Source organism: Burkholderia sola, from assembly GCF_905400185.1.
In the GTDB taxonomy this organism is placed as follows: domain Bacteria; phylum Pseudomonadota; class Gammaproteobacteria; order Burkholderiales; family Burkholderiaceae; genus Burkholderia; species Burkholderia sola.
This window is the reverse complement of record NZ_FR989675.1, coordinates 2,001,268-2,058,453: the sequence shown is the minus strand read 5'-3', so window position 1 is coordinate 2,058,453 and position 57,186 is coordinate 2,001,268. Positions and strand designations below refer to the sequence as shown.

The 57,186-nt window shown below is 67.2% G+C and carries 51 protein-coding genes and 1 other RNA gene (2 of these 52 cut by a window edge); 40 read left to right on the top strand and 12 right to left on the bottom strand.

Features of this window, described 5'->3' with window-relative positions:
* The 4 genes in view from KR541_RS09405 to lipA are tightly spaced (at most 53 nt apart) and all read left to right on the top strand, a layout consistent with a single transcriptional unit that may run on beyond the window.
* A protein-coding gene (locus tag KR541_RS09405) for a thiamine pyrophosphate-dependent dehydrogenase E1 component subunit alpha (RefSeq protein ID WP_050013214.1) crosses the window boundary here: on the top strand, window positions 1-174 show its final stretch. 810 nt of this gene lie to the left of the window's left edge; the window shows 174 of its 984 coding nt (coding positions 811-984); its start codon lies beyond the left edge, outside the window; it ends in the stop codon at window positions 172-174.
* 53 nt (window positions 175-227) lie between these two features.
* Window positions 228-1,232 (top strand): alpha-ketoacid dehydrogenase subunit beta, encoded by a 1,005-nt coding sequence (locus KR541_RS09400; protein ID WP_216089518.1) that lies wholly within the window; start codon window positions 228-230, stop codon window positions 1,230-1,232.
* Between the two features lie 4 nt (window positions 1,233-1,236).
* Window positions 1,237-2,352, top strand: coding sequence for an acetoin dehydrogenase dihydrolipoyllysine-residue acetyltransferase subunit (locus KR541_RS09395; RefSeq protein WP_213345413.1), 1,116 nt, complete (start codon window positions 1,237-1,239; stop codon window positions 2,350-2,352).
* Between the two features lie 2 nt (window positions 2,353-2,354).
* Window positions 2,355-3,320, top strand: a complete 966-nt coding sequence (lipA, locus tag KR541_RS09390) for a lipoyl synthase (protein ID WP_050013211.1) — start codon at window positions 2,355-2,357, stop codon at window positions 3,318-3,320.
* Window positions 3,321-3,332: 12 nt separating this feature from the next.
* Here lipA and KR541_RS09385 read toward each other — a convergent pair whose 3' ends face one another.
* The 8 genes from KR541_RS09385 to trxA form a co-directional block, all read right to left on the bottom strand.
* Window positions 3,333-4,691, bottom strand: coding sequence for an MATE family efflux transporter (locus tag KR541_RS09385; RefSeq protein WP_050013210.1), 1,359 nt, complete (start codon window positions 4,689-4,691; stop codon window positions 3,333-3,335).
* Between the two features lie 2 nt (window positions 4,692-4,693).
* Window positions 4,694-6,526, bottom strand: a complete 1,833-nt coding sequence (locus KR541_RS09380) for an ArnT family glycosyltransferase (protein ID WP_150123310.1) — start codon at window positions 6,524-6,526, stop codon at window positions 4,694-4,696.
* A 143-nt stretch (window positions 6,527-6,669) separates the two neighbouring features.
* A complete protein-coding gene (locus KR541_RS09375) occupies window positions 6,670-6,936 on the bottom strand; it encodes a type B 50S ribosomal protein L31 (RefSeq protein ID WP_050013208.1) in 267 nt (88 codons plus the stop codon).
* A gap of 158 nt (window positions 6,937-7,094) precedes the next feature.
* Window positions 7,095-7,928 (bottom strand): M90 family metallopeptidase, encoded by an 834-nt coding sequence (locus KR541_RS09370; RefSeq protein WP_089488497.1) that lies wholly within the window; start codon window positions 7,926-7,928, stop codon window positions 7,095-7,097.
* Window positions 7,929-7,966: 38 nt separating this feature from the next.
* Window positions 7,967-9,520, bottom strand: a complete 1,554-nt coding sequence (locus KR541_RS09365; RefSeq protein WP_216089517.1) for an MFS transporter — start codon at window positions 9,518-9,520, stop codon at window positions 7,967-7,969.
* Window positions 9,517-10,017 carry a MerR family transcriptional regulator gene (locus KR541_RS09360; RefSeq protein ID WP_216089516.1) on the bottom strand — a complete coding sequence of 167 codons (501 nt, stop codon included), beginning with the start codon at window positions 10,015-10,017 and terminating at the stop codon, window positions 9,517-9,519. Before KR541_RS09360 ends, KR541_RS09365 begins: the two co-directional genes overlap by 4 nt.
* A 130-nt stretch (window positions 10,018-10,147) precedes the next feature.
* The gene (gene rho / locus KR541_RS09355; protein ID WP_006478662.1) at window positions 10,148-11,410 is read right to left on the bottom strand and encodes a transcription termination factor Rho; all 1,263 of its coding nucleotides are present in this window, start codon (window positions 11,408-11,410) and stop codon (window positions 10,148-10,150) included.
* A 195-nt stretch (window positions 11,411-11,605) separates the two neighbouring features.
* Complete coding sequence (gene trxA, locus KR541_RS09350) at window positions 11,606-11,932, bottom strand: thioredoxin TrxA (RefSeq protein WP_006402348.1); 327 nt, start codon at window positions 11,930-11,932, stop codon at window positions 11,606-11,608.
* Between the two features lie 389 nt (window positions 11,933-12,321).
* Between trxA and ffs the strand changes: the two genes are divergently transcribed.
* From ffs to KR541_RS09300, 10 genes are all read left to right on the top strand, one after another.
* Window positions 12,322-12,420: signal recognition particle sRNA small type (gene ffs / locus KR541_RS09345), an RNA gene on the top strand.
* Window positions 12,421-12,547: 127 nt separating this feature from the next.
* Window positions 12,548-14,923 (top strand): DNA polymerase III subunit gamma/tau, encoded by a 2,376-nt coding sequence (locus KR541_RS09340; protein WP_216090236.1) that lies wholly within the window; start codon window positions 12,548-12,550, stop codon window positions 14,921-14,923.
* Window positions 14,924-15,018: 95 nt separating this feature from the next.
* Window positions 15,019-15,345: a YbaB/EbfC family nucleoid-associated protein gene (locus tag KR541_RS09335; RefSeq protein ID WP_006482124.1), complete on the top strand. Its 327-nt coding sequence runs from the start codon at window positions 15,019-15,021 to the stop codon at window positions 15,343-15,345.
* A gap of 31 nt (window positions 15,346-15,376) precedes the next feature.
* The gene (gene recR / locus KR541_RS09330) at window positions 15,377-15,973 is read left to right on the top strand and encodes a recombination mediator RecR (RefSeq protein ID WP_006478665.1); all 597 of its coding nucleotides are present in this window, start codon (window positions 15,377-15,379) and stop codon (window positions 15,971-15,973) included.
* An 80-nt stretch (window positions 15,974-16,053) separates the two neighbouring features.
* A complete protein-coding gene (locus KR541_RS09325) occupies window positions 16,054-17,259 on the top strand; it encodes a CaiB/BaiF CoA transferase family protein (protein ID WP_050013203.1) in 1,206 nt (401 codons plus the stop codon).
* 217 nt (window positions 17,260-17,476) lie between these two features.
* A complete protein-coding gene (surE, locus tag KR541_RS09320) occupies window positions 17,477-18,238 on the top strand; it encodes a 5'/3'-nucleotidase SurE (protein ID WP_050013202.1) in 762 nt (253 codons plus the stop codon).
* Window positions 18,235-19,167, top strand: coding sequence for a protein-L-isoaspartate(D-aspartate) O-methyltransferase (locus KR541_RS09315; RefSeq protein ID WP_050013201.1), 933 nt, complete (start codon window positions 18,235-18,237; stop codon window positions 19,165-19,167). Before surE ends, KR541_RS09315 begins: the two co-directional genes overlap by 4 nt.
* Before the next feature lie 5 nt (window positions 19,168-19,172).
* Window positions 19,173-20,060 (top strand): peptidoglycan DD-metalloendopeptidase family protein, encoded by an 888-nt coding sequence (locus tag KR541_RS09310; protein WP_050013200.1) that lies wholly within the window; start codon window positions 19,173-19,175, stop codon window positions 20,058-20,060.
* A gap of 11 nt (window positions 20,061-20,071) precedes the next feature.
* Window positions 20,072-21,160: an RNA polymerase sigma factor RpoS gene (gene rpoS / locus KR541_RS09305; protein WP_050013199.1), complete on the top strand. Its 1,089-nt coding sequence runs from the start codon at window positions 20,072-20,074 to the stop codon at window positions 21,158-21,160.
* 3 nt (window positions 21,161-21,163) lie between these two features.
* A complete protein-coding gene (locus tag KR541_RS09300) occupies window positions 21,164-21,940 on the top strand; it encodes a 3'-5' exonuclease (RefSeq protein WP_050013198.1) in 777 nt (258 codons plus the stop codon).
* Between the two features lie 30 nt (window positions 21,941-21,970).
* Here KR541_RS09300 and KR541_RS09295 read toward each other — a convergent pair whose 3' ends face one another.
* Window positions 21,971-22,825, bottom strand: a complete 855-nt coding sequence (locus KR541_RS09295; protein ID WP_204383275.1) for an endonuclease/exonuclease/phosphatase family protein — start codon at window positions 22,823-22,825, stop codon at window positions 21,971-21,973.
* Between the two features lie 220 nt (window positions 22,826-23,045).
* On the opposite strand from KR541_RS09295, the gene rlmD reads away from it, so the two are divergent.
* Entirely contained in the window at window positions 23,046-24,446 is a 1,401-nt protein-coding gene (gene rlmD / locus KR541_RS09290) for a 23S rRNA (uracil(1939)-C(5))-methyltransferase RlmD (protein ID WP_373452491.1), read from the top strand.
* A gap of 62 nt (window positions 24,447-24,508) precedes the next feature.
* Here the strand turns inward: rlmD and KR541_RS09285 are convergent, their stop codons facing one another.
* Window positions 24,509-25,207 carry a Bax inhibitor-1/YccA family protein gene (locus KR541_RS09285; protein WP_006484459.1) on the bottom strand — a complete coding sequence of 233 codons (699 nt, stop codon included), beginning with the start codon at window positions 25,205-25,207 and terminating at the stop codon, window positions 24,509-24,511.
* A gap of 249 nt (window positions 25,208-25,456) precedes the next feature.
* On the opposite strand from KR541_RS09285, the gene ndk reads away from it, so the two are divergent.
* From ndk to KR541_RS09200, 17 genes are all read left to right on the top strand, one after another.
* Complete coding sequence (ndk, locus tag KR541_RS09280) at window positions 25,457-25,882, top strand: nucleoside-diphosphate kinase (RefSeq protein ID WP_006478674.1); 426 nt, start codon at window positions 25,457-25,459, stop codon at window positions 25,880-25,882.
* A 55-nt stretch (window positions 25,883-25,937) separates the two neighbouring features.
* On the top strand, window positions 25,938-27,077 hold the full coding sequence (gene rlmN, locus KR541_RS09275) for a dual-specificity RNA methyltransferase RlmN (protein WP_089488492.1): 1,140 nt from the start codon (window positions 25,938-25,940) through the stop codon (window positions 27,075-27,077).
* A 205-nt stretch (window positions 27,078-27,282) separates the two neighbouring features.
* The gene (locus KR541_RS09270) at window positions 27,283-28,296 is read left to right on the top strand and encodes a helix-turn-helix domain-containing protein (RefSeq protein ID WP_089488491.1); all 1,014 of its coding nucleotides are present in this window, start codon (window positions 27,283-27,285) and stop codon (window positions 28,294-28,296) included.
* Between the two features lie 112 nt (window positions 28,297-28,408).
* A complete protein-coding gene (gene ispG, locus KR541_RS09265; protein WP_027806072.1) occupies window positions 28,409-29,713 on the top strand; it encodes a flavodoxin-dependent (E)-4-hydroxy-3-methylbut-2-enyl-diphosphate synthase in 1,305 nt (434 codons plus the stop codon).
* Window positions 29,714-29,733: 20 nt separating this feature from the next.
* Window positions 29,734-31,074, top strand: coding sequence for a histidine--tRNA ligase (hisS, locus tag KR541_RS09260; RefSeq protein ID WP_089488490.1), 1,341 nt, complete (start codon window positions 29,734-29,736; stop codon window positions 31,072-31,074).
* Between the two features lie 58 nt (window positions 31,075-31,132).
* Window positions 31,133-31,762, top strand: coding sequence for a tetratricopeptide repeat protein (locus KR541_RS09255; protein WP_006478678.1), 630 nt, complete (start codon window positions 31,133-31,135; stop codon window positions 31,760-31,762).
* Between the two features lie 41 nt (window positions 31,763-31,803).
* On the top strand, window positions 31,804-32,949 hold the full coding sequence (bamB, locus tag KR541_RS09250) for an outer membrane protein assembly factor BamB (RefSeq protein WP_050013192.1): 1,146 nt from the start codon (window positions 31,804-31,806) through the stop codon (window positions 32,947-32,949).
* A 247-nt stretch (window positions 32,950-33,196) separates the two neighbouring features.
* Window positions 33,197-34,534 carry a ribosome biogenesis GTPase Der gene (gene der / locus KR541_RS09245; protein ID WP_050013191.1) on the top strand — a complete coding sequence of 446 codons (1,338 nt, stop codon included), beginning with the start codon at window positions 33,197-33,199 and terminating at the stop codon, window positions 34,532-34,534.
* Between the two features lie 141 nt (window positions 34,535-34,675).
* The gene (gene hfq, locus KR541_RS09240) at window positions 34,676-34,915 is read left to right on the top strand and encodes an RNA chaperone Hfq (RefSeq protein ID WP_006399927.1); all 240 of its coding nucleotides are present in this window, start codon (window positions 34,676-34,678) and stop codon (window positions 34,913-34,915) included.
* Window positions 34,916-34,987: 72 nt separating this feature from the next.
* Window positions 34,988-36,160: a GTPase HflX gene (hflX, locus tag KR541_RS09235; RefSeq protein WP_175975584.1), complete on the top strand. Its 1,173-nt coding sequence runs from the start codon at window positions 34,988-34,990 to the stop codon at window positions 36,158-36,160.
* 47 nt (window positions 36,161-36,207) lie between these two features.
* Window positions 36,208-37,548 carry an FtsH protease activity modulator HflK gene (hflK, locus tag KR541_RS09230; protein ID WP_050013189.1) on the top strand — a complete coding sequence of 447 codons (1,341 nt, stop codon included), beginning with the start codon at window positions 36,208-36,210 and terminating at the stop codon, window positions 37,546-37,548.
* 15 nt (window positions 37,549-37,563) lie between these two features.
* Window positions 37,564-38,463 carry a protease modulator HflC gene (gene hflC, locus KR541_RS09225; protein ID WP_050013188.1) on the top strand — a complete coding sequence of 300 codons (900 nt, stop codon included), beginning with the start codon at window positions 37,564-37,566 and terminating at the stop codon, window positions 38,461-38,463.
* A 36-nt stretch (window positions 38,464-38,499) separates the two neighbouring features.
* On the top strand, window positions 38,500-38,691 hold the full coding sequence (locus tag KR541_RS09220; protein WP_175877452.1) for a DUF2065 domain-containing protein: 192 nt from the start codon (window positions 38,500-38,502) through the stop codon (window positions 38,689-38,691).
* A 113-nt stretch (window positions 38,692-38,804) separates the two neighbouring features.
* On the top strand, window positions 38,805-39,953 hold the full coding sequence (locus KR541_RS09215) for an ATP phosphoribosyltransferase regulatory subunit (protein WP_069620837.1): 1,149 nt from the start codon (window positions 38,805-38,807) through the stop codon (window positions 39,951-39,953).
* Window positions 39,954-40,066: 113 nt separating this feature from the next.
* A complete protein-coding gene (locus KR541_RS09210) occupies window positions 40,067-41,413 on the top strand; it encodes an adenylosuccinate synthase (protein ID WP_050013186.1) in 1,347 nt (448 codons plus the stop codon).
* 7 nt (window positions 41,414-41,420) lie between these two features.
* Entirely contained in the window at window positions 41,421-42,017 is a 597-nt protein-coding gene (locus tag KR541_RS09205; RefSeq protein ID WP_006478688.1) for a phosphoribosyltransferase, read from the top strand.
* Between the two features lie 275 nt (window positions 42,018-42,292).
* Window positions 42,293-44,209, top strand: a complete 1,917-nt coding sequence (locus KR541_RS09200; RefSeq protein ID WP_050013185.1) for a potassium transporter Kup — start codon at window positions 42,293-42,295, stop codon at window positions 44,207-44,209.
* Between the two features lie 115 nt (window positions 44,210-44,324).
* On the opposite strand, the gene KR541_RS09195 is transcribed toward KR541_RS09200, so the two are convergent.
* The gene (locus KR541_RS09195; protein ID WP_050013184.1) at window positions 44,325-46,649 is read right to left on the bottom strand and encodes a Tex family protein; all 2,325 of its coding nucleotides are present in this window, start codon (window positions 46,647-46,649) and stop codon (window positions 44,325-44,327) included.
* A gap of 164 nt (window positions 46,650-46,813) precedes the next feature.
* Here KR541_RS09195 and KR541_RS09190 point away from each other — a divergent pair, with 164 nt between their 5' ends.
* From KR541_RS09190 to yoaA, 3 genes are all read left to right on the top strand, one after another.
* Window positions 46,814-47,557, top strand: coding sequence for a hypothetical protein (locus tag KR541_RS09190; protein ID WP_089488488.1), 744 nt, complete (start codon window positions 46,814-46,816; stop codon window positions 47,555-47,557).
* Window positions 47,558-47,633: 76 nt separating this feature from the next.
* Entirely contained in the window at window positions 47,634-47,849 is a 216-nt protein-coding gene (locus tag KR541_RS09185; protein ID WP_006478692.1) for an HP1242/YdcH family protein, read from the top strand.
* A gap of 55 nt (window positions 47,850-47,904) precedes the next feature.
* Complete coding sequence (yoaA, locus tag KR541_RS09180) at window positions 47,905-50,160, top strand: DNA repair helicase YoaA (protein WP_050013182.1); 2,256 nt, start codon at window positions 47,905-47,907, stop codon at window positions 50,158-50,160.
* Between the two features lie 121 nt (window positions 50,161-50,281).
* Here the strand turns inward: yoaA and KR541_RS09175 are convergent, their stop codons facing one another.
* On the bottom strand, window positions 50,282-51,106 hold the full coding sequence (locus KR541_RS09175) for an outer membrane protein assembly factor BamD (protein ID WP_046545840.1): 825 nt from the start codon (window positions 51,104-51,106) through the stop codon (window positions 50,282-50,284).
* Between the two features lie 41 nt (window positions 51,107-51,147).
* Between KR541_RS09175 and KR541_RS09170 the strand changes: the two genes are divergently transcribed.
* The 5 genes from KR541_RS09170 to KR541_RS09150 all read left to right on the top strand — a co-directional run.
* Window positions 51,148-52,356: an RluA family pseudouridine synthase gene (locus tag KR541_RS09170; protein ID WP_216089514.1), complete on the top strand. Its 1,209-nt coding sequence runs from the start codon at window positions 51,148-51,150 to the stop codon at window positions 52,354-52,356.
* Between the two features lie 6 nt (window positions 52,357-52,362).
* Window positions 52,363-53,202: a peptidoglycan editing factor PgeF gene (pgeF, locus tag KR541_RS09165; RefSeq protein WP_216089513.1), complete on the top strand. Its 840-nt coding sequence runs from the start codon at window positions 52,363-52,365 to the stop codon at window positions 53,200-53,202.
* A gap of 361 nt (window positions 53,203-53,563) precedes the next feature.
* Entirely contained in the window at window positions 53,564-55,429 is a 1,866-nt protein-coding gene (phaC, locus tag KR541_RS09160; protein ID WP_050013180.1) for a class I poly(R)-hydroxyalkanoic acid synthase, read from the top strand.
* Between the two features lie 99 nt (window positions 55,430-55,528).
* Window positions 55,529-56,710 carry an acetyl-CoA C-acetyltransferase gene (locus tag KR541_RS09155; protein ID WP_050014927.1) on the top strand — a complete coding sequence of 394 codons (1,182 nt, stop codon included), beginning with the start codon at window positions 55,529-55,531 and terminating at the stop codon, window positions 56,708-56,710.
* A 134-nt stretch (window positions 56,711-56,844) separates the two neighbouring features.
* On the top strand, window positions 56,845-57,186 hold the 5' portion of the coding sequence (locus KR541_RS09150) for a 3-ketoacyl-ACP reductase (protein WP_006491801.1). 399 nt of this gene lie beyond the right edge of the window; only the first 342 of its 741 coding nucleotides appear in the window; its start codon is at window positions 56,845-56,847; its stop codon lies beyond the right edge, outside the window.

Below are 57,186 nucleotides of genomic sequence, written 5' to 3'. Positions count from 1 at the left end.
CTGAAGCATTTCGAAACGCGTGTCGTGCGCGCCGAGGCGCTGACGACCGACGACCTGCGCGCGATCGACGCGCAAGTGAAGGCGTTGATCGACGACGCGGTCGCGCAGGCGAAGGCCGCGCCGCTGCCGGATGCCGCCGACCTGCTGGCCGACGTCTACGTGTCGTATCCGTGAGCGCGGGCTGACCCGGCAGCCGGCACGGCAACCCAATATTCCAGGAGACAGACATGGCAAGGAAGATCACTTATTCGCAGGCGATCAACGAGGCGCTCGCGCAGGAAATGGCGCGCGACGACAGCGTGATCGTGATGGGCGAGGACAACGCGGGCGGCGCGGGTGCGCCGGGCGAGGACGACGCATGGGGCGGCGTGCTCGGCGTGACGAAGGGGCTGTTCCACAAGTTTCCGGGCCGCGTGCTCGATACGCCGCTGTCGGAGGGCGGCTACATCGGTGCGGCGGTCGGCGCGGCCGCGTGCGGGATGCGGCCCGTCGCGGAACTGATGTTCATCGATTTCATGGGCGTGTGTTTCGACCAGATCTTCAACCAAGCCGCGAAATTCCGCTACATGTTCGGCGGCAAGGCCGTGACGCCGGTCGTGATTCGCGCGATGTACGGCGCGGGCCTGCGCGCGGCTGCGCAGCACTCGCAGATGCTCACGTCGCTGTTCACGCACATCCCGGGGCTGAAGGTCGTGTGCCCGTCGACGCCGTACGACGCGAAGGGGCTCCTGATCCAGGCGATCCGCGACAACGATCCTGTGATTTTTCTCGAACACAAGCTGCTCTATACGCGCGAGGGCGACGTACCGGAGGAGTCCTATGCGATTCCGTTCGGCGAGGCGAGCGTGCTGCGCGACGGCGACGACGCGACGATCGTCACGTACGGCCGGATGGTGCATCTCGCGATGGACGCGGCCGCGACGCTCGCGAAGGACGGCATCCAGTGCGACGTGATCGACCTGCGCACGACGTCGCCGCTCGACGAGGAAACGATCCTCGAAAGCGCGGAGCGCACCGGGCGCCTGGTGGTCGTCGACGAAGCGAACCCGCGCTGCTCGATCGCGACCGACATCGCCGCGCTCGTCGCGCAGCGTGCGTTCCATTCGCTGAAGGCGCCGATCGAGCTCGTGACCGCGCCGCATACGCCCGCGCCGTTCGCCGGCGTATTGGAAGACCTGTATATCCCGTCCGCCGATGCGATCGCGCGGGCGGTACTCAAGACGAGGAGCTGACACGATGTCGATTCACATGATCACGATGCCCAAGTGGGGGCTGTCGATGGAGCAGGGGCAGGTCAACGGCTGGCTGAAGGCGATCGGCGAACGCGTGGCGAAGGGCGACGAGGTGCTCGACGTCGAGACCGACAAGATCTCGTCGGGCGTCGAATGCGCGTTCGACGGCACGCTGCGCCGGCAGGTCGCGCAGGAGGGCGAGACGCTGCCGGTCGGCGCGCTGCTCGGCGTCGTCGCGGCCGCCGATGCGAGCGACGCCGACATCGATGCGGCGATCGCCGAGTTCCAGCGCGATTTCGTGCCGAGCGCGGCGTCCGACGAGGCGGCCGGCCCGCAGCCGGAGAAGGCGCAGATCGGCGGCCGTATGATCCGCTTCCTGAAGCTGGGCGACGGGTCGGGCACGCCGGCCGTGCTGATCCACGGCTTCGGCGGCGACCTGAACAACTGGCTGTTCAATCACGCGGAGCTCGCCGCGCACCGGCCGGTGTGGGCGCTCGATCTGCCCGGCCACGGCGAATCGGGCAAGGCGGTCGAGAGCGGCACCCTCGACGAACTGGCCGACGCGGTGCTCGCGCTGCTCGATGCGCAGCACATCGAGCGCGCGCACCTGATCGGCCATTCGATGGGCGGCGCAGTGGCGATGACGTTGGCCGACAGCGCGCCGGCGCGCGTGGCGTCGCTCACGCTGATCGCGAGCGCCGGGCTCGGCCCCGACATCAACCGAGCGTACATCGACGGCTTCGTCGCCGGCAACAGCCGCAACACGCTGAAGCCGCACCTCGGCGCGCTGTTCGCGGACGACGCGCTGGTCACGCGGCAACTGGTCGACGATCTCGTCAAGTACAAGCGGCTCGAAGGCGTGCAGGCCGCGCTGGAGAAGATCGCGCATGCCGCGTTCGACGGCGCCGCGCAGCGGCGCGTGTTCCGCGACCGGCTCGCGTCGCTGGCGCCGCGCACGCTCGTGATCTGGGGCGAGCGCGACCAGGTGATTCCGGCGCAGCATGCGCAGGACTTGCCGGGCGGCGTGCGCGCCGAGGTGATCGCCGGCAGCGGGCACATGGTGCAGATGGAGTCGGCCGCCGACGTGAACCGCCTGATCGTCGCATTCCTCGGAGACTGACGATGGCCGCCGCGCTCGAACGACCCAGCCTCACGGCGCTCGGCCAGCCCGGCGCGAGAAGTCGCGACAAGCTTGCGCGCATTCCGGTGCGCATCGAGCCCGCGGCCGCCGCGGCGTTGCCGAAGCCGCCGTGGCTGCGCGCGCGGCCGATGATGAGCGCGGCGGTGGCCGACATGGCCGCCGTGCTGCGCGAGCATCGGCTGCATTCCGTCTGCGAGGAGGCGATGTGTCCGAACATCGGCGAATGCTTCGCGCAGCGCACCGCGACCTTCATGATCATGGGCGGGCTGTGTACGCGGCGCTGTCCGTTCTGCGACGTCGCGCACGGCCGTCCCGAGCCGCTCGATCCCGCCGAGCCCGCGCGGCTGGCCGACGCGGCGGCGGCGCTCGGATTGCGCTACGTCGTGATCACGTCGGTCGACCGCGACGATCTGCGCGACGGCGGCGCTGCGCATTTCGCCGCTTGCATCGCGGCGGTGCGCGCGAGCGTGCCGGGCATCGGCGTCGAGGTGCTGACGCCGGACTTCCGCGGCCGCGCGGCGCGTGCGCTCGACGCGCTGTCGTCGGCGTGGCCCGACGTGTTCAACCACAACATCGAGACGGTGCCGTCGCTGTACCGGGCGGCGCGGCCGGGCGCCGACTATCGCGGCTCGCTCGAACTGCTCGCGCAGGCGAAGGCCGCGCGGCCGACGCTCGTGACGAAATCGGGATTGATGCTCGGGCTCGGCGAACGCGACGACGAGGTGCGCGACACGTTGCGCGACCTGCGCGCGCACGAGGTCGACGTGCTGACGCTCGGCCAGTATCTCGCGCCGTCGGCGCACCATTTGCCGGTGCGGCGCTACGTGAGCCCGGACGCGTTCGCCGCGTGGCGCGACGAGGCGCTCGCGCTCGGTTTCAGGGAAGTCGTCGCCGGCCCGCTCGTGCGGTCGTCATATCACGCAGCCGACGTGCTGGAGGACGCGTAGCGCACCCGCGCGTCAGGCGGCGGCCACGGCGGCGTGCGCGCGACTGATGCGGCGCAGGTACAGCACGAGCCCCGCGCCCGCCAGCATCAGGCTGACCGTGTTCGCGAACCAGAAGCCGCGCGCGCCCGTCAGCCACGCGGGCGCGATGCCGCCGACGTCGAAGCCGAGCACGTAGCCGCCGCTGAGGCCGACGCCCCACAGCGCGACCGCGTAGATCACGGTCGGCACGACCGCCACCTTGTACGCGCGCAGCACGAACGCCGACGTGACCTGCAGCGCATCGAACACGTGGTAGCACGCGACGATCGCGACGAGCGGCATCGCGGCCGCGGCGACGGCCGGGTTCGGCGTATAGCCGCCGATGATCAGCGGGCGCAGCGCGAACACGAGCACGCCGTACGCGGCGGCAACCCCGCACGCGAACATCACGCTGTGCCGGCCGAGCAGCCGGGCTTCGTCCGCGCGTCCGGCGCCGAGCGCGCGTGCGACCAGCGTCGACGCCGCTACGCCGATCGACAGCGGCGTCATGTACAGCACCGCGCCGATGTTGCCGGCGATCTGGTGGCCGGCGAGCGTCGTCGTGCCGAACTGCGCGATGAACAGCGCCATGCACGTGTACGACGTCACCTCGATCAGATACGACAGGCCCATCGGCACGCCGAGCTTCAGGATGGCCTTCTGCCGTTCCCACACGGGCCAGCAGAAGCGCGAGAAGATCGCGAGCGGCGCGAACACGTCGAGCTTCGCGAGCAGCGTGTAGCCGATCAACGCGAGCGCCCAGTTGATCAGCGTGCTGGCCAGCCCGCAGCCGGGGCCGCCGAGCGCCGGTACGCCGAAGCCGCCGAAGATGAACCACACGTTCAGCGGAAACTTGAGCAGCAGCGCGCCGATCTGGAGGATCATCGCGAGCCGCGGCTTGCCGGCCGCGTTGGTCAGCGCGTTGTAGATCCGGAATACGAGGCTGGCGGGCAGCCCGTACGACAGGATGCGCAGGTAGTCGACGGTGCGCTCGTGCAGCGCGGCGGGTGCGTGCGCGACGCGCAGCAGCGGTTCCGGAAAATGCAGCAGCAGGAAGCCCGGAATCGAGAGCAGCAGCGCAAGCCACAGCGCCTGGCGCACTTCCTCGCCGATCTCCGCATGGCGCCGCGCGCCGTACAGTTGCCCGGTGATCGGCTGCAGCGCGGACAGGATGCCGGTCAGGCCGATATAGATCGATACGTAGATCGACGAGCCGAGCCCGAGCGCGGCGAGATCGACGGCCGAGTAGCGGCCGACCATCGCGGTGTCGATCACGCCGAACGCGATGATCGCGAGCTGGCCGACCAGCACCGGCCACGCGAGACCGACGATCCGGCGGATGTCGCCGAACATCGTCAATCGGCCGGCTGGCGGCGCGGCGGACGTCGCTTGACGGGCGTCTTCGGCCGTTCGATGCGCTCGTACAGGCGGAAGCGCTCGTCGCGGTCGGCGACGCGGCGGCCTTCCCAGACGAGACGCCACACGTATTGCGACATCGAACTCGGCTCGCCGAAGTCCGCGCGGTCCTGACGCAGGATCACGTCGCAGTCGCCGGAGAAATCGAAGTGCATGTTGCCGAAGTATGCGAAGGTCGCGATCTGCGCGTCGCCGAGCCGCACCGGCGAGATGCACTCGTAGTCGGACGGCAGGTGCACGGCGATCTGTTGCGCGACGTCGCGATAGGTCCGGCCGTAGTTGACGATCGGCAGCCACAGCGTCATCAGCAGCACCCACATCAGCGTGGTGCCCGCGCCCGACAGCACGACGCTGCGCCACAGCACCTTCGGCTGTCGCGACACGCGCCAGCGCACGATGAAGCACCAGCACACGGTGACGATCACCGCGCAGATGAACGACAGAATCTTGAAATGCGGCTCGTAGCCGGGCACGAGGCGCGCGAGGTTGCGCGCGAGCGGATGCGGGAAGCCGGTGAGCGACGCGAGCCACACCAGCCACACGAAGGTGCCGAGGATCGTGAAGCTCAGCACCGCGAACCAGTCGATCGCGTTGATCGCGCCGCGCTTGAGGGTCGGCAGCGCGAACGTCGCGAGCACCGCGAGCGGCGGCAGCAGCAGCATGTACATACGGTTCGACTGCTGGCTTTGCAGGATCACGAGCGCGACGAGCGGCACGGCGACCGACAGCGGAATCGCGATGTGCGCACGGCGGCGCATGCCGGCCCAGCTCCACCACGCCCAGATCGCGAGCGGCCACGCGGGCCACGTAAACAGCGGCAGGTTCTTCGCCGCATAGCCGAGCACGGCCGTCGGCGGGCCCGAAAAGCGCATCAGGCTGCCGTGGATCCACTGGTTGAAGAACCACGCGGCGTCGTCGGGCGCCGCGACGTACGCGGCGAGCGGCCACAGCGCGGAGATCGCGGCCGCGAGCGGCAGGCCGACCAGCGGCAGGCGCAGGTTGCGCATCTCGGGCGTGACGAGCCACAGCGCGGCCGTGCCGGCGAGCAGCGCGACGACCAGCACCGGATTGCCGGACAGCGCGACGAGGCCCATCGCGAGGCCCCACCACAGTGCGCCCTGCAGCGGCTTGTCGATGCCGCGCACGATCCCGTACACGAGCATCGCGATCCACGCGAACTGCGCGAGCTGCGGCGTCGTTTCGTGCCCGCGTTCCGCGAGACCGAAGCAGGCGACGAGCACCAGCAGCGCGCCGTCCGCGAGCGTGCGGCCGTAGTCGCGCGGCTCGGGTTCGCCGCCGAATGCGTATTTGAACGGTTGAACCTCGGCGCGCCGGCCGAGCAGGTAGGCCGCGTACCAGACGAACGCGCACGCGACGCAGAACAGCACGCCGGTATCGACGCGCGACGCGTTGCTCGCGTCGACCCACGGGCCGAGGCCGCGGATCGACAGCGCGCCGAGCCAGTAGCCGAGCGGCCCGTCGGTCGTGATGAACTTGCCGACCAGGTTCGGCAGCAGCCAGTCGTGCCAGCCGCCCTTGGCCATCGTCCACATCACGCCGAAGCCCGCCGCGTCCTCGTTTTTCCACGGGTCGCGGCCGAACAGGCCGAACGCCGCGTAGACGAAGCAGAGCGTGAGCAGCAGCCAGCGCGGCAGCGCACGCGTGGCGGAGGCGGTGAGACGGACGACAGGCTTCATGCAGATGAGCGATTTGTTATGGGCGGGCAGCCGGCGCGATCGCGCGCGGCCGAGCCGGTTTCGAGCATCCGGCATTGTAGTCGCGCCCGCTGTTGTGCGTCAGGTCGTTTCCCGGGCGCCGGCCGGTGTCTTCCGGGCGAGCAGAGACAAAAAAGGGCAGCCTGGGCTGCCCTTTCGTGCGGTACCGGTGCGTTGCCGCCGCCGGATCGGTGCAAGGCTTACTTTGCTGCAGCCTTGCCGTTGGCGCGTGCGCCGAACTTGTTCTTGAACTTCTCGACACGGCCTGCCGTGTCCATGATCTTTTGCTGACCCGTGTAGAACGAGTGCGATTCCGACGACACTTCGATCTTGGCGAGCGGGTAGGTCTTGCCGTCGAGTTCGATGTTTTCGCGCGTCTGGATCGTCGAGCGCGTGATGAACTTGAAGCCGTTCGACATGTCTTGGAAGACGACTTCGCGGTAATTCGGGTGGATGCCTTCTTTCATGGTCTTTCCTTGGTGAGAGCGGTAGCCAACCCGCCGCTTGCCGTGCCGGGTACGCCCATTTGCGTATCACCAGACGACGCCAAGCCCGGCGCGAGCCACTTGCCTAAGGTCGAAAAACGGCGATTATGCCAGAAAATCAGACGGTTGACGAATAATTTTCACGGTGCGTCGAGCGCGCCGGTGCCGGCCGGATCCTGCCGATAGTAGCGCGCGAGCAGCCGGTACAGCTCCGGAAATTCGGACTCGAACGGCTTCGGCCGGACGAACAGCGCCTCGCTGCACACCGCGAAGAATTCCGACGGGTGGTCGGCCGCATAGGGATCGATCAGCGAATCCCGCTCGAAGCGCGCCCACGCGCGGTCCGGCACCGCGTCGACGCGCGCGCAGAACTGGTCGTAGGCGGGTTCGAACACGTCGGCCCACGCCTGTGCGTCCAGGTGCGGCGCATGCCAGCGGCGAAAAAGGGGGGGATAGCCGTCGGCCGCGCCGTTGACCATGTCGATCTTGTGCGCGAACTCGTGGATCACGACGTTGTACGCGTCGCGGCCGTCCGTCATCTGCGCGTCTTCCCACGACAGGATCACCGGGCCGCCTTCCCATGCCTCGCCGCTCGCGTCCTGCTCGACTTCGTGGACGACGCCGTCCTCGTCCTGCACGGTCTTGCGGATCAAGAATTCGCCCGGATACACGACGACGCCGACCCAGCCGTCGTACAGCGACAGGTCGAGATTCAGCACGGGCAGGCAGGCCTGCGCGGCGATCGCGACGATCATCGCGTCGGTCAGCTCGAGCCCGTGCGCGGTCGAAAACGATTTTTTCGCGACGAACAGGCTCGTCAGTTCGCGCAGCCGGCCGAGCGCGTCGGGCGGCAGGGCGGCGAGGAACGGCAGGCGCTCGACGGTTTCTTGCCACAGCGCGTCCGGAATCGGATGGCTGCGCAGCGCGCGGTCGCGGCGGCGGTCGTCGAACCAGCGGGTCAGTTTCGAGAGCATGGAGGCTTCGGACGAAAATCCAAAGCCTGTCTTTTAACTCAATCGATCTGTTTTTGCCATGCCGCGAAGAGGCCGCCGACGAGCGCGACGCCCGCGAGGAAGTAAAAACCGTCGAGCGATGCGAGGAACGACGCCTGTTGCGCGACCATCCGCGCGATCGACGCGATCGCGAGGCCATGCGCGTCGTTCAGCGCGTGGCCCGCAGCCGCATAGCCGCGCGTCAGTGCGTCGGCGGTCTGCTGGAACAGCGGATCGAACACGTTCGCGCGCTCGACGAGCCGCGTCTGATGCATGGCCAGCCGGTGCTGCTCGACGATGATCACCGAGGACGTCGCGAACGAGATCGTCAGTTGCCGCACGATGTTCTTCACCCGATAGCCATGCGAGTATTCGTCGATCGCGAAGATCCGGAACGTGAGGTTCGCGACCGGCAGCACGATGAACAGCAGCAACAATCCGCGCAGCAGCAGCGGGACGACCAGCGCCGCTTCGCCGACCTGCGGCGTCATCCGCGTCATCGATAGCGCGGCCGTGACGGCGATCGCGAACCCCGGTACGACGAACCACTTCTTGTGCGTGACGAATTTCGCGTAGCGCAGGTAGGCGAACAGCGCGGTGGCCGAAAGCAGCGACGTCGTGCCGACCAGGCGCCCGGCATTCTCGACCGGATAGCCGAGGCCGCCCTCGAGCAACCGCGCCGTCAGGTAGCTGAAGCCCGTCGTCTCGTAGTAATAGAACATGTAGAGCAGCAGCCCGACCTGGAACGTCCGCTCGCGAAACGCATGCAGCCGCACGAGCGGCGTCGGATGATGCCATTGGTGATACGCGAACCATGCGAGCGCGCCGAGCCCCGCGATCGTCAGCACGATCAGCATCGGCGAGCCGCTGTAGAGCTGGTAATGCACCTGCTGCAGCACGATCTGCAGCGCGCCTTGCGCGAGTGCGAACACGACGTACGGCCAGAAATGGCCGGAGCCGCGTTCGTCGTCCGGCGTGCGGCCCGAATCGGGCAGCGTGAGCAACGCGAGGATCGCGAACGCGATGCCGGCCGGCGCCGTGCACGCGAACAGTGCGCGCCACGTCGAATGCGCGACCAGCAGCCCGCCGACGATCGGCGCGAGCGCGCTGCCGAGCAGGATCATGACCAGGAACGCGCGCGTCGCGGGCGGCCGTGCCTGCGGCTTGAAGCTGATCTGGATCAGGATCCGGCACGCGCCCATCATCGGGCCGATGAAATAGCCCTGGAAGCCGCGCGCGAACGCCAGCGCCAGCGACGTGTCGGCCAGTGCCGCCGCGATCGCGCCGAACGAGAACATCAGCATGCAGCCCGCGACGTAGCGGCGATGGCCGAGCCGGTCGACCCACCATTGCTGCTGCAGGATGCCGAGCACGGCCGTGACCGCGTAGGCGCTCGACGACCACACGAGTTCGTCGGGCGACGCGTTGATGCCGCCCGCGATGTAGCTCGCGAAGAACGAGAAGACGGCGTTGTCGAAGTAGTCGATGCCGGTGACGAGCGCGAGCGCCCATGGAAACAGGTCCGCGCGCAGGTTCGCGCGGCTCCACAGCGGCCGGCCCGGCACCGTGTTCATTCGCGATCCTTGCGTGCGCGCCGCGTGCCGGCCTCGGCCCGCCGCTGCGCGATCAGCGCATCGGCGTTCTCGCCGGCGAGGCGCCGCTCGACGTAGTCGATATCGTGCTGCAGTTCCTTGCGCAGCGAAACGGCTTCCTTCAGCTCGCGCTGGACGGCCGCGATCCGCCGGTCGAGCGTGTCGATCTGCTCGGCGAGGCCGGCGCGGATGTCGCGCAGCGACGCATCCGAATTGCGGCGCCGGCCGTCGCCGGTTTCTTCCAGCGGGCGCTTGAGCATTTCGGTGATGCCGTGCAGCGAGAAGCCGAGCGCGCGCAGCCGCAGGATTCGCGCGAAGCGCTCGAGGTCGGCTTCGTCGTAGAGGCGGTAGCGGCCTTCGCTGCGCGATGGCGTGACGAGCCCGCGCTCTTCGTAGTATTTGAGCGTGCGTGGCGTCACGCCGAGCCGCGACGCGGCGTCGCCGACGGTCAATAGCGGGGTGGCGGCGTCGTTCGGCATCGGAGGTGGGGAATTCGGCGGGACAATGACGCGATTATAGATCAACCTGTACGTTCACGTTCAGGTTGGGATCGAAAAACGGCCGCTGGGCAGGATGCGCGGGCGGCCGTGTTGCGGAGCGGGACGGCGATCAGCCGCCGCGGCGCATCAGGTCGAAGAACTCGGAATTGCTCTTCGTCTGGCGGATCTTGTCGAGCAGGAATTCCATCGCCTCGACTTCGTCCATGTCGTGGATGAACTTGCGCAGCACCCAGATCTTCTGAAGGATCTCGGGCTTGATCAGCATTTCCTCGCGACGCGTGCCCGATTTGTTCAGGTTGATCGACGGGTACACGCGCTTTTCCGCGAGACGGCGTTCGAGGTGCACTTCCATGTTGCCGGTGCCCTTGAACTCTTCGTAGATCACGTCGTCCATGCGGCTGCCGGTTTCGATCAGCGCGGTGCCGATGATCGTCAGCGAGCCGCCTTCCTCGATGTTGCGCGCCGCGCCGAAGAAGCGCTTCGGACGCTGCAGCGCGTTCGCGTCGACACCGCCCGTCAGCACCTTGCCCGACGCCGGGATCACGGTGTTGTACGCACGCGCGAGACGCGTGATCGAGTCGAGCAGAATCACGACGTCGTGCTTCATTTCGACGAGGCGCTTCGCCTTCTCGATCACCATTTCGGCGACCTGGACGTGGCGCGTGGCCGGTTCGTCGAACGTCGACGCGATCACTTCGCCGGCGACCGAGCGCTGCATTTCGGTCACTTCTTCCGGACGCTCGTCGATCAGCAGCACGAACAGGATCACGTCCGGGTGGTTCTGCTTGATCGCGTGCGCGATGTGCTGGAGCATCACGGTCTTGCCCGACTTCGGCGACGCGACGAGCAGGCCGCGCTGGCCCTTGCCGATCGGCGCGATCATGTCGATGATGCGGCCCGTGACGTTTTCCTCGCCGCGCATTTCGCGTTCGAGCGAGAGCGGCTTGTTCGGGTGCAGCGGCGTGAGGTTCTCGAACATGATCTTGTGTTTCGAGGCCTCGGGCGGCTGCCCGTTGACTTTGTCGACCTTCACCAGCGCGAAGTAGCGCTCGCCGTCCTTCGGCGTGCGGACTTCACCTTCGATGGTGTCGCCGGTGTGCAGGTTGAAGCGGCGGATCTGCGACGGGCTGATATAGATGTCGTCGGTGCTCGCGAGGTACGACATTTCCGGCGAGCGCAGGAAGCCGAAGCCGTCCGGCAGCACTTCGAGCGTACCGTCGCCGAAGATCGTCTCTCCCGTCTTGGCGCGCTTTTTGAGAATGGCGAACATCAGCTCCTGCTTGCGCAGGCGGTTCGCGTTTTCGATCTCCAGGCCATTGGCCATTTCGATCAGTTCGGAGACGTGCAGAGACTTGAGCTCGGATAAATGCATACGGAGAACCCGCCAGGGAGGAGATGCGACGAAAGAAAATAAGGGAGGAGGGCGAGCGGAAGCGCTCAGAGACTTAAATGCGTCTTGTCGACGTTTTTTAATTCTAGCATAGCCCGATTCGCGCTTGAGCGAGCGATCGGCGGCTTGACAACGGACGTGTTGCCGACTGACAACACGTCCGCGGAACTGCCGGTATTACAGGTGGCTGTCCAGGAACGCGGTGAGCTGCGACTTCGACAGCGCGCCGACCTTCTGTGCGGCGGCCGCGCCGTTCTTGAACAGGATCAGCGTCGGGATGCCGCGCACGCCGAATTTCGCGGGCGTGGCCTGGTTGTCGTCGACGTTGATCTTCGCGATCTGCAGCTTGTCGCCGTAGTCCTTCGCGACTTCGTCGAGGATCGGGGCGATCATCTTGCACGGGCCGCACCATTCGGCCCAGAAATCGACGAGCACGGGCTTGTCGGACTTGACGACGTCCTGTTCGAACGATGCGTCGCTGATGTGTTTGATCTGTTCGCTCATTGGGTCAATACCTCTTACGGTTCGGGGACTGCCTGCTTGCGCGTTGCGGCGTACCGGCCGCCGTAGGCTGCCGGCCGCTGCGGCAGGTCACTCCGCCTTTCCGGAAAGGAGGGGCGTAAGCGCTGCATCCGCGGCTCGCGGGTCGTTCGGGCGTCATATTAGCCTAAATTGCTATCTGCTGCGGGCGGCGATAGTAGCCGCTACGCGAGTAGGGGTACGACGCGACGTTCGACCGTTGTGCCATGCAGGTGGAGGCCGGTCCGCCAATTACAAGGGGCGGGCCGCATGCGGCGTGTCCGAATGGACGGCGCGCCGGTTTGCCCGGCGAGATTCGCATTGATGCGAACAAACGGTCGCATTCGTCCGGAAGCGGTGATAGAATATGCCGTGACGGGCCTCCTCGCATGGTGGGGCGGTGAACCTGGTCAGGTCGGGAACGAAGCAGCCACAATCGTTTTCCGCCAGTGCCGAGGGTTGGGCTCGTCACCTTCCTTCTCGCCCCGTTCGCAGGGCGTTTTTTATTTCTGCATCACACTCCGTTCGACCTGCGCCTTGCCCGTGTTCCGCACCGTTTCGCGTGTCGGCGCGACGCAGCGTTACTGATACAATTTCCCGATGACCTATCAAGTTCTCGCACGCAAGTGGCGTCCGAAGGATTTCGCTTCGCTCGTCGGCCAGGAGCACGTCGTCAGGGCGCTTACGCACGCGCTCGACGGCGGGCGTCTCCATCACGCCTATCTGTTTACCGGAACCCGCGGTGTCGGCAAGACGACGCTGTCGCGGATCTTCGCGAAGGCGCTCAACTGTGAAACCGGCGTCACGTCGCAGCCGTGCGGCGTGTGTCGCGCCTGTCGCGAGATCGACGAGGGCCGTTTCGTCGATTACGTCGAGATGGACGCGGCGAGCAACCGCGGCGTCGACGAGATGGCCGCGCTGCTCGAGCGCGCGGTGTACGCGCCCGTCGATGCGCGCTTCAAGGTCTACATGATCGACGAAGTGCACATGCTGACGAACCACGCGTTCAACGCGATGCTGAAGACGCTCGAAGAGCCGCCGCCGCACGTCAAGTTCATCCTCGCGACGACCGATCCGCAGAAAATCCCCGTCACCGTGCTGTCGCGCTGCCTGCAGTTCAACCTGAAGCAGATGCCGGCCGGGCACATCGTGTCGCATCTCGAGCGGATCCTCGGCGAAGAGCAGATCACGTTCGAGCTGCAGGCGCTGCGCCTGCTCGCGCGCGCCGCGCAGGGCAGCATGCGCGACGCGCTGTCGCTGACCGACCAGGCGATCGCCTATTCGGCGAACGAGGTGACCGAGTCGGCGGTGTCGGGCATGCTTGGCGCGCTCGACCAGACTTACATGGTGCGCCTGCTCGACGCGCTCGCGGCCGGCAACGGCCCGGAAATCCTCGCGATTGCCGACGAGATGTCGCTGCGCAGCCTGTCGTTCTCGACCGCGCTGCAGGATCTCGCGAGCCTGCTGCACCGGATCGCGTGGGCGCAGTTCGCGCCGGGCTCGGTGCTCGACGAATGGCCGGAAGCGGCCGACCTGCGCCGTTTCGCGGAGACGCTGAGCCCCGAGCAGGTGCAATTGTTCTATCAGATCGCGACGGTTGGGCGCGCCGAGCTCGGCCTGGCGCCGGACGAATACGCCGGCTTCACGATGACGCTGCTGCGGATGCTCGCGTTCGAGCCGGCCGCTGGCGCCGGCAGTGCGTCGGCCGGTCAGCCGTCCGTGCCGCCGCGTGCGGTGCCGGCTCCGCGCGCTGCTGCGGCGAAGCCGGTAGCTGCCGCAGCACGGCCGCAAGCCGCGGCGCCGGCTGCGCCTGTTGCGCCTGTTGCGCCGGTCGCGCGTTCGGGGCCGGCGCAGTCCAGTGACGAAGCCGCCCGGCCGGTCACCAAGCCGGCGGTCGTTTCGGCACCGGCGGAAGCACCCCTTTCGGCGCCCGAAAAGGCAGCTCCGGCACCGGTCGCGGCCGACGTTCAAGCGATCGAGCCGCCGCAGCCGGAGGAGAAGGCTGCGCCCGCCGGCGACGCGCCGCCTCCCGCCCGCAAGGAACCCGAGCCGCCTGCCGTTGCCGCCGCGCAGCGAAACGACGAACCGGTGCCGCAGCCCGCACCGGCGCCGCGCGCCGCGTCGCCCGAGCCGGCCGCCGCCCGTCCGGCGGCGCGCGCGGGCGGTGCCGCCGCCGCGCTCGACGTGCTGCGCAATGCAGGGATGCGCGTGTCGTCGGACCGCGGGCGCGCAGGCGCGGCAGCGAAGCCGGCGGCGGCCCAGCCGGCCGCCGAAAAACCGGCCGCGCCGCGTCCCGCCGTTCAGGTGCCGACGCCGCGTGCCGCTGCGCGTGCGCCGCAAGCAGCCGATTCGCGCCAGCCGTCGCCGCCGTGGGAAGACATCCCGCCGGACGACTACGTACCGCTCAGCGCCGACGAGATGTTCGGCGGTTCCGACGACGGCTTCGTGCCGGTGTTCGACAGCGGTCCCGACGATGTGCGCGTGACGCCGAAGCAGGCGGAAGCCCGTCCGGCCGCGCCGATCGACACGCGCCCGTTGCCGCCGGCGATCGCGCTCGATGCGATCGGCTTCGACGGCGAATGGCCGGCGCTCGCCGCGCGGCTGCCGCTGAAGGGCGTCGCGTACCAGCTTGCGTTCAACAGCGAACTGACGGCCGTCGATGCGAGCGCATTGAAATTGTCGGTGCCGGTGCCGCAGTATGCGGACGCCGCGCAGGTGGCGAAGCTGAAGGCCGCACTGGCCGATGCGCTCGGCAAGCCGGTCGAGGTGAGCGTCGAGGTCGGGCCCGCCCGGCGCACCGCGGCGGCGCTCGATGCGGCCGCGCGCGCGGCACGCCAGCGCGAAGCCGAGCAGGAGATTCACGGCGATCCGTTCGTCCAGCAGCTCGTGCGCGACTTCGGTGCGCGCATCGTCGAGGGCTCGGTGCGCCCGCTCGCCGATTCGGCGCCGGACGGCGCGCCGCCCACGCTGCATTGAACTGACCGCCCCGCGACAGGCACAATCACGCCCCGCACACATTGGCCGGCACGCGCCGCGTGCCGGTTTTCACACGATCAAGAAGGAGTATTCCCATGTTGAAAGGCAACCTCGCCGGACTGATGAAGCAAGCGCAGCAAATGCAGGAAAACATGAAGAAGATGCAGGAGCAGCTTGCGCTGATCGAGGTCGAAGGGCAGTCGGGCGCCGGCCTCGTCAAGGTGACGATGACGTGCCGCAACGAAGTGCGCCGCGTGTCGATCGACCCGAGCCTGCTCGCGGACGACAAGGACATGCTCGAGGATCTCGTCGCCGCTGCGTTCAACGACGCGGTGCGCAAGGCCGAAGCCACGTCGCAGGAAAAGATGAGCGGCATGACGTCGGGCCTGCCGCTGCCCCCGGGCTTCAAGCTGCCGTTCTGAGCGCCGCGTCCTTGCCACCGTTTGCCGCCGTATGAAACAGCCGTCCGCCTTGTCCGCTCTCGTCGAAGCGTTGCGCGTGCTGCCCGGCGTCGGGCCGAAATCCGCGCAGCGCATGGCGGTTCACCTGATGCAGCACGACCGCGAGGGCGCGGAGCGGCTCGGCCGGTCACTGCTGTTCGCAACCGAGCACCTGCAGCACTGCGAGAAGTGCAACACGTTCACCGAAGCGCAGATCTGCGAGGTCTGCAGCGACGAGGAGCGTGATCCGACGCTGCTGTGCGTCGTCGAGACGCCTGCCGACCAGATCATGCTCGAGCAGACGATGACCTACCGCGGGCTGTATTTCGTGCTGATGGGGCGACTGAGCCCGCTCGACGGAATCGGCCCGAAGGAAATCCATTTCGACCGCCTCGTGCGGCGCGCATCCGACGGCGTCGTCAAGGAAGTCGTGCTCGCGACCAACTTCACGAACGAAGGCGAAGCCACCGCCCACTACCTCGGCCAGACGCTCAAGGCGCGCGGGCTGGCCGTCACGCGCCTTGCGCGCGGCGTGCCGGTGGGCGGCGAGCTCGAGTACGTCGACGCGGGCACCATTGCCCGCGCGATGCTCGACCGCCGCACGATGTAAGCCGGGCGCCGCCTGCCGGCGGCGCCGTTTCTCGTGGCAACGCATGCACGTGCCAGATGTAAACAGACCCTAGGAGACACATGAGCACCAGCCAGGGCCCGCTCGCGGGCGTCAAAGTGCTCGAATTCGGAACGCTGATCGCGGGACCGTTCGCGTCGCGGCTGTTCGCCGAATTCGGCGCGGAAGTGATCAAGATCGAGGATCCGAACGGCGGCGACCCGCTGCGCAAGTGGCGCAAGCTCCATCCGGAGCAGGGCGGCACGTCGCTGTGGTGGTCGGTGCAGGCGCGCAACAAGAAATCGGTCACGCTCAATCTGAAAGCCGACGCCGGCAAGGCGATCGCGCGGCAGCTCGCGAGCGAGGCCGACATCGTGATCGAGAATTTCCGTCCGGGCCTGCTCGAAAAGCTCGGGCTCGGCTACGACGTGCTGTCGGCCGACAATCCGGGCCTCGTGATGGTGCGCCTGTCCGGCTACGGGCAGACGGGCCCGTACCGCGACCGCCCCGGCTTCGGCGCGATAGCCGAATCGATGGGCGGGCTGCGCCACATCACCGGCTATCCGGATCTGCCGCCGCCGCGCATCGGGATCTCGATCGGCGATTCGATCGCCGCGCTGCACGGCGTGATCGGCGCGCTGATGGCGCTCCATCACCGCAAGGTCAACGGCGGCGCGGGGCAGGTGGTCGACGTTGCACTCTATGAAGCCGTCTTCAACATGATGGAAAGCGTGGTGCCCGAGTACGGCGTGTACGGGATGGTGCGCGAGCGCACCGGCGCGTCGCTGCCGGGCATCGTGCCGTCGAATACGTACGCGTGCCGCGACGGCAGCATCGTGATCGGCGGCAACAGCGATCCGATCTTCAAGCGGCTGATGAAGGCGATCGAGCGCGACGACCTCGCCGACGATCCCGCGCTCGCGCAAAACGACGGGCGGGTGCCGCGCACGCAGGAAATCGACGACGCGATCGCCGCGTGGCTCGCGCCGCGCACGATCGACGAGGCGCTCGTCGTGCTCAATGCGGCCGACGTGCCGGCCGGGCGCATCTACAGCGCGGCCGACATGTTCACCGATCCGCAGTTCGTCGCGCGCCAGATGATCCAGCGTTTCAAGCTGGCCGACGGTACGGACATTCCGCTGCCGAACATCACGCCGAAGCTGTCGGACACGCCGGGCGAAACGCGCTGGCTCGGTCCCGAGCTGGGCGAGCATACCGACGAGGTGCTGCGCGGCCTCGGCTACGACGCGCACGCGATTGCCGCGCTGCGCGAGGCGGGCGCGATCTGAGCGCAGCCGGCGTAGCGCTTTGCGCCGGGCCGCTCGACGAAGGGTTCCCCGACGAGATTTTCGGCGGGCGGAAAACCCGGCGGCCCGGTGTTTTCCCCAACGCGCGGAACGCCGCCGCGCAGTGCGGCGGCGCATCGCGTGCCCATGCGTATACCCGCCCGTCCACGGCGGCCGGACTGTCGCTCTCGCGCCATCTTTCCTCGGTTACAATCGCCGGATGCGAATCCTACTCAGCAACGACGACGGCTATCTCGCCCCCGGTCTCGCCGCGCTCAGCGAAGCGCTGCAGCCGCTGGCCGAGCTTACGGTGATCGCGCCCGAGCAGAACTGCAGCGGCGCGTCGAATTCCCTCACGTTGTCGCGGCCGCTGTCGGTGCAGCGCGCAGCGGGTACGGGTTTCTTCTACGTGAACGGCACGCCGACCGATTCGGTGCACGTCGCGCTGACGGGGATGGCCGACGCGCGGCCGGACATCGTCGTGTCCGGCATCAACAATGGCCAGAACATGGGTGAAGACACGCTCTATTCGGGGACAGTTGCGGCCGCCACCGAAGGCATCATGTTCGGCGTGCCGGCCATCGCGTTCTCGCTGGTCGACAAGGGCTGGGCCCATCTGGCCGACGCCGCGCGCGTCGCCGCGGAAATCGTCGAGCACTACCTCGCGCATCCGCTGCCGGGCAACCCGTTGCTGAACGTCAATATTCCGAACCTGCCGTACGACCAACTGAAGGGCTGGCAGGTCACGCGCCTCGGCAAGCGTCATCCGTCGCAGCCGGTGATTCGCCAGACCGACCCGCGCGGCGAGCCGATCTACTGGATCGGCGCCGCGGGCGACGCGCTGGACGCCAGCGAAGGCACCGATTTTCACGCCGTCGCAAACGGTTTCGTATCGATCACGCCGCTGCAGCTCGATCTCACGCATACGCAGATGCTGCCCGCGACGCGCGAATGGGCGCGCGCCGGAGGGCGGGCTTCATGAGCGGCGAGCGCGCGAAGCGGTTCCCGCTCGCGCTCGAAGATCTCAAACGAGCGCCACGCAAATCGGAAGGTCGGCCCGGCGAACGCCAAGCGGCGGGTGCGGTGCCGAAGGCCGCCGACAAACCCGCAGCCGTACTGAAACCGGTTGCGGTGAAGCCGGCCGCCGCGCGGGCGCCGCTGCCGGGTATCGCCGCCGCGAAGCCGGCGACCGCACCGAAGCCGACCGCGCTGAAACCCGCGCTGCCGAAGCCGGCTGCGCCGAGCATCGCGCCGGCCGGCGCGTTCGCGCTCACGTCGGAACGTGTGCGCGAGCGGATGGTCGAACGGCTGCGCGCGAACGGCGTGACCGATGCGCGCGTGCTGGACGCGATGGCCGCGGTGCCGCGCCACCTGTTCGTGGATCCCGGGCTCGCGACGCAGGCCTACGAGGATTCGGCGTTGCCGATCGGCCACCAGCAGACCATTTCAAAGCCGTCGGTCGTCGCGCGCATGATCGAGCTCGCGATGGCAGGCCGCACGCTCGAGCGCGTGCTCGAGATCGGCACGGGTTGCGGCTATCAGGCCGCCGTGCTGAGCCACGTGGCACGCGACGTGTATTCGATTGAACGCATCAAGCCGCTCTACGAGCGCGCGAAGCTGAACCTGCGGCCGCTGCGCGTGCCGAACATCCGTCTGCATTACGGCGACGGGCGTGTCGGCCTGCCGTCCGCGGCCCCGTTCGACGCGATCGTGATCGCGGCGGCCGGGCTCGACGTGCCGCAGGCGCTGCTCGAGCAGCTCGCGATCGGCGGGCGGCTCGTCGCGCCGGTCGGCGCGCAGAGCGGACAGCACCAGGTGCTCACGCTCGTCGAGCGCGTCGCGCACGCGCAATGGCGAGAGTCCCGGCTTGATCGCGTTTTCTTTGTCCCTTTAAAATCCGGAGTGATTTGAAACCGATGAGTATGTTGCGCGCGATGCAAAACAACCGATCCAGGGAACCGCTCACGCTCGCCCAGCGCGCGATCTGTGTGGCTGCGTTCTCTACGCTACTGGCCGCCTGTGCGACGCGGCTCGACAACGCGCCCGTCGTCGACCGCTCCGGGTCGCTCGGTACGACCGCCGCCGCGCAGCCCGCGGCGCCGCTTCCGCCGGCGCCGCCGGGTTACTACCGGGTGAAGCCGGGCGACACGCTGTACCGGATCGCACTCGAAAACGGGCAGAACTATCGCGACATCGCGGCGTGGAACAATCTGGCGAACCCGAATCAGATCGAAGTCGACCAACTGCTGCGCGTGTCGCCGCAGGCCGGTGCCGCGGTCGCGGGTACGCAGGTCGCCGCGCCGATCGGAGGCGCCGCCGTTGCGACCGCGCCGCTCAGCAGCGGCCCCGCGACGCCGGCTGCCGGTACGTCGTCGTCGAGCGCGACGGCGCCTGCCGCGGCAGCCGCGTCGAGCGATACGGCGGCTGCTCCGAGCGGCCCCGTGACGTTCGCGTGGCCCGCGCGCGGCCCCGTGCTGAACGGGTTCGACGATGCGAAGAACAAGGGTGTCAATATCGGCGGGACGGCCGGCGAGGCCGTGAAGGCGGCGGCGGACGGCCGCGTCGTTTACTCCGGCAACGGTCTGCGTGGCTACGGCAACCTCATTATCATCAAACACGATGCAACTTACCTCACGGCGTATGCACACAATCGCGCTTTGATGGTAAAAGAGGGGGACGCGGTAACGAAGGGGCAGAAGATCGCCGAGATGGGTAACAGCGATGCCGACCGCGTGATGCTGCATTTCGAGGTTCGCCGGCAGGGTAAGCCTGTCGATCCGCTGAAGTATTTGCCGCCTCAATAACCGAGACGACCATGCCGAAATCGAAGCGCCACGAGCCGCAAGCCGAGTCTGAGAAGATCAGTCGTGCCACGCAAGCATCGGTGGGGCGAGTAGGTGCTTCGACGGACGACGAGGACGACGTCGCGGAAAACGAACGCGATCTCGAGGCGCGCGACGCCGACACGGACGGCGGCGACGACGAGCGCGAAGGCCGCCAGGAAGCCGCGCCCGACGTCGACGATTTCCGCACGCTGCTGCAGGCCGAGCTCACGGCCGACACGATCCAGCATTACCTGAACCGCATCAGCGTGAAGCCGCTGCTGACCGTCGAGGAAGAGCAGCGCTATTCTCGTCTGGCGAAGGCCGGCGAATTCGAGGCGCGGCAGGTGATGATCGAGCGTAACCTGCGTCTCGTCGTCAGTATCGCGAAGGGGTACCTGAACCGCGGCGTGCCGCTGCTCGACCTGATCGAGGAAGGCAATCTCGGCCTGATGCACGCGATCGAGAAATTCGACCCGACGCGCGGTTTCCGCTTCTCGACCTACGCGACGTGGTGGATCCGGCAGAGCATCGAGCGGGCGATCATGAACCAGGCCCGCACGGTGCGCCTGCCCGTGCACGTAATCCGCGAACTGAACCAGGTGCTGCGCGCGAAGCGCCATCTCGAAAAGAATTCGATGTCGACGGGCGAGGCGGCCGAGCGCCGCGAAGCCAGCATCGACGACATCGCCTATCTCACCGGCAAGACCGCCGAGGAAGTCACCGATATCCTCGCGCTCAACGAACACACGGCGTCGCTCGACGCGCCGCTCGATCTTGATCCCGCGAGCAGCCTGCTCGACCTGCTGCCCGACGACCAGAGCCAGTCGCCCGACGCCGAAGTGCAGCACCGCGAGCTCGAAACGCTGACGCGCGCGTGGCTGTCGCGGCTGTCCGACAAGCACCGGCATGTGATCGAGCGCCGCTTCGGCCTGAACCACATCGAACCGGCGACGCTCGAGGAGCTCGCCGACGAGATGGGGCTCACGCGCGAGCGCGTGCGGCAGATCCAGCAGGAGGCGCTGGTGCGCCTCAAGCGGTTCTTCGCCTCCAACGGCGTGCGCAAGGACGCCGTTCTGTAACCGATGACCCCAATCCTTGTTTTTGACATCGAGACGATTCCCGATGTCGACGGCATTCGCCGTCTGGAAGACCTGCCCGCGACGCTCGACGATGCGGCGGTGGCCGAACATGCGTTTGCCGCACGCCGCGAGAAGACCGGCGGCGATTTCCTGCCGCATCATCTGCAGCGAATCGCGGCGATCTCGTGCGTGTTTCGCGACAACAACGGTTTTCGCGTGCGCTCGCTCGGGACGCCGCAGGACAACGAAGCGACGTTGATCCAGTCGTTCTACCGCGTGATCGAGAAATACACGCCGCAGCTCGTGTCGTGGAACGGCGGCGGTTTCGATCTGCCGGTCCTCCATTACCGCGCGCTCGTGCACGGCATTCCCGCCACCCGCTACTGGGATCTCGGCGAGGACGACCGCGAATTCAAGTGGAACAACTACATCGCGCGCTATCACTCGCGGCATACCGACCTGATGGACGTGCTCGCGATGTATCAGGCGCGCGCGAACGCGCCGCTCGACGCGCTGGCGAAGCTGTGCGGTTTCCCGGGCAAGCTCGGGATGGACGGCAGCCAGGTATGGCCGGCGTTCCGCGACGGCCGGATCGACGAAATCCGCAACTATTGCGAAACCGACGTCGTCAATACGTACCTGCTGTATTGCCGGTTCCAGTTGATGCGCGGCGGCCTGACGCCGAGCGAGTACGCGGACGAGATCCTGCTCGTGAAGAACGCGCTCGCGCTGGAGCCGGCGCCGCACTGGGCCGAATACCTGGCCGGCTTCGACGCGTAGTGCGGGCAGGCCGCGCCGTAGCCGGCGCGATCAGCCGAGTTCGAGCAGCACCGGCTGGTGATCGGACGCGCGTACGTCGCCGTCGATCTCGCAGCGGATGACGCGCGGCAACAGCGTGTCGGTCACGAACACGAAGTCGCACGCGAGCGGGCCGTCCGACCATTGCACAGTGTCGTAGACGCCAGCGGTCGGCGGCGGCGTACGACCGGGATGCCGTGCGACCCACGCGTCCACGAAACCCGGTGCGTCGGCAATCGGCTCCAGGAAGCGCCGGTACGCATCGGCGCCGAATGCACTGTTGAAATCGCCGCAGACGATCGCACCGCGCGGTTGTCCGGTCGCGCTGAACGGCCCGTCGGCGGTTTCGGCGGGAGCGGGATGGTCAGCATGCGCGCAGGCTTCGCGATGCCGGTCGCGTAGCGCATCGACCTGCGCCAGCCGCTGGCGCGCCGAGTAATACTCCAGATGCGTGGTGACCACGCGCAACCACCCGAGGGGCGCCCGCAACGCGATATCGAGCGCGACGCGCGGCATCGACGGCGCGCCGGCGTCGGCTGGCCACGGCAGCGATTGGCGCAGCACGCGCCCGACCGGCAGCCGCGTCGCGATCGCGTTGCCGAACTGGCGGCGCGGTGCGCCCGGCCGGATGGCCGGCAGATCGGCGCCGATGGCGTCGACGATCGTATAGCCAGGCAGCAGCGCCGCGAGTTCGGCGAACTGGTCCGGCCCTGGCCGGCCGGGCAGTGCGTCGAAGCCGCGCGTGACTTCCTGCACGCACAGCACGTCGAAATCGCTCAACTGCCGGGCGGCGGCGATCGTGCGCGGGAGGTCGACGATGCCGTCCGCATCCCGACCCCATTGGATGTTCCAGTCGATCAATCGCATGGTCGAGTCTCCTTGGCTCGGTGCTGCGAGCAGAACCCGTGCCGCGGTGGGGCCGCGCCACGCATTGCGCGCGGCAGGTCGGCGCGCAACGGGCGCGCGGTTGTCAGCCACTCACGCGCCACGCATCGCGCCACGTGCATCGGCGCTTGCGTGACGAAAGCGCGCGACGGGAGCCTTCGTCGTCTACAATCTCGCCTTCTTCAACGTTTGTCAGGAAAAGCTGGTGTCCGAAGCCGTCCCCACTTCTGCGCGCAAATCGAAAAACGCGCCCGTCGCGCCCGGGCCCGCCCCGGTTCTCGAGATCGAATCGCTCGACATGGAAGCGCGCGGTGTCGGCCGCACGATGACCGAGGACGGTCAGCCGGGCAAGGTGATCTTCGTCGAAGGCGCGCTGCCGGGCGAGCGCGTGACCTATTCGAGCTATCGCCGCAAGCCGAGCTACGAGCAGGCGACGGTTGTCGACATTCTGCGCCCGAGCGTGATGCGCACGCAGCCGAAGTGCGCATTCTTCGGCACCTGCGGCGGCTGCTCGATGCAGCATCTCGACATGCGTGCGCAGGTGGCGGTCAAGCAACGCGTGCTGGAAGACAATCTGTGGCACCTGGCGAAGCTGCGCGCGGAAACGATGTTCGCGCCGATCCACGGCCCGTCGTGGGGCTATCGCTACCGCGCGCGCCTGACTGTGCGCAACGTCGCGAAGAAAGGCGGCGTGCTCGTCGGCTTCCATGAGAAGAAGAGCAGCTACGTCGCCGACATGACGAGCTGCGAAGTGCTGCCGCCGCACGTGTCGGCGATGCTCGTGCCGCTGCGCCGGCTCGTCGAAGGGCTGTCGATTCGCGACCGGATGCCGCAGATCGAACTCGCGGTCGGCTCGGCCGTCACCGCGCTCGTGCTGCGCGTGCTGGAGCCGATCAACGCGGACGACGAAGCGCTGCTGCGCGCGTTCGCGGACGAGCACAACGTGCAGTTCTGGCTGCAGCCGAAGGGGCCGGACACGGTGACGCCGTTCTACCCGCTCGACGTATCGCTCGATTACACGCTGCCGGAATTCGGCATCCGCATGCCGTTCAAGCCGACCGACTTCACGCAGGTCAATCACCAGATCAACCGTGTGCTGGTGGGTCGTGCGCTGCGTCTGCTCGCGCCGTCGCGCGACGATCGCGTGCTCGACCTGTTCTGCGGGATCGGCAACTTCACGCTGCCGCTCGCGCGGCTGTCGCGCGAAGTGATGGGCATCGAGGGCAGCGACACGCTGACCACGCGTGCGCTCGCGAACGCCCGCGAGAACGGTGTCGACGGCCACACGACGTTCGCGTGCCGGAACCTGTTCGAGGTGACGGGCGACGATCTGCGCGCGCTCGGCGCATTCGACAAGTTCCTGATCGACCCGCCGCGCGAAGGCGCGCTCGCGGTGTCGAAGGCGCTGGCCGAGATCGCGCAGAGCGGTGAAGGTCCGCTGCCGAAGCGCATCGTCTACGTGTCGTGCAACCCGTCGACGCTCGCGCGCGATGCGGGGCTGCTCGTGCACGAAGCCGGTTATCGGCTGAAGGGCGCCGGGGTCGTGAACATGTTCCCGAATACGTCGCACGTCGAATCGATCGCGCTGTTCGAGCGCGACTGAGCCGGGCGGCGGACGTAAAAAAACCGGCCCGCGGGCCGGTTTTTCATGGTGCGTGCCGAACGTCAGTTGCGGTTGCCGCCGAAGATGCCGAGCAGCGCGAGCAGGTTCGTGAACACGTTGTACAGGTCGAGGTAGATCGCGAGCGTGGCCGAGATGTAGTTCGTCTCGCCGCCGTTCACGACGCGCTGGACGTCGAACAGCATGTAGGCCGAGAAGATCGCGATCGCGAGCACCGACACGGTGAGCATCAGCGCCGGCAGTTGCAGGAAGATGTTCGCGACCGACGCGAGCAGGATCACGATCACGCCCATGAACAGCCACTTGCCGAGCCCGGAAAAGTCGCGCTTGCTGACGGTGGCGATCGTCGCCATCGTGGCGAAGATGATGCCGGTGCCGCCGAACGCGAGCATGATCAGCGACGGGCCGTTCGAGAAGCCGAGGATGAAGCTCAGCAGCCGCGACAGCATCAGGCCCATGAAGAACGTGAAGCCGAGCAGCACGAACACGCCGGCCGCGCTGTTCTTGGTCCGCTCGATCGCGAACATGAAGCCGAACGCGATCGCGAAGAACGCGAGCAGGCTCATCATCGGGCTCGTGGCCGCGAACAGCGAGAAGCCCGTCGCGACGCCGACCCAGGCGCCCAGCACGGTCGGCACCATCGACAGCGCGAGCAGCCAGTACGTGTTCCGCAGCACGCGGTTGCGAACCTCGGCGGTGCTGACGGAACCGCCGCGGCCGAAATTGTACGGATAGTCGTTCATGGTTTCTCCTAACATTGAACGCGTGGGCGTCCGGGGCCGGTTCGGCGCACGCGATGTGCGGCGCAGCAAACCGGGGCAGCTATGGCTAAGATACGTTCCGTGCCCGGAGGTTTCAATGGCCCGGCGGAACTAAACATACGGATTCTGAACCTTTCATGCGTGTAAGGGTTCAATCGCAATGATACACGGGATCGTGCTACAATAGCGGATTCATTTGAACCTGTAACTTCTTAATTTTTTGGAGTTTTTATGGCAATCGAGCGCACCCTGTCGATCATCAAGCCGGATGCGGTGGCAAAGAACGTGATCGGCCAGATCTACAGCCGTTTCGAAGGCGCCGGCCTGAAGATCGTCGCATCGCGCATGGCGCACCTGTCGCGTGCTGACGCAGAGAAGTTCTACGCAGTTCACGCAGCGCGTCCGTTCTTCAAGGATCTCGTCGATTTCATGATCTCGGGCCCGGTGATGATCCAGGTTCTGGAAGGCGAAGGCGCGATCCTGAAGAACCGCGACCTGATGGGCGCGACGGATCCGAAGAAGGCGGAAAAGGGCACGATCCGCGCCGACTTCGCCGACAGCATCGACGCGAACGCCGTGCACGGCTCGGACGCTGCGGAAACGGCAGCGGTCGAAATCGCGTTCTTCTTCCCGGAAATGAACGTTTACTCGCGTTAAGCCCTGGCTGACAGCAAGTAGGCAGGATTCAGCGCACGCGGCAAGGCAGCACATCATGACGAGCGAAACTTCCGTCAATCTTCTCGACTTCGACGCCGAGGGTCTTGTCGCGTACTGCGGCAGCCTGGGTGAGAAGCCGTTCCGCGCCAAGCAGTTGCAGCGCTGGATCCACCAATACAACGCCGGCGATTTCGACGGCATGACCGATCTCGCGAAGTCCCTGAGGGAAAAACTCAAGGGCCGCGCATCGATCGTGATGCCGGACATCGCCAGCGATCACGTTTCCGCCGACGGCACGCGCAAGTGGCTGATCGACGTCGGAAACGGCAATGCGGTCGAAACCGTGTTCATCCCGGAAGAGACGCGCGGCACGCTGTGCGTGTCGTCGCAGGCCGGGTGTGCGGTGAACTGCCGCTTCTGTTCGACGGGCAAGCAGGGCTTCTCCCGCAACCTGTCGACAGCCGAAATCATCGGCCAGCTCCGGATGGCTGAATTTGCATTGCGAGCGTCGCTGGGCCGGGCGCCCGGACCGAACGGCAAGGCCGAACGGGTCGTCACCAACGTGGTGATGATGGGCATGGGCGAGCCGCTGCTGAATTACAGCGCGGTCGTGCCCGCGATGCGGCTGATGCTCGACGACAACGCATACGGCCTGTCGCGCCGTCGCGTCACGCTGTCGACGTCCGGCGTGGTGCCGATGATGGACCGCCTCGGCGCCGAGTTGCCTGTCGCGCTGGCCGTTTCGCTGCACGCGCCGAACGATGCGCTGCGCGACGAGCTGGTGCCGCTCAACAAGAAGTATCCGCTGCGCGAGCTGATGGCCGCGTGCCAGCGTTATCTGAAAGTCGCGCCGCGCGACTTCATTACATTCGAATACTGCATGCTCGACGGCGTCAACGACACCGAAGCGCATGCGCGCGAACTGCTGGCCGTCACGCGCGACGTGCCGTGCAAGTTCAACCTGATCCCGTTCAATCCGTTTCCGGAGTCGGGCCTCATCCGCTCGAAGCCAGAGCAGATCAAGCGCTTCGCGCAGATCCTCATCGATGCGGGTGTCGTCACGACCGTGCGCAAGACGCGCGGCGACGACATCGATGCCGCGTGCGGACAGCTGGCCGGCGCGGTGAAGGATCGCACGCGCCTCGCGGAGCGGAGGGGCGCAGCAGGAAAAATCATCGAAGTTCGGGCAGTTTGACGGGGACGCCGAGTCGGGGACGCCGAGTCGGGGACGCATAGTCGGGGGCAGTTGGCCGGGGTGCCCGAACCCTTTGGCGGTGCAACACGCGAATAGCGATCGGTCGCGGCGCCTCGGCGCCGCGCATGGTATGAACCGTAGCGGGTGCCGGCCGGCAGGAGCCGGCGGCAGCCGCCAGTGAAGAAGAATCGACGCGAGGACAAGGATGAGTGAGCCGCAGCCGTCTAACGGCGCAGAGACGAATGCCGCGAAGCCGGCACCGGCGGGACTGGAAACGCTGGCCGCGGTCGGCAGCCGCCTGGCGCAGCTTCGGGAGACGAAGGGCTGGTCGGTCGACGACGTGTCGGCGCGACTCAAGGTCGCACCGCAAAAGCTCCGGGCGCTCGAGGCCGGCGACATCAGCCATTTGCCCGGCGTGACGTTCGCGCTCGGTGTCGTGCGCAGCTACGCGAAGATGCTCGGCGTCGATCCGGAACCGTTCGCGCAGGCGCTGCGCCGCGAGCGCGGGGTGCCGGAAGTCGACCTGTCGATGCCGGCGTCGTCGGGCACGGATCTGCCGCGCGGCCGCGTGTCGATTCCGCTCGGCGGTTCGTCGCGCCACCATCCGTGGCTGTGGGGAACGGGGATCGTCATCGTCGCGGTGGTCGCCGTACTGATGTGGCACACTGGCGGCGATTCGTCGGGCCTGCTCGCGCGCTTCAAGGGCGGCGACGCCGAACATGCGTCGGCGGCGAGCGCGGCGGCATCGTCGTCCGCCGAAGAAGCGGCGACGAACGGCGCGTCGACGGCGGTCGCGAATGAGGTTCCGGCCCCGGCCGCTGCATCGGCTGCACCGGCGCAGACAATCGCATCGGCCGTTCCGGCGCCGGCGGCCCCGGTCGCGACGGCGGCTGCGTCGCAGCCCGTTGCGGCAACGGCGGCGGCAAGCACGGCGGCGCCGGCCCAGCCGGCGAGCGTCGTGGTGGCGGCAGGCCAGTCGATGGTCGAACTGAAGGTCAAGCAGGATTGCTGGTTCAGCGTGCGCGACAAGAACGGCAAGGAGCTGTTCTCGGCGCTGGTGCGCGCCGGCGAAACGAAGCAGGTTGCCGGTGACGGGCCGTTCAAGGTCACGATCGGCAACAAGGCCGGCCTCGACGCGGTTGCGTTCGACGGAAAACCGGTCGATCCGGCAAAATATTCGGCAGCGCGGGGTAACGTGGCGCGGTTCACGTTGCCCTGACGTCAAGCGCCGTGGCGAAGGCTTGCCGTCGATACCGGCAGGCCGTGAGGGCACGGCGCTTTTTCAATTCATGCGCCGCGTCGCGGCGCATTCCGCGTAAATGGATCTATCGATGCAATCCGAAGCTCAATCCCCACGCAGCAGTCAGATTTGTTCAACCGAGCCGGTGTTCGGCGGGCATCAGCCGCGCCGCGTATCGCATGCGGTGGATGTCCGCTGGGGCGGGCAACTCGTGACGATCGGCGGCGACGCGCCGGTGCGCGTGCAGTCGATGACGAATACCGATACGGCCGATGCGATCGGCACGGCGATCCAGATCAAGGAACTCGCGAACGCGGGCTCCGAACTGGTGCGCATCACGGTCAACACGCCCGAAGCCGCGGCCGCCGTGCCGGCGATTCGCGAGCAGCTCGACCGGATGGGCGTGACCGTGCCGCTCGTCGGCGATTTCCACTACAACGGCCACCTGCTGCTGCGCGACTACCCGGGCTGCGCGGAGTCGCTGTCGAAGTACCGGATCAACCCCGGTAACGTCGGCCAGGGCGCGAAGCGCGACACGCAGTTCGCGCAGATGATCGAGGCCGCGGCGAAGTACGACAAGCCGGTGCGGATCGGCGTGAACTGGGGCAGCCTCGACCAGGACCTGCTCGCGCGCATGATGGACGAGAACGGCGCGCGTGCGCAGCCGTGGGACGCGCAGAGCGTGATGTACGAGGCGCTGATTCAGTCGGCGATCGGCTCGGCGGAACGCGCGGTCGAGCTCGGCCTCGGCCGCGACCGCATCGTGCTGTCGTGCAAGGTCAGCGGCGTGCAGGACCTGATCGCCGTGTATCGCGAACTCGGCCGCCGCTGCGGCTTCGCGCTGCACCTCGGGCTGACCGAGGCCGGCATGGGCTCGAAGGGCATCGTCGCGTCGACGGCGGCGCTTGGCGTGCTGCTGCAGGAAGGGATCGGCGACACGATCCGCATCTCGCTGACGCCGGAACCGGGCGCGTCGCGCACGGGCGAGGTGATCGTCGGCCAGGAAATCCTGCAGACGATGGGCCTGCGCTCGTTCGCGCCGATGGTGATCGCGTGCCCGGGCTGCGGCCGCACGACGAGCACGCTGTTCCAGGAACTCGCGATGCAGATCCAGACGTATCTGCGCGAGCAGATGCCGGCGTGGCGCAAGGAATATCCGGGCGTCGAGAAGATGAACGTCGCGGTGATGGGCTGCATCGTCAACGGCCCGGGCGAATCGAAGCACGCGAACATCGGCATCAGCCTGCCGGGTTCGGGCGAGAACCCGGCCGCGCCCGTCTTCATCGACGGCGAGAAGGTCAAGACGCTGCGCGGCGAGCGGATCGCCGAGGAATTCCAGCAGATCGTCAGCGACTACGTCGCACGCAATTACGGCCGCACCGAGGCCCTGAACTAATTCGTCCACACACACGAACGATGACTGAACAGAAACGCAAGATCGAGAAGCTCACCGGCGTCAAAGGCATGAACGACATCCTTCCGCAGGATGCCGGCCTGTGGGAATTCTTCGAAGCTACCGTGAAATCGCTGCTGCGCGCGTACGGCTACCAGAACATCCGCACGCCGATCGTCGAACACACGCAGCTGTTCACGCGCGGCATCGGCGAAGTCACGGACATCGTCGAGAAGGAGATGTACAGCTTCACCGACGCGCTGAACGGCGAGAACCTGACGATGCGTCCGGAAAACACCGCGGCCGTCGTGCGTGCGTCGATCGAGCACAACATGCTGTACGACGGCCCGAAGCGCCTGTGGTACATCGGCCCGATGTTCCGTCACGAGCGTCCGCAGCGCGGCCGCTATCGCCAGTTCCACCAGGTCGGCGTCGAGGCGCTCGGCTTCGCGGGCCCCGATGCGGATGCCGAGATCATCATGATGTGCCAGCGCCTGTGGGACGACCTCGGCCTGACCGGCATCAAGCTCGAGATCAACTCGCTCGGCCTCGCCGAGGAGCGCGCCGCGCACCGCGTCGAGTTGATCAAGTACCTCGAGCAGTTCGCCGACGTGCTCGACGAGGACGCGAAGCGCCGCCTGTATACGAACCCGCTGCGCGTGCTCGACACGAAGAATCCCGCGCTGCAGGACATCGCGCAGAACGCACCGAAGCTGATCGACTTCCTCGGCGACGAATCGCGCGCGCACTTCGAAGGGCTGCAGCGCCTGCTGCTCGCGAACAACATTCCGTTCAAGATCAATCCGCGTCTCGTGCGCGGCCTCGATTACTACAACCTGACCGTGTTCGAGTGGGTGACCGACAAGCTCGGCGCGCAGGGCACGGTCGCGGCCGGCGGCCGCTACGATCCGCTGATCGAGCAGCTCGGCGGCAAGCCGACCGCCGCGTGCGGCTGGGCGATGGGCATCGAGCGGATCCTCGAACTGCTGAAGGAAGAAGATCTCGCGCCCGAGCAGGAAGGCGTCGACGTGTACGTCGTGCACCAGGGCGAGACCGCGCGCGAACAGGCGTTCATCGCGGCCGAGCGCCTGCGCGACACGGGCCTCGACGTGATCTTCCACTGCAGCGCCGACGGCGCGCCGGCGAGCTTCAAGTCGCAGATGAAGCGGGCCGATGCGAGCGGCGCCGCGTTCGCGGTGATCTTCGGCGAAGAAGAGGTCGCGAACGGCACGGTGGGCGTGAAAGCGTTGCGCGGCGTGGGTGCGGAAGGGGAAAAGAACGTTCAGCAGACCGTACCGGTCGAAAGCTTGACCGAATTCCTAATCAATGCGATGGTTGCATCCGCCGAAGACGGCGACGACTGATCGCGCTGGCATCCGCTCGACAAGAAAAGCCTGAACAGGAAGAAGGAATCGCTCGCCGATGAGTTATCACGACGAACAAGAATCGATTGAAAGTCTCAAGGCGTGGTGGGCCCGCTGGGGCAACCTCACCACGTGGATCGTGCTCGCGGCGCTCGTCGTCGCGGCCGGTTTCAACGGCTGGAACTACTGGCAGCGCCGTCAGGCTGCCGAGGCGTCCGGGCTGTACGAGCAGGTCCAGAAGGCCGCCGCCGCGAACGACAAGGCGACGATGGCCCGCGCGGCCGCCGACATGGAAGACAAGTTTGGCAGCACGCCGTATGCGCAGATGACGGCGCTCGCGGCCGCGAAGACGCTGTACGCGGCCGGCGACGCGGCAGGCGCGAAGGCGCAGCTGCAATGGGCCGTCGATCACGCCAAGGACGACGAGTACAAGCAGATCGCGAAGCTGCGTCTCGCGTCGCTGCTGCTCGACGAGAAGGCGTACGATGCGGGCCTCGCGCTGCTGTCGGGTACGCCGGTCGATGCATTCAAGGGCCTCGTGGCCGATCGTCGCGGCGATCTGCTTGCCGCGCAAGGCAAGACCGACGATGCGCGCGCGGCTTACAAGCTCGCGCTCGACGGCCTGTCGAAGGACGACCAGTCCGCGCGCCAGCTCGTGCAGTTCAAGCTGGACGCGCTCGGCGGCTGAATCCCGGTCCCCTCAACCTCTTAACTCTGCTTCGCTAACCGATGAATTTGCTGAAACGTTACGCTGTGCCCGTTGCCTGCGCGGCGGCTGTCCTCGCTTTGGCGGCTTGCTCGTCGTCGAAGGACGCGCGCCGCGTGCCGACGCCGCTCACCGAGTTCAAGCCCGTCATGGACGTGCAACAGGTCTGGAAGGCGAGCGTCGGCAAGGGCGGACGCTACCTGTTTTCGCCGGTGGCCGTGGGCGACGCCGTCTATGCGGCGGGCGAAAACGGTTCGGTCGAGAAGATCGACGCGAAGACGGGCCAGACGCTGTGGCGTTCGAAGGTCGGTTCCGACCTGTCGGCCGGTGTCGGCAGCGACGGCAACCTGACCGCGGTCGGTGCGCTGAAGGGCGGCGTGTTCGTGCTGGGCCCGGACGGCAAGCAGCTGTGGAAGACCAGCGTGCAGGGCGAGATCTTCTCGCCGCCGCTCGTCGGCAACGGCCTCGTGGTCGTCCGCACGATCGACGGCCAGGTGATCGCGTTCAACGCGCAGACGGGCGAGCAGAAGTGGAACTACCGCAACCGTGCGGTGCCGCTGAACCTGCGCGTGTCGGCCGGCATGACGTTCGCGGGCGACGCGGCCGTGCTCGCGGGCTTCCCGGGCGGCGGTCTGGTCGCGATCAACCTGCAGACGGGCGAGCCGTTCTGGCAGACCCCGGTGTCGTTCCCGAAGGGCGTGACCGAAGTCGAGCGCATCAACGACGTCAGCGGTCCGCCGACGCTCGTGGGCGCGCAAGCCTGCGCGGTGACGTTCCAGGGTCAGCTTGGCTGCTTCGATGCGAACTCGGGCCGGCCGCTGTGGGAAAAGCCGTTCTCGAGCCGCAGCGGCCTCGCGCAGGACGATTCGGTGGTCGCCGGCGGTGACGACTGGTCGGTCGTCACTGCGTACGACGCGGCCACGGGCAACCAGCTCTGGCGCAACGACAAGCTGAAGAGCCGTGACGTCGGCGTGCCGTACCTGCTCGGGCACGCGGTCGTGATGGGCGATTACCAGGGCTTCGTGCACTTCCTGTCGCGCGAAGACGGCAGCTTCATCGCGCGGATGAAGACCGACGGCAGCGCGATCACGGCGGCGCCGGTCCTCGCGGGCAATACGCTCGTCGTGCAGACGAAGGACGGCGGCCTGTACGGGTTCCGCCCGCGCTGACACGCAGGAAACCGGTGCGGCCGTGGCGCGGCGGGCAGGTCCCGCGCGCCGCGGTCGCGCGACTTGAAGGCGGCCGGCGTTCCCGGCCGCTCGGTATTTGAAAGGCAGTACGAGACGAAAGACGACGGCGCGCAACGCGCGCCGGGCGCGCGCATCCGGCGCGGCGCGAATTCGTGATATTTTCATTCAGCGCAGCCGCCCGCAGCAGCGGGCCTCCCGCTGCTGCGCATCACCGTAGAAAACACAGATGAAACCGGTCATTGCCCTCGTTGGGCGCCCCAATGTGGGGAAATCCACGCTGTTCAACCGGCTCACGCGCTCGCGCGATGCGCTGGTTGCCGACTTGCCGGGCCTCACGCGCGATCGCCATTACGGCGAAGGGCGCGTCGGCGAACGACCGTACCTGGTCGTCGATACCGGCGGCTTCGAGCCCGTCGCGAAGGACGGCATCCTGCACGAAATGGCGCGCCAGACGCGGCAGGCCGTCGAGGAAGCCGACGTCGTCGTGTTCATCGTCGACGGCCGTAACGGACTCGCGCCGCAGGACAAGTCGATCGCCGACTACCTGCGCAAGACCGGCCGGCCGATCTTCCTCGTCGTCAACAAGGCCGAGGGGATGAAGTACACCGCGGTCGCGACGGACTTCTACGAGCTCGGGCTCGGCGACCCGCGCGCGATCTCGGCCGCGCACGGCGACGGCGTGACCGACATGATCAACGAGGCGCTGGAAGTCGCGTATGCGGGCCAGCCCGAGGAAGCGGACGAGGACGATCCGTCGCGCGGCATCAAGATCGCGATTGTCGGCCGCCCGAACGTCGGCAAGTCGACGCTCGTCAACGCGCTGATCGGCGAGGACCGCGTGATCGCGTTCGACATGCCGGGCACGACGCGCGACTCGATCTACGTCGACTTCGAGCGTAACGGCAAGAAATACACGCTGATCGACACGGCCGGCCTGCGACGCCGCGGCAAGGTGTTCGAGGCGATCGAGAAGTTCTCGGTCGTGAAGACGCTGCAGTCGATCTCCGACGCGAACGTCGTCATTCTTCTGCTGGATGCGCAGCAGGACATTTCCGACCAGGACGCGCACATCGCCGGCTTCGTCGTCGAGCAGGGCCGCGCGCTCGTGATCGGCGTCAACAAGTGGGACGGCCTCGACGATCACGCGCGCGACCGTGCGAAAGCGGATTTGACCCGCAAGCTGAAATTCCTCGACTTCGCGAAATCGCACTTCATTTCGGCCGCGAAGAAAACGGGTATCGGCACGCTGATGCGCTCGGTCGACGACGCGTACGCGGCGGCGATGGCGAAGCTGCCGACGCCGAAGCTCACGCGCGCGCTGATCGACGCCGTCGAATTCCAGCAGCCGCGCCGTCGCGGCCCGGTGCGTCCGAAGCTGCGCTATGCGCACCAGGGCGGCCAGAATCCGCCGATCATCGTGATCCACGGCAACGCGCTCGACGCGGTGACGGAAACCTACAAGCGTTACCTCGAAAACCGATTCCGCGAAACTTTCTCGCTGACCGGGACTCCATTGCGCATAGAGTTCCGTTCGTCGAACAACCCGTACGCGGACAAGGGCTGAAGCACGCCGCGCAAGGCATCGGCCGCATGGCCAGTGGCCGGGCGGGGCAGGCAAAATCAGCTATAGTGTAGCGATTGGCGCCGGATCTCTTTTTCTTCGCCGCCAATCCAGATCAACCTGCAAAAAAAGATGGAGTACGCCATGAGCAACAAAGGGCAATTGTTACAAGACCCGTTTTTGAACGCACTGCGCAAAGAGCACGTTCCCGTTTCGATCTACCTCGTCAACGGCATCAAGCTTCAAGGGAACATTGAATCGTTCGACCAGTACGTCGTGTTGCTCCGTAATACGGTGACCCAGATGGTTTACAAGCACGCCATCTCGACGGTCGTGCCGGCGCGCCCGGTGAATTTCCACCCGGACGCGGAAGCCTCGTCCTAACCTATCGCAGCGGCCGGCATCCGGTCGCCGCGAGCGACCGATGCCAGCCGCCTTATCTTGACACCCGATAATTTGATCAACGCAGCGCTCGTCGGCATCGATTTCGGCAAGACCGATTTCGAAGCCAGTCTCGAAGAACTCAGTCTTCTCGCCTCCAGTGCGGGGGCCCGTCCCGCCGTCACCCTCACCGGTCGTCGCGCCAGTCCCGATGCCAAGATGTTCATCGGCAGCGGCAAAGCCGAAGAACTGCGGCTTGCCTGCGACGCGCACAACGTCGAAATCGTCATCTTCAACCACGCGTTGGCGCCCGCCCAGCAACGTAATCTGGAGCAGGCACTTAACAGGCGCGTGGTCGATCGCACGAGCCTCATCCTCGACATCTTCGCGCAGCGCGCCCGCAGCCACGAAGGCAAGCTGCAGGTCGAGCTCGCGCAGCTTCAATACCTGTCGACCCGGCTCATTCGCGCGTGGACCCACCTCGAGCGGCAAAAGGGCGGTATCGGCCTGCGCGGCCCCGGCGAAACCCAGCTCGAAACCGACCGCCGGCTGATCGGCGAACGCATCAAGATGCTGAAGTCGCGGCTCGACCGGCTGCGTCGCCAGCACAGCACGCAGCGCCGGCAGCGCGCGCGCAGCGGCACGATGTCGGTGTCGCTCGTCGGCTATACGAACGCGGGCAAGTCGACGCTGTTCAATGCGCTGACGAAAGCGCAGGCGTACGCGGCCGACCAACTGTTCGCGACGCTCGATACGACGTCGCGGCGCGTGTACCTCGGCGACGAGGTCGGCCAGATCGTCGTGTCCGATACGGTCGGGTTCATTCGTGAGCTGCCTCACCAGCTCGTCGCGGCGTTCCGCGCGACCCTCGAGGAAACGATCCACGCGGATCTGCTGCTGCATGTGGTCGATGCGTCGAGCGCGGTCCGGCTCGAGCAGATCGAGCAGGTCAACGGCGTGCTGCACGAGATCGGCGCGGACACGATCCGCCAGGTGCTGGTGTTCAACAAGATCGACGCCGTGCCCGAGCTGGCGGCCCGCGGCGACGCGGTCGAGCGGGACGAGTATGGTAATATTTCGCGCGTCTTTTTGAGCGCGCGCACCGGTCAGGGTCTCGATACGTTGCGTGCCGCCATCGCCGAAATCGCCTCCGCGGAACATCTCTCCAGCGCGACGTTGTCCGACGCGCTCGATGGCACGTCCGCTGAACCGCACGAAGACCACACGATTTCCGAACACGGGCGCTAACCGGTCCCGGCCGGTTCGCCGGCGTCCAATCTGGTGAACAAACTCTGGTGAACGAATACAACGAGCGGAGTACCTGGCGGCGGATGCGCGCCTTGCTGTCGATCAACGATCCCCGCTGGGGACGCGGCGAAGGCAATGGCAAGGACGGATCCCGCCCCCGCGCGAACGAATCGAAGCGTCCGCAAGGCGGCGACGGCGACGGTCCGCCCGATCTCGACGAGATGTGGCGCAACTTCAACCGGCGCCTGAGCGGCCTGTTCGGCGGCAAGGGCGGCAACGGCTTCCGTCCCGACAACGGCCGGGCCGCCCGGGTCGGCGTCGGCATCGTGATCGGCGTGCTGGTCGCGGTGTATGCGGGCAGCGGGCTGTTCGTCGTGCAGGGCGGCCAGACGGGCGTCGTGCTGCAGTTCGGCAAGCTGTCGGGCACGGTCGGCCAGGGCGTGCACTGGCGCGCGCCGTATCCGTTCGCGTCGCATGAGATCGTCGACACGTCGCAGGTCCGCTCGATCGAGATCGGCCGCAACAACGTCGTGCGCCTCGCGAACGTGAAGGAAGCCGCGATGCTGACGCGCGATGCCGATATCGTCGACGTGCGCTTCATCGTCCAGTACCGGATCCGTTCCGCCACCGATTACCTGTTCCGCAGCGTCGATCCCGAGCGCAGCGTGTCGCAGGCCGCGCAGGCCGCGGTGCGCGCGATCGTCGGCACGCGCAGCGCGGCCGACATGCTGAATCAGGATCGCGATGCGCTGCGCGAGCAGCTTTCCACCGCGATCCAGCGCGATCTCGACCGCTACCAGTCGGGGCTCGAGGTGACGGCCGTCACGATGCAGAGCGTCGCGGCGCCCGAGCAGACCCAGGCCGCGTACGCCGAAGTCGCGAAGGCGCGCGACGAGCGCGAGGCCGCGAAGCGCGCCGCGCAGGCGTATGCGAGCGACCTGCTGCCGAAGGCGCAGGGCGATGCGGCGAAGCTCGTCGACGAAGCGAAGGCGTATGCCGATCGCGTGGTCACGGAAGCCGAGGGCGACGCGGACCGCTTCAAGCAGGTCTATGCGCAGTACTCGAAGGCGCCCGCGGTCATCCGCGAGCGGATGTACCTCGAGACGATGCAGGAAATCTATTCGAACGCGACGAAGGTGTTCGTCGGCAACAAGGGCGGCAACAGCGTCGTGTACCTGCCGCTCGACAAGCTCGTCGAGCAGGGGCGGCAAAACGCCGCGGCGTCGACCGGCGCGTCCGCGCCCGATGCGGCGTCGGCACCGGCGGCCACGGCGCCGGCCGCAGCCGCGCCGGCGAGCGCCGCACCGGCCGCCACGGCGTCGGGTGTCGACGTGCTGCGATCGCGTGAAGCGTTTCGCAGCCGGTCGCGTGAAGACGATACGAAGTAACGGGGAGCGCAGAACATGAACCGAATCATTGCGCTCGTCGTCGCAATCGTGATCGTTGCCTTCGCGGCGTCGTCGACGGTCCTCACCGTCGATCCGCGCCATGCGGCCGTGCTGTCGGGTCGCGACGGCGCGCAGCCCGAGCTCGCGGGCCCCGGCGTCCATTTCAAGCTGCCGCCGCCGTTGCAGACGGCCACGCTGATCGACACGCGCGTGCAGTCGCTCGAGTCGTCCGATCCGCTGCAGCTGGCGACCGAGGACAAGCACGACCTGCTCGTCGCGTATGCGGTGAAGTACCGGATCAGCGATCCGATGAAATATTTCACCGCGACGGGCGGCGATCCGGCGGCGGCGGCCGACCGGCTGTCCGGCGCGCTGAAGGGCGCGCTCGGCGACGCATTCGGCAAGCGCGCGCTCGACGACGCCCTCGGCGGTCAGCGCGCGATCGCCGATGCGGCGCGCGATGCGGCGAAGGCGCAAGCGTCCGGTTTCGGCGTCGACGTGGTCGACGTGCAGCTGACACGTGTCGACCTGCCGGCCGCGCAGACGGACGCCGTCTATCAGCGGATGATCGGCGCGTTGCGCGATCAGGCGGCCCAGGTGCGTGCGCAAGGCGCGGCCGACGTCGAGCAGATCAAGGCCGACGCCGAACGCGAGCAGCAGGCCGTGCTCGCGAACGCGTACAAGTCCGCGCAGACGATCAAGGGCGAGGGCGATGCGAAGGCCGCGACGATCGCCGCCGACGCGTTCGGCCGCGATCCGCAGTTCTATCAGTTCTACGCGAGCCTGCAGGCGTACCGGAACACGTTCAAGCGCAACGACATCATCGTCGTCGATCCCGACAGCGAGTTCTTCCGCTTCATGCGCAGCCCGACGGGCGGTGCCGCACCGGCGGCGCCTGCTCCCCGCAAACATTGACCTTGGGGCGCCGCGTCGAGCGGCGCCGTCGCTCGCATGGACCTGGCTGGCTCGTTGTTGCTCGCAGTAGCGCTGATGCTGATTATCGAGGGTGCATTCCCCTTCGTGTTTCCGTCCGCATGGCGCGACACGTTTCGTAGAATAGCGGAGCGACCGCCGCATCATATCCGGATCGGCGGGCTGATCGTGATGGTGCTCGGGCTCGCGCTGCTGTTGCTCGCGACCTGACCGGCACCCTGATCCGGACGGCGCATCCGCCGTTCGTTCCGCCCGATTTCGAAGTTCCGATTCAACTCGCGGCGCGCGTGACGCGCGCCGTTTCCCGTCGTAGGACCGTACCGATGTCGACCTGGTTACTTCCCGAGAATATCGCCGACGTACTGCCGTCGGAAGCGCGCAAGATCGAGGAGCTGCGCCGCAGGCTGCTCGACCGCTTCCGTTCGTACGGCTACGAAATGGTGATGCCGCCGCTGCTCGAATATCTCGAGTCGCTGCTGACGAGCGGCGGCGCCGATCTGCGCCTGCGCACCTTCAAGCTGGTCGATCAGCTGTCGGGCCGCACGCTCGGCCTGCGCGCGGACATCACGCCGCAGGTCGCGCGGATCGACGCGCACCTGTTGAACCGTCAGGGCGTGACGCGCCTCTGCTACGCGGGCCACGTGATGCATACGCGTCCGCGCGGTCTGCACGCGACGCGCGAGCAGATCCAGATCGGCGCCGAAATCTACGGGCACGCCGGGCTCGAAGCCGATCTCGAGATCCAGCAACTGATGCTCGATGCGCTGCATCTGGCGGGCCTGTCGCGCATCCGTCTCGACCTCGGTCACGCGGGCGTGCTCGCGGCGCTGCTGGCGCGCGACGCGCAGGCTGCCGAGCGCGGCGAGTCGCTGTACGACGCGCTGTCGGGCAAGGACGTGCCGCTGCTGAACGAACTCACCGACGATCTCGGCGCCGATACGCGCGCCGCGCTGCGCGCGCTGCCGAATCTGTACGGCGACGCGAGCGTGCTCGCCGAGGCGCGCACGCGCCTGCCGGTGCTGCCCGAAATCACGCGGGCGCTCGACGATCTCGCGCAGCTTGCGTCGCAGGCGAAGGGCGTCGAAGTCGCGATCGATCTCGCCGACCTGCGCGGCTACGCGTACCACAGCGGCGCGATGTTCAGCGCCTACGTCGACGGCGTGCCGAACGCGATCGCGCGCGGCGGCCGTTACGACCACGTGGGGCAGGCCTATGGTCGTGCCCGTCCGGCGACCGGCTTCTCGCTGGACCTGCGCGAGCTCGCGCGGATCTCGCCGGTCGAGGCGCGCGGCACCGCGATTCTCGCGCCGTGGGCGCAGGACGACGCGCTGGGCGCGGCCGTCGCGGCGCTGCGCGATGCGGGCGAGGTCGTGATCCAGGCGCTGCCGGGCCATGACCACGTACTCGACGAGTTCGCGTGCGATCGCTCGCTCGTCGAGCGTAACGGCGCATGGGTGGTCGAACCCCGATAAAGAGGTGTTCGCGGGCCGTGCTTCGGCGTGCATATCGTTGAAGCGAAACGGAAAAATTCGGAAACGCCCGCGAACATAGGTAGAATACGTTTTTAACCAGCTAACGAATCAACATGTCTGCCAGCGCAGTGAACGTGACTCCCGGGCGCAATGTCGTCGTCGTGGGAACGCAATGGGGTGATGAAGGCAAGGGCAAGATCGTCGACTGGCTGACGGACCACGCTCAGGGCGTCGTGCGTTTCCAGGGCGGTCACAACGCCGGCCACACCCTCATCATCGGCGGCAAGAAAACGATCTTGCGCCTCATTCCGTCGGGCATCATGCGTGAAGGCGTCGCCTGCTACATCGGCAACGGCGTCGTGCTGTCCCCCGAAGCACTGTTCAAGGAAATCGGCGAGCTTGAAGAAGCCGGCGTGAACGTGCGCGACCGTCTGTTCATCTCCGAAGCCACGACGCTGATCCTGCCGTACCACATCGCGATCGACCAGGCGCGCGAAGCGCGCAAGGGCGCGGGCAAGATCGGCACGACCGGCCGCGGCATCGGCCCCGCGTACGAAGACAAGGTCGGCCGCCGCGCACTGCGCGTGCAGGACCTGTTCGACGCGAAGACGTTCGCCGATCGCCTGCGCGAAAATCTCGATTTCCACAATTTCGTGCTGACCCAGTATCTGGGCGGCGCGGCCGTCGATTTTCAGGCCACGCTCGACACGATGCTCGGCTATGCCGACCGCCTGAAGCCGATGGTGGCCGATGTGTCGCGCCGTCTGTACGACGCGAACAACGCGGGCCAGAACCTGCTGTTCGAAGGCGCGCAAGGCACGCTGCTCGACATCGACCACGGCACCTATCCGTTCGTCACGTCGAGCAACTGCGTCGCGGGTGCGGCGTCGGCCGGCGCGGGCGTCGGTCCGCAGAAGCTCAACTACATCCTCGGCATCACGAAGGCGTATTGCACGCGCGTCGGCTCGGGCCCGTTCCCGAGCGAGCTGTACGATGCGGACAACCCGCAGCGTCAGGACCAGATCGGCGTCACGCTCGCGAACGTCGGCAAGGAATTCGGGTCAGTCACCGGCCGTCCGCGCCGCACCGGCTGGCTCGATGCGGCTGCACTGCGTCGCTCGATCCAGATCAACGGCGTGTCGGGCCTGTGCATGACGAAGCTCGACGTGCTCGACGGCCTCGACGAAGTGAAGCTGTGCGTCGGCTACCGGGTCGACGGCAAGGACGTGGACATCCTGCCGCGCGGCGCGGTTGACGTCGCGCGTTGCGAGCCGGTGTACGAGACGTTCCCCGGCTGGAAGGAAAGCACCGTCGGGATCAATACGTGGGACGCGCTCCCGGCGAATGCGCAGGCCTACCTCGCCCGCGTCCAGGAAGTGGCTGGCGTGCCGGTCGACATGGTGTCGACGGGCCCGGACCGCGACGAAACGATCCTGCTCCGCCATCCGTTCAAGGTGTAATTGCCAGATGACGCAGCAAATCACGATGACGGCGGCAGACTTGATGACCGATCCGCGCAACGACGACAAGAATCTGTGGGTAGGCTGGGACGAGTATCACCGTCTGATCGAGCTGCTCGCGCTCCAGGTGCATGCGTCGGGCTGGAAGTTCGACCAGATCCTGTGCCTCGCGCGCGGCGGCCTGCGCGTCGGCGACCAGCTGTCGCGTATCTATGACGTGCCGCTCGCGATCCTCGCGACGAGCTCGTACCGGGAAGCGGCCGGCACCGAGCAGGGCGAGCTCGACATCGCGCAGTACATCACGATGACGCGCGGCCATCTCGCGGGCAACGTGCTGCTGGTCGACGACCTCGTCGATTCGGGCGTCACGCTCGCGCGCGTGCAGGAGCACCTGAAGGAGCGCTATCCGGCGGTCACGGCCGTGCGTTCGGCTGTGCTCTGGTACAAGGGTTGCTCGAAGGTCAAGCCGGACTATCACACGCAGTTCCTGCCGACGAATCCGTGGATTCATCAGCCGTTCGAGGAGTGGGACACGGTGCGTCCGCACAACCTCGAGGCGTGGATCAAGCGCGGTCGCGCGCAGCGCGACGGTTCGGGCGCGTAAGCGGCCGGCCGATCGAAGGAAAGCCTTGTACGGCGCCGCTTGCGGCGCCGTTTTTTCGTTGGCGCGCGCGGTGCGTCACGCGGTGCGCGTTGCGTACCCGATAGGCAGGCGGCGCGGCCCCGGCTATGATGGCAGCCCTGCCACAGCTCGCGCCGGATTGCATGCGCAGCGTGGATCGCGTGGTTCCACGGCAACACGGCAGGGCGGTGTTTCACGGGGGCGCGAGTAGAATAGCGCTCGTTTTGTCCGACCCGGACCCGATTATTACGCTTCATATGAACGACACGACTCACGCGACCGACGCCGCACACGCGCCGCATTCGACGCAACAACACTCGATGCGGGCGCTAGCGATAGCAGCCATCGGCGTCGTGTTCGGCGACATCGGCACCAGTCCGTTGTATTCGCTCAAGGAGGCGTTCAGCCCCGCGCACGGCATCCCGCTGACCGAAGGGTCGATTCTCGGCGTGATCTCGCTGCTGTTCTGGGCGATCGTGCTGGTGGTCGGCGTCAAGTACCTGCTATTCGTGATGCGGGCGGACAACAACGGCGAAGGTGGCGTGCTCGCGCTGATGGCGCTGTCGCTGCGGCCGCTCGATTCCAAAACCCGGGTCGCGGGCGCGCTGATGGCGCTCGGGATATTCGGCGCGTGCATGTTCTACGGGGACGCGGTGATCACGCCGGCGATCTCGGTGATGTCGGCCGTCGAAGGTCTGGAGATCGCGACGCCGCACCTGTCCCATCTCGTGCTGCCGATCACGATCGTGATCCTGATCGCGCTGTTCTGGATCCAGCGGCACGGCACCGCGCTGGTCGGCAAGCTGTTCGGCCCGATCATGGTGCTGTGGTTCGTCGTGATCGCGGCGCTCGGCGTGTACCACATCGTGCGCGTGCCGGGCATCATCGCGGCAATCAATCCGTATTACGCGGCGTCGTTCATGGCCGACCACCTGCTGCAGGCGTACGTCGTGCTCGGCTCGGTCGTGCTGGTGCTGACCGGCGCGGAAGCGCTCTACGCGGACATGGGGCACTTCGGCGCAAAGCCGATCCGGTACGCCGCGTACGGGCTCGTGATGCCGTCGCTCGTGCTGAACTACTTCGGTCAGGGCGCGCTGCTGATCCAGAATCCGAAGGCGATCGAAAACCCGTTCTTCCTGCTGGCGCCCGAATGGGGGCTGCTGCCGCTCGTCGTGCTGTCGACGGTCGCGACCGTGATCGCGTCGCAAGCGGTGATCTCGGGCGCGTATTCGCTGACGTCGCAGGCGATCCAGCTCGGCTATGTGCCGCGCATGAAGGTACTGCATACGTCCGAGCTCGCGATCGGCCAGATCTACGTGCCGGTCGTGAACTGGCTGCTGCTGGCCGTGATCCTCTGTATCGTCGTCGGCTTCAAGAGCTCCGACAACCTCGCGGCCGCGTACGGCATCGCGGTGACGGCGACGATGGTGATCACGACCGTGCTCGCGTGCGTCGTGATGGTCAAGGTGTGGAACTGGAACCGGCTGCTGGTCGGTGCGATCATCACCGTGTTCCTCGCGATCGACCTCGGCTTTTTCGGCGCGAACCTGCTGAAGGTCGCGCAGGGCGGCTGGCTGCCGCTCGGCATCGGCGCCTTGCTGTTCTTCCTGTTGATGACCTGGTACAAGGGGCGTCACATCGTCAAGGAACGCACGGCGGCCGACGGTATCCCGCTCGAGCCGTTCCTGCAGGGGCTGCTCGCGCATCCGCCGCACCGCGTGTCGGGCACCGCGATCTACCTGACCGGCAACGACAAGCTCGTGCCCGTCAGCCTGCTGCACAACCTGAAGCACAACAAGGTGCTGCACGAGCGGACCATTTTCCTGACGTTCGTCACGCGCGACATTCCGTACGTGCGCGACGACAAGCGCCTGAGTTCGCGCGATGCGAGCGGCGGGCTGTACATCGTCAAGGCCGAGTACGGCTTCAACGAGACGCCGGACGTGAAGGCCGTGCTCGAGGAATTCGGCCGCACGCACGACATGACGTTCGAACTGATGGACACGTCGTTCTTCCTCGCGCGCGAAACGGTGGTGCCGACGCATCTGCCGGGGATGTCGATCTGGCGCGAGCGCGTGTTCGCGTGGATGCATCAGAACGCGGCGAAGCCGACCGACTTCTTCTCGATTCCGGCGAACCGCGTCGTCGAGCTCGGCACCAAGATCGAGATCTGACGGGCGCGATGGGGCCGCCCATGCGGCGGACCATGCCGAGCAGGCGGCGCGTGTCGCCGAAGCAATAAAAAACCCGCCTTTCGGCGGGTTTTTTGTGCGTCGACGCTTCGCGTGCTCAGCGCTTCAGCTTCGCGAATGCAGCGGCCATCGCGCCGGCCGGTTCCGGCTCGCGCGAACGCTGCGGGCGGGCGGCGCCGCGGCCCGCGTTGCCGCGATCCTGGCCGCCGCGCGACGTCATGCCGGGCGCTGCCGCGTCGTCGTCGAGGCGCATCGTCAGCGCAATGCGCTGGCGCTTCACGTCGACGTCGATCACCTTCACCTTGACGACCTGGCCGGCCTTCACGACTTCGTGCGGGTCCTTGACGAACTTCGTCGACATCGCGGACACGTGGACGAGGCCGTCCTGGTGCACGCCGATATCCACGAACGCGCCGAACGCGGCGACGTTCGTCACGACGCCTTCGAGCGTCATGCCCGGCACGAGATCCGATACCTTCTCGACGCCTTCGCGGAACGTGGCCGTCTTGAATTCCGGGCGCGGATCGCGGCCCGGCTTCTCCAGTTCGGCCAGGATGTCGCGCACGGTCGGCAGGCCGAAACGTTCGTCAACAAATTCCGTCGGGGACAGGCCCGACAGCGCTTCGCGGTTGCCGAGCACGTCGTCGATGCGCTTGTTGATCTTCGCGAGCATCCGTTCGACGACCGGATACGCTTCCGGGTGCACCGACGAGCGGTCGAGCGGATTCTCGCCGCCGTTGATGCGCAGGAAGCCGGCGGCCTGCTCGAAGGTCTTGTCGCCGAGGCGCGGCACCTTGCGCAGATGCTCGCGCGACGGGAACGGGCCGTTCGCATCGCGGTAGTCGACGATGTTGCGCGCGAGCGTCGCGTTCAGGCCCGACACGCGGGCGAGCAGCGGGGCCGACGCGGTGTTCGCGTCGACGCCGACCGCGTTCACGCAATCCTCGACGACCGCGTCGAGCGAGCGGGCGAGTTCGCGCTGGTTCACGTCGTGCTGGTACTGGCCGACGCCGATCGCCTTCGGTTCGATCTTCACGAGCTCGGCGAGCGGGTCCTGCAGGCGGCGGGCGATCGACACCGCGCCGCGCAGCGACACGTCGAGGTCCGGGAATTCCTTCGCGGCGAGCTCGGACGCCGAGTAGACCGACGCGCCGGCTTCGGACACGACGATCTTCTGCAGCCGCAGCTCCGGGTGTTTCGCGATCAGTTCGCTCGCGAGCTTGTCGGTTTCGCGCGATGCGGTGCCGTTGCCGATGCTGATCAGTTCGGCCTGCGTCTGCGCGGCGATGCGCGCGAGTTTCGCGATCGAGCCGTCCCAGTCGCGGCGCGGCTCGTGCGGGTAGATCGTATCGGTCGCGAGCACCTTCCCGGTGCGGTCGACGACCGCGACCTTCACGCCCGTGCGCAGGCCCGGGTCGAGGCCGATCACGGCCTTCGGGCCGGCCGGCGCGGCCAGCAGCAGGTCGTTCAGGTTGCGTGCGAACACGCGGATCGCTTCGGTTTCGGCCGTTTCGCGCAGCTGCGTGAGCAATTCGTTTTCGATATGCGGCTGCACCTTCACGCGCCAGCACCAGCGGCAGACGTCGGACAGCCATTTGTCGGCCGGACGGTTCTGGTTCGCGATGCCGAAATGGCGCGCGATCATCGCCTCGCCGGGATGCGGCACCTGCGCGTCGAGTTCCTCGCCGAGGCCGAGCTTGATCGTCAGCACGCCCGCGTTGCGGCCGCGGAACAGCGCGAGCGCGCGGTGCGACGGCACGGTCTTGATCGTTTCCGCGTAGTCGTAATAGTCGCGGAATTTCTCGCCTTCCTCGTTTTCCTTGCCCTCGACGACGGCCGACGACACGACGCCCTGGCTGTGCAGGTAGTCGCGCAGCTTGCCGAGCAGCTCCGCCGTCTCGCCGAACTGCTCGGACAGGATGTCGCGCGCGCCGTCGAGCGCCGCTTTCACGTCGGCGACGCCCTTGTCGGCGTCGACATACGCGGCCGCCTCGGCCTGCGGGTCGAGCAGCGGGTTCGCGAGCAGCGCGTGCGCGAGCGGCTCGAGGCCGGCTTCGCGGGCGATCTGTGCACGCGTGCGGCGCTTCGGCTTGTACGGCAGATAAAGGTCCTCGAGCACCTGTTTGCTGTCGGCCGCGTCGATCGCGGCACGCAGTTCGTCGGTCAGCTTGCCCTGTTCGTCGATGCTCGACAGGATCGCGGCGCGGCGATCCTCGAGTTCGCGCAGGTACAGGAGGCGTTCCTCGAGGTTGCGCAGCTGCGTGTCGTCCAGGTTGCCGGTCACTTCCTTGCGGTACCGGGCAATGAACGGAACGGTCGAGCCTTCGTCGAGGAGTTGCACGGCCGCCGCGACCTGGCGCGGCTGGACGGACAGTTCGGTGGCGATGCGCTGTACGATCTTGAATGCTACGGTTTCCGTCATGTCGTGGATGGTCTGTCTGCCTGCTGAAATCGCGGCGCGGGCCGGCAGGCCCGAAGCGGCGGGCTGCCCGGCGGGCCCGGCGGGCCAGAGGCCGCGGGTGAATGAAGCGGGGCATTTTGCCATAAATGGCGGAGCGTCCAGCCGGGGGTGATAGAATTTGACACATGTCCCGCAGCTTTCCTACGACGTTGCCAACTTCCCGTATTTCTCTCGTCGCGCTCGGCGCAGCGCTCGCCGCGGCTTTGTCTGCCGGGCCTTCCGGCGCATTCGCGCAGGCCTCGGACGCCGCCGCGTCCGCGTCCGCGTCCGTTGCCGCCTCCGCCGCCCCGGATTTCGACGCCCGTCAAAAAGTGCTCAATCAACGCTCCGCGGAAAACGATTATCGTTATGCGGTGGCGGAGCACGATTGCTACAACAAATTCTTCGTCAATCACTGTCTGGGCAAGGCGCGTGACCAGATGCGCGAGGAGCGCGCGAGCATCCGCCAGGAGCAGCTCGCGCTCAACGACGAGCAGCGCGCGGTGCGGGCGCAGCAGCGCGACCAGCAGCAGGCGCTGAAGCAGGCCCAGAACGCGGCGGAAGCGCCGCAGCGGGCGGCGAACGACGCGGCCAACGCGGCTGCATTCCGCGACAAGCAGGAGCAGAATGCACTGAAGCAGGCGCAGCGCGGCGCGGAAGGGCCGCAACGCGCGGCGAGCAAGCAGGCGTACGACCAGAAGCAGGCGGATTTCCAGCGCAAGCTCGACCAGGCGCACCAGCAGGCCGCGCAGAAGGCGCAGGAGCGGGCGGACAACGCCACGCGTTACGAGCAGAAGCAGAAGGAAGCCGCGCAGCACAAGGCCGATGTCGAGCGGCGTCAGCAGGAAGCGGCCCAGAAGGCCAAGCAGCAGCAACAGCAGGGGCAGTAACGTGTTGAATTGATCGGGATCAGTCTCGGGCGCGTCGGCACGCCAGTCGTCGCGCTGCTTCGATGAGGAGGCAAGTATGCAAAACCGTCACACGGAACAGCAGCAGGAATTGCACAACCGTTTGGCTGCATTGCAGGAGCAGCACCAGCAGCTCGCTCGGGAGATCGAGCTGAAGGAAGGACACTCCGACATCGACGACATCACGCTGCACCGGCTGAAGAAGGAAAAGCTGGCGGCCAAGGACAAAATCATTTTGCTGCAATCGCAGCTCGAACCGGATAAGCGCGCCTGAGCGCGGCCTGGCAAGCGCCGGCGCCGCCCGGGCGCTGGACACAGGAACGCTTGCCTTGAATTCACCGCTTGAAGCCACCCCCGATGCCCGGCGTGACACGACGTCCGCCGGGCGCGCTCGTGCGCCCGAAGGCACCTTCGAGCTGAGCCGCAAACGCGTCGACGAACTCGACACGATCTTTGGCGTTGGCGGGTTGCTGGCGCGCGCGCTCGACGGCTATCGGCCGCGTACGTCGCAGATCGAGATGGCGCGCGCGGTCGCGTCCGCGATGGAAGCGTCGGCGCGCCGGATGCCCGAGCCCGAGATCTTCGAAACCCGCAAGCGGCCGGCGCGCCGCCTGGGCGACGCCGACAAGCCGGGCGGGCCGGCCGCGGAGGATGCCGCGGCAACCGAATCCGACAGCGACGCCGGCGACAACACGCTGATCGTCGAGGCCGGCACGGGTACCGGCAAGACCTATGCGTATCTGGTGCCCGCGATGCTGTGGGGCGGCAAGGTGATTGTGTCGACCGGCACGAAGCACCTGCAGGACCAGCTGTTCCAGCGCGATATCCCCACCGTGCGCAACGCGCTCGCGGTGCCGGTGACGGTCGCGATGCTCAAGGGCCGCGCCAACTACCTGTGCCACTACTACCTGCAGCGCACGGCCGACAACGGCCGGCTGCCGTCGCGGCAGGACACCGCTTATCTGCAGGAAATCGTCCGCTTCGCGAAAATCACGAAGAGCGGCGACAAGGCCGAGCTCGCGAGCGTGCCGGAAAACGCGCCCGTGTGGTCGATGGTCACGTCGACGCGCGACAACTGCCTTGGCCAGGAATGCCCGCACTACAAGGAATGCTTCGTGATGCAGGCGCGGCGCGAGGCCCAGCAGGCCGACGTCGTCGTCGTCAACCATCACCTGTTCTTCGCGGACATCATGCTGCGCGACACGGGGATGGCCGAACTGCTGCCGAACGCGAACACGATCATCTTCGACGAAGCGCACCAGTTGCCGGAGACGGCGACGCTGTTCTTCGGCGAGACGCTGTCGACGACGCAGATCCTCGAGCTCGCGCGCGACACGGTGGCCGAAGGCCTGAGCCATGCGCGCGACGCGGTCGAATGGGTGAAGCTCGGCGGCGATCTCGAGCGCGCGGCGCGCGACTTGCGCCTCGCGTTCGCGAACGACCAGATCGTTCGCATGTCGCTCGCGCAGCTCGGCGACGATCACCCGATGTTCGGCGCGCTCGACGCGCTCGACGCTGCGCTCGATGCGCTCGCATCGGCGCTCGCGGGCCAGGCCGAGCGCGCGGAATCGCTCGGTGCGTGCCTGCGGCGCGCGCGCGAGCTGCAGGACCTGCTGGCCGGCTGGGTCGCGCCCGGCGCGACGGAAGCAGCCGCGCAGGCCGATGCGGCGGCAGCCGGCGACAAGGCGGCAGCCGAGGGCGATCCGAACGAGAAGGTGCGCTGGGTCGAGGTGTTCGCGCATACCGTGCAGCTGCACGAAACGCCGCTGTCGGTCGCGCCGATTTTCGCGAAGCAGCGGGCGGGCGTGCCGCGCGCATGGGTGTTTACGTCGGCCACGTTGTCGGTGCGCGGCGATTTCACGCACTACGCGGCGCAGATGGGCCTCAGTTCGCGTCGTTCGATGACGCTCGCCAGCCCGTTCGATTACCAGTCGCAGGGGCTGCTGTATGTGCCGCGCAACCTGCCGCAGCCGTCGTCGCCGGCGTTTACCGATGCCGTCTTCGATGCCGCGCTGCCGGCGATCGAGGCATCCGGCGGCGGCGTGTTCATGCTGTGCACGACGCTGCGCGCGGTCGACCGGATCGCGTCGAAGCTGCGCGACGTGATCGAATCGCGCGGCTGGAACACGCCGCTGCTCGTGCAGGGCGACGCCAGCCGCACCGAGCTGCTCGACCGCTTTCGCGCGTACGGCAATGCGATCCTGGTCGGCAGTCAGAGTTTCTGGGAAGGCGTCGACGTGCGCGGCGATGCGTTGTCGCTGGTCGTGATCGACAAGCTGCCGTTCGCGCCGCCGGACGATCCGGTGCTGGCCGCGCGGCTCGATGCATTGACGAAGAAGGGGCTGAGCCCGTTCGCCGTGCACCAGTTGCCGCAGGCCGTGATCACGCTGAAGCAGGGCGCGGGCCGGCTGATTCGTGCGGAGACGGATCGCGGCGTGCTGATGATCTGCGACACGCGGCTCGTCGACAAGCCTTACGGGCGCCGGATCTGGCAAAGCCTGCCGCCGTTCAAGCGCACGCGCGAGATCGCGGTCGTGCAGGATTTCTTCGACGAGCGCCGCTCCGACAAGGGTGCGGGTGCGTGACCGCACGCGCGGCGCATGCCGCGTGAACGCCCCGACGCCGCCCGAATGCGGCGCCAATAAAAAACCCGGCTCGATGGCCGGGTTTTTTGCGTGCGCAACGGGTGTTACATCGCGCCGTGCGTCAGAACTGCCACCACGACTTCTTCGTACCGGGGCGCGAATGGCCGGTCACGTACGGGCTGTCGGGGAACGTGCCGGCGAGCACGCGCTTGGTGTCCTCGGCGAGTTCCGGCTGGTTCAGCTTGCCGTACGACAGGATCATGATGTGCAGCGCATCCTCGATCGCCGGGGCGCCCTTGTAGTCCTTGATCGCGAGCTGCGCGCGGTTGATGGCCGCGACATACGCGCCACGCCGGTAGTAGTAGTCGGCCGCGTGCACTTCGTGCGATGCGAGCGCGTTGACGATGTAGCGCATCCGTGCAGCCGCGTCGGGCGCGTACTTGCTCTTCGGGAAGCGGTCGACGACGACCTTGAACGCATCGTACGATTCGCGCAGCGCCTGCGGATCGCGCTCGCTCATGTCCTGGCCGGAGAAGCGCCCGAACAGGCCGAGATCGTCGTTGAAGTGGATCATCCCCTTCAGGTAGTACGCGTACGGGATGTCCGGATGATCGGGGTGGAGCTGGATGAAGCGATCGACGGCCTGGTCGGCGGCTGCCGCTTCGTTGTCCTTCCAGTTGCAGTATGCAACGTTGATCTGCGCCTGTTGCGCGAAATGGCCGAACGGATCGCGGCCTTGCAGCGATTCGAAATATTTCGCGCACTTGCCCCAGTCGCCGCCGGACAGTGCGTCCTGGGCCTCTGAGTATAATTTGTTGTTCGACCAGGTAGCCGTCTCGTCCTGCTTCTGCGGCAAGCCGTGGCAGCCGGCGATGAGGGCCGCGGCCGCTACCGCCGCAGCCCGGGCGGCGACGGTTCTGGCCGTGCGTTTGGTCGAATTCATCATGCTCGCATGTCCTAGCTTCAAGTCTCGGTGACCCAGTCTAAATGACCCGTTCAAGTTCGCAGAATGCCCAGCCGGGCACACCAAATCGCGAAGATTATAGCCCAAGCGATCGGCCCGCCGACGCTGCGTCGGGGGATTCCCTCGATGACGATCTGGCCGGCGACGCATTGCCGCCGCCCGTGGTGCCGTCCGCGGCGCGCGACGACGCGCCGCGTATCGTCGAAGTGCCGCTGTCGCTCGCGGGCGAACGCCTCGACAAGGCGCTTGCCCAACTGTTCCCCGAATTCTCGCGCAGCCGCCTGCAGAGCTGGATCGAGGCGCAGCGCGTGCTCGTCGACGGCGCGCCGGCGAAGATCCGCCAGCCGGTGCCGCTGGGCGCGAAGATCCAGCTCGTGCCCGATCTGCTGCCCGAGCAGCTCGCGTTCACGCCGGAGCCGGTGCCGCTCGACGTGATCTACGAGGACGACGCGCTCGTCGTCATCAACAAGCCGGCCGGCCTCGTCGTCCATCCGGCCGCCGGCAACTGGAGCGGCACGATCCTCAACGGTCTGCTGCATCGTTACGGCGACGCGGCGGCCGGCCTGCCGCGCGCGGGGATCGTCCACCGGCTCGACAAGGAAACCTCCGGCCTGATGGTGGTCGCCCGCACGCTGGCCGCGCAGACGGATCTCGTGCGCCAACTGCAGGCCCGCACGGTGAAGCGCCGTTATTTCGCGCTGGTGTGGGGCACGATGCCCGAGGAGGGCACGATCGACGCGCCGATCGGCCGCGACCCGCGCGAGCGCACGCGCATGGCTGTCGTCACCGGCGCGTCGGGCAAGCCCGCGCGTACGCATTTCCGAACGGTTGACACATGCCTGTGGCAACGTCAGCCGGTATCGGCGATTCAGTGCGATCTCGAGACCGGCCGCACGCACCAGATCCGCGTGCACTGCGCGCACGCCGGGCACCCGCTGCTCGGCGATCCCATCTACGGGCGCGCGCGCGGCAAGCGCTCGGTCGCGCCGCTGCCGGACGGGTTCGCGCGACAGGCGCTGCATGCGTGGCGGCTCGGCCTCGTGCATCCGGTCACGGGCAAGGCGATGCAGTGGCGCTGCCCGCTGCCGGACGACATGAACGCACTGGTCGCGGCGCTCGGCTTCGGGCAGGGCGACGAGGAATTCGACGACGACGACGGCGTCTACGACGATGACGATTTCGGCGGCGAGTATCGCGACGACGAGCCGTACCTGGACGATGAGGAGGAGTGAGTGCCGATGACGAACCTGGCGCCGTTGACGTGGCAGGACTGCGTGCGGCCCGACTGGCGGGTATCGCCGCGCGTGCGCGCGCTGATCACGACGCGCGACGGCGGTGTGAGCGAAGGCCCGTACGGGCGTTGGCGGGACGGTGCCGCGCTGCCGGGCGGAATGAATCTCGGCCTGCATACCGGTGACGATCCCGACCATGTCGCCGTCAATCGCGCGCGCGTGCTCGCCCTCGCTGGCCAGTCGGGCGCCGCGTGGCTCGAGCAGGTTCACGGCGCGCAGATCGTGCAGGCGGACGAGGTGATCGCCGCGGCGCCCGCTGCAACGGCGCCGGTGCGGGCCGACGCGAGCGTCACGAACCAGCCGGGTGCCGTCTGCGTGGTGATGGTGGCCGATTGCCTGCCCGTGCTGCTGTGCGACGCGCAGGGCCGCGCGGTCGGCGCCGCGCATGCAGGCTGGCGCGGGCTTGCGGAGGGCATCGTCGAGCAGACGGCCGCGCGCGTCGCGGCGCTCGCGGGCGGCGCGATCGACGCGCTGCATGCGTATCTCGGTCCGGCGATCGGCCCGCAGGCGTTCGAGGTCGGCGCCGACGTGCGCGACGCGTTTCTCGACACGGCTCCGCAGTCGGAGCATGATGAAACCCGTCATGCGTTCGTCGCGATCGACGGCGCGCCCGGCAAGTTTCTGGCCGACCTCTACGCGCTTGCGCGCCTGCGCCTCGCGCGTGCGGGCGTGGCGCACGTGAGCGGCGGGACGGCGTGCACGGTCGCCGAACGCGCGCGCTTCTATTCGTACCGGCGCGACCGCGTGACGGGCCGCATGGCCGCGGCAATCTGGCTGGCCGATTGACGGCATGCGCATGCGCGCGTGGTTTTGTTGCGCCGCGAAATCGGTTTATCTCGATATTGAGGCGGCAATGCGGCGTTGCATGCGCGACTGAATGAAAAATCCCGACGTCAAGCCGGAAAAAATGTTTTATGTTTCGCCGGAACCCTTGTCCCGTCTGTTGCGCGTGGATTATCTCCGTGCAGAAATGTTCAGTGGTTTGATCTCGCGCTTCACATGGGGAAAACGATAATGATAAAAATACCGCACTGCGGCAGAATCTGGAGACGCCTCTCCAGAGCATGACGGCCCGGCTCGCAGCCGGCACGCCGCGCGCGAGCAGGATTTCACGATTGACGCTCACGAATCACCGGTAAGGCAGGTAATGACAGCATCGAAAAATTCGTCGACGTCCGCGCATGCGGGCACTTCCGCGGGCAGCGCCGGTGTCGATCCGGCCGCCCAGCCGATGCAGCAGATGTTCGAGTCGTGGTTGAACGCGTGGCGCGGTTTTGCCGATCCGGCGCGTGCCGCGACGGTATCGGCCTCGGTCAATCCATTCGCGACATTCCAGTTTCCGACGTCGTTTCCGTTCCAGATGCCGTCGATGCCCGACTTCGGCGCGATGGCGTCGCCGTTCGCGGGGCTGAAGCTGCCGGTGGCCGCGATTCCGCCCGAACGGCTCCAGGCATTGCAGGCCGATTACGCGCGCGACTGCATGACGCTGATGCAGCAGGCGGCCGCCGCGAAGCTCGAGTCGCCGGAATTGAAAGACCGCCGCTTCAGCGGCGACGCGTGGAAGGCGTCGCCCGCGCATGCGTTCGCGGCCGCCTGGTATCTGCTCAACGCGCGCTATCTGCAAGAACTGGCCGACGCGCTGCAGACCGATCCGAAGACGCGCGAGCGCATCCGTTTCACGGTCCAGCAATGGACGGCCGCCGCCGCGCCGAGCAACTTCCTCGCACTCAATCCCGACGCACAGAAATCGATCCTCGAAACGCACGGCGAAAGCCTGCGGCAGGGGATGATGAATCTGCTCGGCGACTTGCAGCGCGGCAAGATTTCGCAGACCGACGAATCGCAGTTCGTGGTCGGCAAGAACCTCGGGTGTACCGAAGGCGCGGTCGTGTACGAGAACGACCTGATCCAGCTGATCCAGTACACGCCGAAGACGGACAAGGTGTTCGAGCGGCCGCTGCTGATCGTCCCGCCGTGCATCAACAAGTTCTACATCCTCGACCTGCAACCCGAGAATTCGCTCGTCGCGCACGCGCTGTCGAGCGGCCATCAGGTGTTCCTCGTGTCGTGGCGCAATGCGGACGCATCGGTCGCGCACAAGACGTGGGACGACTACATGAACGAAGGGCTGCTCGCGGCGATCGACGCGGTGCAGCAGGTCAGCGGCCGCGAACAGATCAACACGCTCGGCTTCTGCGTCGGCGGCACGATGCTCGCGACCGCGCTCGCGGTGCTCGCCGCGCGCGGCGAACATCCGGCCGCATCGATGACGCTGCTCACCGCGATGCTCGACTTCACCGATACGGGCATCCTCGACGTGTTCGTCGACGAGGCGCACGTGCAGATGCGCGAGCAGACCATCGGCGGCAAGAACGGGGCGCAACCGGGGCTGATGCGCGGCGTCGAGTTCGCGAACACGTTCTCGTTCCTGCGGCCGAACGATCTCGTGTGGAACTACGTCGTCGACAACTACCTGAAGGGCCGCACGCCCGCGCCGTTCGACCTGCTGTACTGGAACAGCGACTCGACGAGCCTGCCGGGCCCGATGTACGCGTGGTACCTGCGCCATACCTATCTCGAAAACAAGCTGCGCGAACCGGGCGCGCTGACCGTATGCGGCGAATCGGTCGACCTGTCACTGATCGACGTGCCGACCTTCATCTACGGTTCGCGCGAGGATCACATCGTGCCGTGGCAGACGGCCTACGCGTCGACGTCGATCCTGTCGGGGCCGCTGAAGTTCGTGCTCGGCGCGTCGGGACACATCGCGGGCGTGATCAATCCGCCGGCGAAGAAGAAGCGCAGCTACTGGGTCAATGATGGCGACCTGCCCGAATCCGCGGACGACTGGTTCGCCGCGGCGACCGAGCAGCCGGGAAGCTGGTGGACGACGTGGGTCGAGTGGCTCGACGCGTACGGCGGCCGCAAGGTCGCGCCGCCGGCCCAGCCGGGTTCCGCGCAATTCCCGGTGATCGAGCCGGCGCCCGGGCGCTACGTATTGCAGCGCGATTGACGAAAACCGGACAGCGGCGCACGCTGTCCGGCGCACCGCAGTTTTTTTAACAGGGCCGGTAACGATGCGCCGTGTCGTGCGGGCCTGGAGGAAAGGGAAATGACGGATGTAGTGATCGTATCGGCCGCGCGGACCGCGGTCGGCAAATTCGGCGGCTCGCTCGCGAAGATTGCGGCGCCGGAACTGGGCGCGACGGTGATCCGCGCGGTGCTGGAGCGTGCGGGCGTGAAGCCCGACCAGGTCAGCGAAGTGATCATGGGCCAGGTGCTGACGGCCGGCTCCGGGCAGAACCCGGCGCGGCAGTCGGTGATCAAGGCGGGGCTGCCGAGCGCGGTGCCGGGCATGACGATCAACAAGGTGTGCGGCTCGGGCCTGAAGGCCGTGATGCTGGCGGCGAATGCGATCGTCGCGGGCGACGCGGAGATCGTGATCGCGGGCGGCCAGGAGAACATGAGCGCGGCGCCGCACGTGCTGCCGGGCTCGCGCGACGGGTTCCGGATGGGCGACGCGAAGCTGGTCGACACGATGATCGTCGACGGGCTGTGGGACGTGTACAACCAGTACCACATGGGCATCACGGCGGAGAACGTCGCGAAGGAATACGGGATCACGCGCGAAGAGCAGGACGCGTTCGCGGCGCTGTCGCAGAACAAGGCGGAAGCTGCGCAGAAGGCCGGGCGCTTCGACGACGAGATCGTGCCGGTGTCGATCCCGCAACGCAAGGGCGAGCCGCTGCAGTTCGCGACCGACGAGTTCGTGCGTCACGGCGTGACGGCGGAGTCGCTGGCCGGGCTGAAGCCGGCGTTCGCGAAGGACGGCTCGGTGACGGCGGCGAACGCGTCGGGGCTGAACGACGGTGCGGCGGCGGTGCTGGTGATGTCGGCGCAGAAGGCGGCGGCGCTGGGCCTGACGCCGCTGGCGCGGATCAAGGCGTATGCGAACGCGGGCGTGGATCCGAGCGTGATGGGCATGGGGCCGGTGCCGGCGTCGCGCCGGGCGCTGGAGCGCGCGGGCTGGACGCCGGGCGACCTGGACCTGATGGAGATCAACGAAGCGTTCGCGGCGCAGGCGCTGGCGGTGCACAAGCAGATGGGCTGGGACACGTCGAAGGTGAACGTGAACGGCGGGGCGATCGCGATCGGCCACCCGATCGGCGCGTCGGGCTGCCGGATCCTGGTGACGCTGCTGCACGAGATGGTCAAGCGCGACGCGAAGCGCGGGCTGGCGTCGCTGTGCATCGGCGGCGGGATGGGCGTCGCGCTCGCGGTCGAGCGTCCGTAACCTGCCTTCCGTCACCGGCCGTTCGCCACTGGCGAACCGAATTCGTGCGCCGGCCGATTGCGGCTTCGGCCGGCGTCACGTGAAGTCAGAGGGGGCTCCGGCAGCTCTCGAAACCAAAAAATGGAGTGAGATTTATGTCTCAGCGAATTGCGTACGTAACGGGCGGGATGGGCGGCATCGGCACCAGCATCTGCCAGCGCCTGTCGAAAGACGGCTTCAAGGTGGTCGCAGGTTGCGGCCCGAACTCGCCGCGCCGGGTGAAATGGCTCGAGGACCAGAAGGCGCTCGGGTACGACTTCATCGCGTCGGAAGGCAACGTCGGCGACTGGGACTCGACCAAGGAAGCGTTCGACAAGGTCAAGGCCGAAGTCGGCGAGATCGACGTGCTGGTCAACAATGCGGGCATCACGCGCGACGTCGTGTTCCGCAAGATGACGCATGAAGACTGGACGGCCGTGATCGACACCAACCTGACG

Excerpts from the sequence above, each read along its gene's own strand:
- KR541_RS09400 (WP_216089518.1), top strand. The coding sequence starts at position 228 with ATGGCAAGGAAGATCACTTATTCGCAGGCGATCAACGAGGCGCTCGCG.
- KR541_RS09395 (WP_213345413.1), top strand. The coding sequence starts at position 1,237 with ATGTCGATTCACATGATCACGATGCCCAAGTGGGGGCTGTCGATGGAG.
- lipA (WP_050013211.1), top strand. The coding sequence starts at position 2,355 with ATGGCCGCCGCGCTCGAACGACCCAGCCTCACGGCGCTCGGCCAGCCC.
- KR541_RS09385 (WP_050013210.1), bottom strand. The coding sequence starts at position 4,691 with ATGTTCGGCGACATCCGCCGGATCGTCGGTCTCGCGTGGCCGGTGCTG.
- KR541_RS09380 (WP_150123310.1), bottom strand. The coding sequence starts at position 6,526 with ATGCCGGATGCTCGAAACCGGCTCGGCCGCGCGCGATCGCGCCGGCTG.
- KR541_RS09375 (WP_050013208.1), bottom strand. The coding sequence starts at position 6,936 with ATGAAAGAAGGCATCCACCCGAATTACCGCGAAGTCGTCTTCCAAGAC.
- KR541_RS09370 (WP_089488497.1), bottom strand. The coding sequence starts at position 7,928 with ATGCTCTCGAAACTGACCCGCTGGTTCGACGACCGCCGCCGCGACCGC.
- KR541_RS09365 (WP_216089517.1), bottom strand. The coding sequence starts at position 9,520 with ATGAACACGGTGCCGGGCCGGCCGCTGTGGAGCCGCGCGAACCTGCGC.
- KR541_RS09360 (WP_216089516.1), bottom strand. The coding sequence starts at position 10,017 with ATGCCGAACGACGCCGCCACCCCGCTATTGACCGTCGGCGACGCCGCG.
- rho (WP_006478662.1), bottom strand. The coding sequence starts at position 11,410 with ATGCATTTATCCGAGCTCAAGTCTCTGCACGTCTCCGAACTGATCGAA.
- trxA (WP_006402348.1), bottom strand. The coding sequence starts at position 11,932 with ATGAGCGAACAGATCAAACACATCAGCGACGCATCGTTCGAACAGGAC.
- KR541_RS09340 (WP_216090236.1), top strand. The coding sequence starts at position 12,548 with ATGACCTATCAAGTTCTCGCACGCAAGTGGCGTCCGAAGGATTTCGCT.
- KR541_RS09335 (WP_006482124.1), top strand. The coding sequence starts at position 15,019 with ATGTTGAAAGGCAACCTCGCCGGACTGATGAAGCAAGCGCAGCAAATG.
- recR (WP_006478665.1), top strand. The coding sequence starts at position 15,377 with ATGAAACAGCCGTCCGCCTTGTCCGCTCTCGTCGAAGCGTTGCGCGTG.
- KR541_RS09325 (WP_050013203.1), top strand. The coding sequence starts at position 16,054 with ATGAGCACCAGCCAGGGCCCGCTCGCGGGCGTCAAAGTGCTCGAATTC.
- surE (WP_050013202.1), top strand. The coding sequence starts at position 17,477 with ATGCGAATCCTACTCAGCAACGACGACGGCTATCTCGCCCCCGGTCTC.
- KR541_RS09315 (WP_050013201.1), top strand. The coding sequence starts at position 18,235 with ATGAGCGGCGAGCGCGCGAAGCGGTTCCCGCTCGCGCTCGAAGATCTC.
- KR541_RS09310 (WP_050013200.1), top strand. The coding sequence starts at position 19,173 with ATGAGTATGTTGCGCGCGATGCAAAACAACCGATCCAGGGAACCGCTC.
- rpoS (WP_050013199.1), top strand. The coding sequence starts at position 20,072 with ATGCCGAAATCGAAGCGCCACGAGCCGCAAGCCGAGTCTGAGAAGATC.
- KR541_RS09300 (WP_050013198.1), top strand. The coding sequence starts at position 21,164 with ATGACCCCAATCCTTGTTTTTGACATCGAGACGATTCCCGATGTCGAC.
- KR541_RS09295 (WP_204383275.1), bottom strand. The coding sequence starts at position 22,825 with ATGCGATTGATCGACTGGAACATCCAATGGGGTCGGGATGCGGACGGC.
- KR541_RS09285 (WP_006484459.1), bottom strand. The coding sequence starts at position 25,207 with ATGAACGACTATCCGTACAATTTCGGCCGCGGCGGTTCCGTCAGCACC.
- ndk (WP_006478674.1), top strand. The coding sequence starts at position 25,457 with ATGGCAATCGAGCGCACCCTGTCGATCATCAAGCCGGATGCGGTGGCA.
- rlmN (WP_089488492.1), top strand. The coding sequence starts at position 25,938 with ATGACGAGCGAAACTTCCGTCAATCTTCTCGACTTCGACGCCGAGGGT.
- KR541_RS09270 (WP_089488491.1), top strand. The coding sequence starts at position 27,283 with ATGAGTGAGCCGCAGCCGTCTAACGGCGCAGAGACGAATGCCGCGAAG.
- ispG (WP_027806072.1), top strand. The coding sequence starts at position 28,409 with ATGCAATCCGAAGCTCAATCCCCACGCAGCAGTCAGATTTGTTCAACC.
- hisS (WP_089488490.1), top strand. The coding sequence starts at position 29,734 with ATGACTGAACAGAAACGCAAGATCGAGAAGCTCACCGGCGTCAAAGGC.
- KR541_RS09255 (WP_006478678.1), top strand. The coding sequence starts at position 31,133 with ATGAGTTATCACGACGAACAAGAATCGATTGAAAGTCTCAAGGCGTGG.
- bamB (WP_050013192.1), top strand. The coding sequence starts at position 31,804 with ATGAATTTGCTGAAACGTTACGCTGTGCCCGTTGCCTGCGCGGCGGCT.
- der (WP_050013191.1), top strand. The coding sequence starts at position 33,197 with ATGAAACCGGTCATTGCCCTCGTTGGGCGCCCCAATGTGGGGAAATCC.
- hfq (WP_006399927.1), top strand. The coding sequence starts at position 34,676 with ATGAGCAACAAAGGGCAATTGTTACAAGACCCGTTTTTGAACGCACTG.
- hflC (WP_050013188.1), top strand. The coding sequence starts at position 37,564 with ATGAACCGAATCATTGCGCTCGTCGTCGCAATCGTGATCGTTGCCTTC.
- KR541_RS09220 (WP_175877452.1), top strand. The coding sequence starts at position 38,500 with ATGGACCTGGCTGGCTCGTTGTTGCTCGCAGTAGCGCTGATGCTGATT.
- KR541_RS09215 (WP_069620837.1), top strand. The coding sequence starts at position 38,805 with ATGTCGACCTGGTTACTTCCCGAGAATATCGCCGACGTACTGCCGTCG.
- KR541_RS09210 (WP_050013186.1), top strand. The coding sequence starts at position 40,067 with ATGTCTGCCAGCGCAGTGAACGTGACTCCCGGGCGCAATGTCGTCGTC.
- KR541_RS09205 (WP_006478688.1), top strand. The coding sequence starts at position 41,421 with ATGACGCAGCAAATCACGATGACGGCGGCAGACTTGATGACCGATCCG.
- KR541_RS09200 (WP_050013185.1), top strand. The coding sequence starts at position 42,293 with ATGAACGACACGACTCACGCGACCGACGCCGCACACGCGCCGCATTCG.
- KR541_RS09195 (WP_050013184.1), bottom strand. The coding sequence starts at position 46,649 with ATGACGGAAACCGTAGCATTCAAGATCGTACAGCGCATCGCCACCGAA.
- KR541_RS09190 (WP_089488488.1), top strand. The coding sequence starts at position 46,814 with ATGTCCCGCAGCTTTCCTACGACGTTGCCAACTTCCCGTATTTCTCTC.
- KR541_RS09185 (WP_006478692.1), top strand. The coding sequence starts at position 47,634 with ATGCAAAACCGTCACACGGAACAGCAGCAGGAATTGCACAACCGTTTG.
- KR541_RS09175 (WP_046545840.1), bottom strand. The coding sequence starts at position 51,106 with ATGATGAATTCGACCAAACGCACGGCCAGAACCGTCGCCGCCCGGGCT.
- KR541_RS09170 (WP_216089514.1), top strand. The coding sequence starts at position 51,148 with ATGACCCGTTCAAGTTCGCAGAATGCCCAGCCGGGCACACCAAATCGC.
- pgeF (WP_216089513.1), top strand. The coding sequence starts at position 52,363 with ATGACGAACCTGGCGCCGTTGACGTGGCAGGACTGCGTGCGGCCCGAC.
- phaC (WP_050013180.1), top strand. The coding sequence starts at position 53,564 with ATGACAGCATCGAAAAATTCGTCGACGTCCGCGCATGCGGGCACTTCC.
- KR541_RS09155 (WP_050014927.1), top strand. The coding sequence starts at position 55,529 with ATGACGGATGTAGTGATCGTATCGGCCGCGCGGACCGCGGTCGGCAAA.